39 protein-coding genes and 6 pseudogenes (1 of these 45 cut by a window edge) are annotated in these 48,823 nt (G+C 66.6%); 21 read left to right on the forward strand and 24 right to left on the reverse strand.

From position 1 onward, the window contains the following. Positions 1-299 carry the 3' portion of a hypothetical protein gene (locus ACZ54P_RS13215; protein ID WP_465461751.1) on the forward strand. It extends 298 nt beyond the left edge of the window, so 299 of the gene's 597 nt are visible here — the last part of the coding sequence; its start codon lies off the left edge, out of view; it ends in the stop codon at positions 297-299. A 196-nt stretch (positions 300-495) separates the two neighbouring features. Beyond that, entirely contained in the window at positions 496-1,338 is an 843-nt protein-coding gene (locus ACZ54P_RS13220) for a hypothetical protein (protein WP_465461752.1), read from the forward strand. A gap of 237 nt (positions 1,339-1,575) precedes the next feature. Here ACZ54P_RS13220 and ACZ54P_RS13225 read toward each other — a convergent pair whose 3' ends face one another. Together ACZ54P_RS13225 and ACZ54P_RS13230 are read right to left on the reverse strand one after the other, a co-directional pair. Further along, entirely contained in the window at positions 1,576-3,948 is a 2,373-nt protein-coding gene (locus ACZ54P_RS13225; RefSeq protein WP_465461753.1) for a SpoIIE family protein phosphatase, read from the reverse strand. Positions 3,949-3,961: 13 nt separating this feature from the next. Next, the gene (locus ACZ54P_RS13230; protein ID WP_465461754.1) at positions 3,962-8,482 is read right to left on the reverse strand and encodes a HAMP domain-containing protein; all 4,521 of its coding nucleotides are present in this window, start codon (positions 8,480-8,482) and stop codon (positions 3,962-3,964) included. A 640-nt stretch (positions 8,483-9,122) separates the two neighbouring features. Here ACZ54P_RS13230 and ACZ54P_RS13235 point away from each other — a divergent pair. Then, positions 9,123-11,861: a SpoIIE family protein phosphatase gene (locus ACZ54P_RS13235; RefSeq protein ID WP_465461755.1), complete on the forward strand. Its 2,739-nt coding sequence runs from the start codon at positions 9,123-9,125 to the stop codon at positions 11,859-11,861. 95 nt (positions 11,862-11,956) lie between these two features. Next, the gene (locus ACZ54P_RS13240) at positions 11,957-13,285 is read left to right on the forward strand and encodes an APC family permease (RefSeq protein ID WP_465461756.1); all 1,329 of its coding nucleotides are present in this window, start codon (positions 11,957-11,959) and stop codon (positions 13,283-13,285) included. 209 nt (positions 13,286-13,494) lie between these two features. Here ACZ54P_RS13240 and ACZ54P_RS13245 read toward each other — a convergent pair whose 3' ends face one another. Both ACZ54P_RS13245 and ACZ54P_RS13250 read right to left on the reverse strand, forming a co-directional pair. Continuing rightward, positions 13,495-13,929 (reverse strand): hypothetical protein, encoded by a 435-nt coding sequence (locus ACZ54P_RS13245; RefSeq protein WP_465461757.1) that lies wholly within the window; start codon positions 13,927-13,929, stop codon positions 13,495-13,497. Positions 13,930-13,980: 51 nt separating this feature from the next. Next, positions 13,981-14,343 (reverse strand): nuclear transport factor 2 family protein, encoded by a 363-nt coding sequence (locus ACZ54P_RS13250; protein ID WP_465461758.1) that lies wholly within the window; start codon positions 14,341-14,343, stop codon positions 13,981-13,983. 135 nt (positions 14,344-14,478) lie between these two features. Here ACZ54P_RS13250 and ACZ54P_RS13255 point away from each other — a divergent pair, with 135 nt between their 5' ends. Continuing rightward, positions 14,479-17,193, forward strand: coding sequence for an ATP-binding protein (locus ACZ54P_RS13255; RefSeq protein WP_465461759.1), 2,715 nt, complete (start codon positions 14,479-14,481; stop codon positions 17,191-17,193). Between the two features lie 308 nt (positions 17,194-17,501). Here the strand turns inward: ACZ54P_RS13255 and ACZ54P_RS13260 are convergent, their stop codons facing one another. Further along, positions 17,502-17,663 (reverse strand): hypothetical protein, encoded by a 162-nt coding sequence (locus ACZ54P_RS13260; RefSeq protein ID WP_465461800.1) that lies wholly within the window; start codon positions 17,661-17,663, stop codon positions 17,502-17,504. 561 nt (positions 17,664-18,224) lie between these two features. Between ACZ54P_RS13260 and ACZ54P_RS13265 the strand changes: the two genes are divergently transcribed. The 4 genes from ACZ54P_RS13265 (at position 18,225) to ACZ54P_RS13280 (ending at position 22,885) form a co-directional block, all read left to right on the forward strand. Further along, entirely contained in the window at positions 18,225-19,571 is a 1,347-nt protein-coding gene (locus tag ACZ54P_RS13265) for an ABC transporter substrate-binding protein (RefSeq protein WP_465461760.1), read from the forward strand. Beyond that, entirely contained in the window at positions 19,568-20,515 is a 948-nt protein-coding gene (locus tag ACZ54P_RS13270) for a carbohydrate ABC transporter permease (RefSeq protein ID WP_465461761.1), read from the forward strand. Before ACZ54P_RS13265 ends, ACZ54P_RS13270 begins: the two co-directional genes overlap by 4 nt. Positions 20,516-20,518: 3 nt before the next feature. Beyond that, positions 20,519-21,412: a carbohydrate ABC transporter permease gene (locus tag ACZ54P_RS13275; protein WP_465461762.1), complete on the forward strand. Its 894-nt coding sequence runs from the start codon at positions 20,519-20,521 to the stop codon at positions 21,410-21,412. Between the two features lie 909 nt (positions 21,413-22,321). Further along, positions 22,322-22,885 carry a DivIVA domain-containing protein gene (locus tag ACZ54P_RS13280; protein WP_465461763.1) on the forward strand — a complete coding sequence of 188 codons (564 nt, stop codon included), beginning with the start codon at positions 22,322-22,324 and terminating at the stop codon, positions 22,883-22,885. 639 nt (positions 22,886-23,524) lie between these two features. On the opposite strand, the gene ACZ54P_RS13285 is transcribed toward ACZ54P_RS13280, so the two are convergent. Together ACZ54P_RS13285 and ACZ54P_RS13290 are read right to left on the reverse strand one after the other, a co-directional pair. Next, entirely contained in the window at positions 23,525-23,725 is a 201-nt protein-coding gene (locus tag ACZ54P_RS13285; protein WP_465461764.1) for a helicase-related protein, read from the reverse strand. A 266-nt stretch (positions 23,726-23,991) separates the two neighbouring features. Then, complete coding sequence (locus ACZ54P_RS13290; protein WP_465461765.1) at positions 23,992-24,780, reverse strand: DEAD/DEAH box helicase; 789 nt, start codon at positions 24,778-24,780, stop codon at positions 23,992-23,994. Here ACZ54P_RS13290 and ACZ54P_RS13295 point away from each other — a divergent pair. Further along, positions 24,755-25,951 carry a cupin domain-containing protein gene (locus ACZ54P_RS13295; RefSeq protein WP_465461766.1) on the forward strand — a complete coding sequence of 399 codons (1,197 nt, stop codon included), beginning with the start codon at positions 24,755-24,757 and terminating at the stop codon, positions 25,949-25,951. The genes ACZ54P_RS13290 and ACZ54P_RS13295 overlap by 26 nt on opposite strands. Next, a complete protein-coding gene (locus ACZ54P_RS13300; RefSeq protein WP_465461767.1) occupies positions 25,948-26,826 on the forward strand; it encodes a sucrase ferredoxin in 879 nt (292 codons plus the stop codon). Before ACZ54P_RS13295 ends, ACZ54P_RS13300 begins: the two co-directional genes overlap by 4 nt. Here ACZ54P_RS13300 and ACZ54P_RS13305 read toward each other — a convergent pair. The 4 genes from ACZ54P_RS13305 to ACZ54P_RS13320 form a co-directional block, all read right to left on the reverse strand. Then, positions 26,823-27,158 (reverse strand): SpoIIE family protein phosphatase, encoded by a 336-nt coding sequence (locus tag ACZ54P_RS13305; protein ID WP_465461797.1) that lies wholly within the window; start codon positions 27,156-27,158, stop codon positions 26,823-26,825. The two genes, ACZ54P_RS13300 and ACZ54P_RS13305, sit on opposite strands and share 4 nt — an antisense overlap. Positions 27,159-27,222: 64 nt before the next feature. Continuing rightward, on the reverse strand, positions 27,223-27,906 hold the full coding sequence (locus ACZ54P_RS13310; RefSeq protein WP_465461768.1) for a response regulator: 684 nt from the start codon (positions 27,904-27,906) through the stop codon (positions 27,223-27,225). Further along, positions 27,903-29,096: a sensor histidine kinase gene (locus tag ACZ54P_RS13315; protein WP_465461769.1), complete on the reverse strand. Its 1,194-nt coding sequence runs from the start codon at positions 29,094-29,096 to the stop codon at positions 27,903-27,905. Before ACZ54P_RS13315 ends, ACZ54P_RS13310 begins: the two co-directional genes overlap by 4 nt. Before the next feature lie 9 nt (positions 29,097-29,105). After that, positions 29,106-29,885, reverse strand: coding sequence for a lysostaphin resistance A-like protein (locus ACZ54P_RS13320; RefSeq protein ID WP_465461770.1), 780 nt, complete (start codon positions 29,883-29,885; stop codon positions 29,106-29,108). A 223-nt stretch (positions 29,886-30,108) separates the two neighbouring features. Here ACZ54P_RS13320 and ACZ54P_RS13325 point away from each other — a divergent pair, with 223 nt between their 5' ends. Further along, on the forward strand, positions 30,109-30,402 hold the full coding sequence (locus ACZ54P_RS13325; RefSeq protein ID WP_465461771.1) for a hypothetical protein: 294 nt from the start codon (positions 30,109-30,111) through the stop codon (positions 30,400-30,402). A gap of 653 nt (positions 30,403-31,055) precedes the next feature. Here ACZ54P_RS13325 and ACZ54P_RS13330 read toward each other — a convergent pair. Then, positions 31,056-31,589 carry a GNAT family N-acetyltransferase gene (locus ACZ54P_RS13330; protein ID WP_465461772.1) on the reverse strand — a complete coding sequence of 178 codons (534 nt, stop codon included), beginning with the start codon at positions 31,587-31,589 and terminating at the stop codon, positions 31,056-31,058. A gap of 264 nt (positions 31,590-31,853) precedes the next feature. Between ACZ54P_RS13330 and ACZ54P_RS13335 the strand changes: the two are divergent. From ACZ54P_RS13335 to ACZ54P_RS13355, 5 genes and pseudogenes are all read left to right on the forward strand, one after another. After that, positions 31,854-32,312, forward strand: a pseudogene (locus ACZ54P_RS13335) (recombinase family protein); the annotation flags it as partial. 259 nt (positions 32,313-32,571) lie between these two features. Continuing rightward, complete coding sequence (locus ACZ54P_RS13340; protein ID WP_465461801.1) at positions 32,572-32,793, forward strand: hypothetical protein; 222 nt, start codon at positions 32,572-32,574, stop codon at positions 32,791-32,793. 591 nt (positions 32,794-33,384) lie between these two features. Then, positions 33,385-34,200 (forward strand): hypothetical protein, encoded by an 816-nt coding sequence (locus ACZ54P_RS13345; RefSeq protein WP_465461773.1) that lies wholly within the window; start codon positions 33,385-33,387, stop codon positions 34,198-34,200. A 175-nt stretch (positions 34,201-34,375) separates the two neighbouring features. Continuing rightward, entirely contained in the window at positions 34,376-34,621 is a 246-nt protein-coding gene (locus ACZ54P_RS13350; protein ID WP_465461774.1) for a hypothetical protein, read from the forward strand. Between the two features lie 441 nt (positions 34,622-35,062). Beyond that, entirely contained in the window at positions 35,063-36,520 is a 1,458-nt protein-coding gene (locus tag ACZ54P_RS13355) for a DnaB-like helicase C-terminal domain-containing protein (protein ID WP_465461775.1), read from the forward strand. A 21-nt stretch (positions 36,521-36,541) separates the two neighbouring features. Here ACZ54P_RS13355 and ACZ54P_RS13360 read toward each other — a convergent pair. After that, positions 36,542-36,763, reverse strand: a pseudogene (locus tag ACZ54P_RS13360) (CHC2 zinc finger domain-containing protein); the annotation flags it as partial. A gap of 1,014 nt (positions 36,764-37,777) precedes the next feature. Here ACZ54P_RS13360 and ACZ54P_RS13365 point away from each other — a divergent pair. Continuing rightward, the gene (locus ACZ54P_RS13365) at positions 37,778-38,119 is read left to right on the forward strand and encodes a hypothetical protein (protein ID WP_465461776.1); all 342 of its coding nucleotides are present in this window, start codon (positions 37,778-37,780) and stop codon (positions 38,117-38,119) included. A gap of 152 nt (positions 38,120-38,271) precedes the next feature. Further along, a pseudogene (locus ACZ54P_RS13370) lies at positions 38,272-38,493 on the forward strand (STAS domain-containing protein); the annotation flags it as partial. Positions 38,494-38,708: 215 nt separating this feature from the next. Here ACZ54P_RS13370 and ACZ54P_RS13375 read toward each other — a convergent pair. The 11 genes and pseudogenes from ACZ54P_RS13375 to ACZ54P_RS13425 form a co-directional block, all read right to left on the reverse strand. Then, positions 38,709-39,617 (reverse strand): amidohydrolase family protein, encoded by a 909-nt coding sequence (locus ACZ54P_RS13375; RefSeq protein WP_465461777.1) that lies wholly within the window; start codon positions 39,615-39,617, stop codon positions 38,709-38,711. Next, complete coding sequence (locus ACZ54P_RS13380) at positions 39,614-40,246, reverse strand: TetR/AcrR family transcriptional regulator (RefSeq protein ID WP_465461778.1); 633 nt, start codon at positions 40,244-40,246, stop codon at positions 39,614-39,616. Before ACZ54P_RS13380 ends, ACZ54P_RS13375 begins: the two co-directional genes overlap by 4 nt. After that, positions 40,243-41,745: an N-acyl homoserine lactonase family protein gene (locus ACZ54P_RS13385; protein ID WP_465461779.1), complete on the reverse strand. Its 1,503-nt coding sequence runs from the start codon at positions 41,743-41,745 to the stop codon at positions 40,243-40,245. The genes ACZ54P_RS13380 and ACZ54P_RS13385 overlap by 4 nt, the downstream gene beginning before the upstream one ends. Positions 41,746-41,854: 109 nt before the next feature. Next, positions 41,855-42,174 (reverse strand): annotated as a pseudogene (locus ACZ54P_RS13390) (hypothetical protein); the annotation flags it as partial. A 189-nt stretch (positions 42,175-42,363) separates the two neighbouring features. Continuing rightward, complete coding sequence (locus ACZ54P_RS13395) at positions 42,364-42,624, reverse strand: hypothetical protein (protein ID WP_465461780.1); 261 nt, start codon at positions 42,622-42,624, stop codon at positions 42,364-42,366. 466 nt (positions 42,625-43,090) lie between these two features. Then, positions 43,091-43,594: pseudogene (locus ACZ54P_RS13400) on the reverse strand (helix-turn-helix transcriptional regulator); the annotation flags it as partial. Between the two features lie 136 nt (positions 43,595-43,730). Continuing rightward, positions 43,731-43,982, reverse strand: coding sequence for a GNAT family N-acetyltransferase (locus ACZ54P_RS13405; protein WP_465461781.1), 252 nt, complete (start codon positions 43,980-43,982; stop codon positions 43,731-43,733). After that, entirely contained in the window at positions 43,921-44,205 is a 285-nt protein-coding gene (locus tag ACZ54P_RS13410; RefSeq protein ID WP_465461802.1) for a hypothetical protein, read from the reverse strand. Before ACZ54P_RS13410 ends, ACZ54P_RS13405 begins: the two co-directional genes overlap by 62 nt. A gap of 8 nt (positions 44,206-44,213) precedes the next feature. Further along, a complete protein-coding gene (locus ACZ54P_RS13415) occupies positions 44,214-45,308 on the reverse strand; it encodes an orotidine 5'-phosphate decarboxylase / HUMPS family protein (protein ID WP_465461782.1) in 1,095 nt (364 codons plus the stop codon). 566 nt (positions 45,309-45,874) lie between these two features. Continuing rightward, a complete protein-coding gene (locus ACZ54P_RS13420; protein ID WP_465461798.1) occupies positions 45,875-46,276 on the reverse strand; it encodes a DDE-type integrase/transposase/recombinase in 402 nt (133 codons plus the stop codon). A 120-nt stretch (positions 46,277-46,396) separates the two neighbouring features. Beyond that, positions 46,397-46,865, reverse strand: a pseudogene (locus tag ACZ54P_RS13425) (helix-turn-helix domain-containing protein); the annotation flags it as partial. A gap of 549 nt (positions 46,866-47,414) precedes the next feature. On the opposite strand from ACZ54P_RS13425, the gene ACZ54P_RS13430 reads away from it, so the two are divergent. Both ACZ54P_RS13430 and ACZ54P_RS13435 read left to right on the forward strand, forming a co-directional pair. After that, the gene (locus ACZ54P_RS13430) at positions 47,415-48,584 is read left to right on the forward strand and encodes a serine hydrolase domain-containing protein (RefSeq protein ID WP_465461783.1); all 1,170 of its coding nucleotides are present in this window, start codon (positions 47,415-47,417) and stop codon (positions 48,582-48,584) included. 81 nt (positions 48,585-48,665) lie between these two features. Next, on the forward strand, positions 48,666-48,823 hold a 158-nt coding region (locus ACZ54P_RS13435; protein WP_465461799.1), incomplete at its 3' end, for a MerR family transcriptional regulator.

A 48,823-nucleotide genomic window follows, 5' to 3' on the forward strand; every position in this document is an offset into this window, starting at 1 on the left:
GCGCCAATCCCCTGATGGGCGAATTCCTCCACGGTGACGTGCGTGGCGACGTGTTCATGAAGGGCGGGACCATCGAGGGCAACGTGTACGGCAATGTGGTCATGTGGGACGGCGCGACCATCACCGGCATCGTGTTCGGTGACGTCGCCCAGCTCGGCCGACACAACGTCATCGGCGAAATGGGCCCGGCAGGTGCGAATTCGATCGGTGGTGGGGTCCGCGGCAATGTCGTCCAAGCAAGACGTGTCACGGGCACGATCACCATCGGTGGCCGCACGATCATTTCACCGGTCAGGTGATGCGCTCACCGCTGCTGCACCGGGCCGTGGTCGGCGAAGCGTGAGGCGAAGCCAGGCGAGAACATGGCTCGGCACACCATCGCAGGCGGAGTTTCCGGACCGATCGCACACCGCGTGCGAGCAGCCGCGACGAACCGGTTCGAACGGTCGATTCCGGTACCCGAGGCCGAAACTCCCTTATACTGAAGGAGGATTAATGGAATTCGACTTTTACGTCACTGATCTCGGGAACCTGCTGGGCGGCTGGACGGTCAACGTGGTCGGCGCCGAACTCAGTGAGCACAGTCGCTTGCTGTGCGCCAAGATCTCCGGTTCATCACGCTCCACTTCGGACAGAGTCGTCAGAGCGAGGCGGGAAGACCGAGACCGCTGGTGCTCGGCGACGGACCGACTGCTGGCGGAGATCCACGCCCTGCAGGAAAGTGAGGAAGCCGTCAGCCTCCACCTGCGGGCGCCGTTTCGGGGTGGCCTGAGGTGGCGGATCAAGTACGCACGGCGAAACTGGCTGCTGCGGAAAGGGTATGACGCGGCGAGCGCGCGGCTACAGTCGGACTTCAATGCCGCTCTCGCGGCCCACCAGAAGAGCATGGGTGATCTTCCCGCTTACCTGGAGGAGTACGCCATGCGGGAGAAGGAGCGCGAACGACGAGAGGAGGAGCAGGCCAGGAAGAAACGTGCGGAGGCCATCGACGACGTGTCCGGTCCGGTGTGGGCCCACGAGATCCGCGCGCACTCAGGCGGACACCGCAGCTTCTGGATCTATCTGAGGAGCCTGGACGTCGGAGGCGGCACTGAGCATACCGTGCAGGAGGTCCACGCCGCGCTGATTGCGGAACGGACCGAACATCGCTACACCGGCGTGCATTGGGGGCAGGAGACCGCTCGCGCGTTGGAGGAGAACTACGAAACCGTGGTATCCGGTTGGGCGCGGCTCACCGGCGAAGTGATCATCCCGCGTCCCTACGACCCGAGTAATCCGCCGATCTGGTCGAAGTACCACGGCGGACCCTCAAGCAACTACGGCAGCGGCAGCTTCTGACGCGGCGGGGTCGCGGACCGCACGGTGCGCCCATCCGTAGAGGTGAAGAACCCGGGTACTCCACTCGGTGAAGCCAAGTGTCAGTGCCAGCCGTTCGGCGTTGTGACGCAGCAGAATGCAGGCGCTGTCGTCAACGGTCCTCGTGTGGGCAAGGCATCAATGACCACACAACGCACTTGGGTGTTGGCCCGGGTCGGTGTCGTCGCGCACGGCCACCGGCTCCGGCCCCACACGCAGTCAGGGCACGGAGACGACTTCGATGGCGACGACGCAGGTGTCATCGTCGGTGTCGGCGGTGCTGAAGGTGAGGAGGGCGTCGAGCTGTTGTTCCAGGCTGCCGCTGTGCGTATCCACGAGTTCGACGAGGTGAGAGATGGAGTCTTGGACGGGACGGTCGCGGCGTTCGATGAGACCGTCGGTATAGAGAAGCAAGACGTCGCCGTCGTCGAGCCGCAGTCGCTCCTCGTCGTACGTCGCGTCGGGGAGTGCACCGAGAAGTGTTCCCTGGATGAGCGGCAAGGTGGTGGTACGGCCCTGCTGCCGGAGAATGGGCGGCAGGTGGCCGGCGCGTGCCCAGCGCAGTGTCCGGCTGGACGGGTGATAGAGCGCGGCGATCGCCGTGGCGGTCACCTGGTTGGTGAGGTTGTAGGCGACCACATTGAGCCAGGTGAGCAGCTGAGCGGGTCCGGCGCCCGTGGCGGCGAGGCCGCGCAGTGCGTTGCGGAGGTTGACCATGCCAGTGGCCGCCTCGATACCGTGCCCCGCGATGTCGCCGACGCACAGCAGGATCTCGCCACTGGGCAGGGCGACGGCGTCGTACCAGTCGCCCCCCACGAGGTTCTCCTTCTCGGCGGGCCGGTAACGGACGGCGGCGCGCAACCCTGGTACGTCGAGTGGCGCCCGCGCGGGTGGCATGATCGCGTGCTGCAGTTGCAGGGTGAGCCGGTTGTGTTCGATCGCCTGCTGTTCGGTCTCGGCCAGTCGGTCGTGAGTGGCCGCGAGCGCGACTTCGGCCCAGTGCTGGGCGGAGACGTCCTGGTAGGCGCCGCGAATGGTGATGAGCTCGTTCCGGCTGTCGACGACCGGCTCGGCGACAACCCGGATGTAGCGGGAGACGCCATCGGATCGTTGGAGCCGGAAGGCGGTCGACGCCGAACGTCGATGGTGTAACAGGGTGCGGAGAAATCGGCCGATCGAGTGGGAATCGTCGGGGTGTGCGTAGTCGGCGAGGCGGGTGAGGGGAAGCGGCGCCGCGGTGGGAGGAAGTCCGTAGAGGGAGAACAGCTCCGAATTCCACAGCACCGCACCCGAAACGACGTTCTCCTCGAAACCACCGATCCGGCCGAGTCGTTGGGCGTGCTGCAGCAACAGGGTCAGCTTCGCGGCGTCGTCCTGAAGGCGGAGGCCGACCAGGACCGTGTCGGCGATCCGGCTGATGGTGACGTCGGCGAGTACGGGCAACGGAACCTGGTCCACCGAGGTGGAGAGCATCATGTTCCGATCCTGGAACGGCTCGCCGGTGGCGTAGACGCGGTGGATCGTGTCCAGCAGGCCGTTTTCCTCTGCTGTCAACGGATACACCTCGAGCAACCGCGATCCGACGATCCGATTGACCGGACGTCCCGCCGGGTCGACGAAACGGGAATTGACGTGGTGGATCCGAAAGTCGTCTAGCCGATCGGCCTCGTCGACGCACGGGCGCAAGAGAAGAGTGGGATCAGGCAACCTGTCCACGAGATCGACCAGCTCGCCGAGCAGCGACGTGGCGGAGCGGACAGGGGAGCCGACAGCACTTTCGGTCGAGGTGTCGAGGGTGTGCGCGCACAGCTCGGCCAGTGCCTCCAACTGCCGCCGCAGGCGGTCGGATTCGAGGGCAGGCTTGTCGGGCCAGCAGATTTCGACGACGCCGACGATGCGTCCGCCGGTGCCGGTCGGGATGGTCACCCGGACCCCGTCGGCCATGGTGTGCTGCCCGATCGAGGGAAGGCCGGAGGTGCGCAACGCCGGGAACCACACCAGTTCGCGTTCGACCAACGCCGAATGCGCGGGTGTGGGCACCCCTGGGGGAACGTAGCACCAGCGGGCCGCCTCCTCGGCGGAGAACCCGGCTGAGCCGGCCAGTGTGAGCGAGCCGTCCGGGCCTGTGAGCCAGACCGCGACCGCGGTCGCCCCAAGGGGATGCAGCGCGTGCTCGAGAATCGCTTCGGCGACGCGCTGGGTGTCATCCGTTGCCAGCGCGCCACTTTCGGCCATCCGCAGCCGTACGGCGACCGAACCTTCGTCTTCGTGGTCGTCCGCGCGAGCCCGGAATTCCGCTGCCACGTCACTGAGCCGATCCTTCGCGGCCTCGCCGACGATGTCGGCGGCGAACTCCAAGCGCGTCATTCCGGCGCGTTCCGCGAGTGTCGCGAGCTGCCGTGCCGCATCGCCCGGACCGCACCGCAGGCGCTCCATCAGCACGCCCTTGGCGAGTTCGATCAGGGCGCGGCCGTCGGCGACGGCGTGCGCGTGTTCGACCTCGCTGCGCAGACGGGTGACCGTGGCGGCCAGGCGTGCCACGTTGGGGGCGAGGTCGGCGGAGTGCCCTCGCGCGGTGTCATCGACGGACATGGGTCGATCCCGCTCAGGCCGTCAGGTGTCGTTTGAGGCAGGCGATCAGCTCGTCCGTGTCGACCGGTTTGGTGACGTAGTCGTTCGCGCCCGACGCGATGCTTTTTTCGCGGTCGCCAGGCATCGCCTTCGCAGTAACGGCGACGATGGGCAGATTCGCGTGTTCGGGCATGGCCCGGATCGTCGCGGTGGCCGTGTATCCGTCCATCTCGGGCATCATGATGTCCATCAGGACCAGATCGATGCCCGGCTGCGTGGTCACCCGCTCGACACCTTTGCGGCCGTCTTCGGCGTGCAGCACGTGAAGGCCGTGCAACTCGAGGATTCCGGTGAGGGCGTAGACGTTGCGCGGGTCGTCGTCGACGATCAGCACGGTACGGCCGTTCAAGGTGCTGTCCACATTCCGTGTGCGCACGGGCGCCGACTCGTTGCCGGGCTGGACCAGTGGCAGGACGGCTCCCGGTTTCTCCGCCGACAAGTGCAGCGCGAGCCGCTCACGCAGTTCGTCCAGGCCGGAAAGCACCTCGAGCGACAAGGTCTCGGCCCGCGCCTGCAGCAACTGTTCCTGGTCCTGGTCCAACCGCCTGGTGTTGTGTACCAGGATCGGGACGGTTCTGAGGGCATGGTCGCCTTGCACGGCTTCGAGGAAGGTGAACGCGGTCCCGTCCGGTAGGTCGAGGTCGAGCACGACGCAGTGGTAGGCATCGGTGGCGAGCGCGGTGGCCGCCTGTCGTGTCCCGGCCGCACTCACCACCTCGACGTCGGCGGTCACGACACCGAAGTCCCTGCTGTCGGCCAGATCGCCGGCCGCGCTCTCGGCGACGAGGGTCAGCAAACCACGCTGACGTCCTTCGATGACCAGCAATCGCCGGTGGGCCGAAGCAGACGGCTGCGACGCGGGCTCGATAGCGGGCCTGGGCGCCGGTTCCGTACCGATCGCGGGCCGAGCGGTGAAATCCGGTCGCGCGATCGGAAGGTAGAAGGTGAAGGTGCTCCCCTCGCCGAGAGTGCTCTCCGCGGCGAGGTGCCCACCGAGCAACTGGGCGATCTCCCGGCTGATCGACAGCCCCAGACCGGTGCCGCCGTATTTGCGGCTGGTCGTGCCGTCGGCCTGCTGGAACGCGCCGAAGATCGATTCGAGCTGGTGTTCGGCGATCCCGATACCCGTGTCGACGACCCGGAAGGCGACCGCCGGGCCGCTCGCGTGCATGGCGGGGGGTAGTTCTTCCCCGCCCGCCGGCGCGATGTGCAGCTCGATTCCACCGGTATTGGTGAACTTCACGGCATTGGAGAGAAGGTTCCGCAGAACCTGCCGCAGACGCGCGTCGTCGGTCAGCAGCTGCGCGGGGGAGTCTTGGCCGACGACGATCCGGAAGTCGAGATGCCGCTGAGAGGTCATCGGGCGGAAAGTCGCTTCGACGTAGTCCAGCAGCTGCCGCAGCGGCACCTGCTCCGGAGTGACATCCATCTTCCCTGCCTCGACCTTGGACAGGTCGAGGATGTCGTTGATCAGCTGCAGGAGATCCGAACCGGCCGAATGGATGATGCTCGCGTACTCCACCTGCTTGGAGGTGAGGTTCCGGGTCGGGTTCTGGGCGAGCAGCTGCGCGAGGATCAGCAGGCTGTTGAGCGGCGTTCGTAGCTCGTGGCTCATGTTGGCCAGGAACTCCGACTTGTACTTCGACGCCAGTGTCAGCTGATGGGCGCGGGTCTCGAGTTCTTGCCGGGCCTGCTCGATTTCGAGGTTTTTCGTCTCGATGTCGTGGTTCTGGGTCGCCAGGAGGGCGGCCTTCTCCTCCAGTTCGGCGTTGGAGCGCTGCAGTTCTTCCTGCTGTGACTGCAGTTCCTGCGAACGTGTCTGGAGTTCGGCGGTCAGCCGCTGCGACTCGCCGAGTAGTTCGTCGGTGCGCGCGTTGGCGACGATGCTGTTGACGTTGACGCCGATCTGTTCCATCAGCAGTTCGAGGAAGGCACGGTGCACCGCGGTGAAGCCGTGGACCGAAGCGAGCTCGATGACGCCGAGGACCTGATCCTCCACCACGATCGGGAGCACGATCAGGTTGGCCGGGCTCGTCTTTCCCAGACCGGAGGAGATCGCCACGTAGTCCGCCGGGACGTCGTCGACGACGATCGGGCGCCGGCTGCGCGCCGCCTGCCCGACCAGTGACTGGCCGATCCTGAAGCGCACCACCGGGCCTTCCTCGCCGTCCGGATGCCCGTAGGCGCCGACGAGGCGCAGTTCCGGCATCTCCGTCGTGTCGTCGGCGAGGTAGAACGCGCCGTACTGCGCGGCGACCAGCGGCACCAGCTCATCCATCACCGCGGCCGCGACGACCGCGAGGTCACGACGCCCCTGCATCAGCCCGGTGATGGTGGCCAGGTTCGACTTCAACCAGTCCTGTTCCTGGTTCGCCCGCGTCGTTTCGCGCAGCGACTCCACCATCGAGTTGATGTTGTCCTTGAGTTCGGCGACTTCGCCGGAGGCGTCCACGGTGATCGAGCGGGTGAGGTCGCCTTCCGCGACCGCGCTGGTGACCTTGGCGATGGCCCGCACCTGGCGGGTGAGGTTCCCGGCCAGTTCGTTGACGTTCTCGGTCAGCCGTTTCCAGGTTCCCGAGACGCCTTCGACCTCGGCCTGGCCACCGAGCCGCCCTTCGCTGCCGACCTCGCGGGCGACGCGGGTGACTTCCGCGGCGAACGCGGAGAGCTGGTCGACCATCGTGTTGATGGTGGTCTTGAGCTCCAGGATCTCGCCGCGCGCGTCGACGTCGATCTTGCGGGTGAGGTCGCCTTGGGCGACGGCGGTGGTGACCTGGGCGATGTTGCGGACCTGGCCGGTGAGGTTGTTCGCCATCGAGTTGACGTTGTCGGTGAGGTCCTTCCAGGTGCCGGCGACGTTCGGAACCCTGGCCTGCCCGCCGAGGATGCCTTCGGTGCCGACTTCGCGGGCGACGCGGGTGACCTCGTCCGCGAACGCGGAGAGTGTGTCGACCATCGTGTTGATGACGTCGGCCAGCGCGGCGACCTCGCCCTTGGCCTCGACGGTGATCTTGCGAGACAGATCGCCTCGCGCGACCGCCGTGGCGACCTGGGCGATGGAGCGCACCTGGCCGGTCAGGTTGGACGCCATCACGTTGACGTTGTCGGTCAGGTCCTTCCAGGTGCCGGAGACACCCCGTACCGTCGCTTGCCCGCCGAGATTGCCTTCGGTGCCGACTTCGCGGGCGACGCGGGTGACTTCGTCGGCGAAGGCGGAGAGCTGGTCGACCATCGTGTTGATGGTGTCCTTGAGCTCCAGGATCTCGCCGCGCGCGTCGACCCGGATCTTCTGGGAGAGGTCACCGCGAGCCACCGCGGTGGTGACCTGTGCGATCGAGCGGACCTGCGCGGTGAGGTTGTCCGCCATGAAGTTCACGGAGTCGGTGAGGTCGCGCCAGGTGCCGGAGACGCCCTTGACGTCGGCTTGGCCACCGAGGCGGCCTTCGGTGCCGACCTCACGGGCGACGCGGGTGACCTCGTCGGCGAAGGCGGACAGCTGCCCCACCATGGTGTTCAGCGTGTCCTTCAGCTCCAGGACCTCGCCGCGGGCGGTCACGTTGATCTTCTGCGACAGGTCGCCCTTGGCGACCGCGGTCGCGACCTGGGCGATGTTGCGGACCTGGTCGGTGAGGTTGCCCGCCATGAAGTTCACGGAGTCGGTGAGGTCACGCCAGGTGCCGGAGACGCCCTTGACGTCGGCTTGGCCACCGAGACGGCCTTCGGTGCCCACCTCGCGCGCCACGCGCGTCACCTCGTCGGCGAACGAGGACAGCTGGTCGACCATCGTATTGATGGTGTTCTTCAGCTCGAGGATCTCGCCGCGCGCGTCCACCGTGATCTTCTGCGACAGATCGCCCTTGGCGACCGCGGTCGTCACCTGCGCGACATTCCGGACCTGGTCGGTCAGGTTGCCCGCCATGAAGTTCACCGAGTCGGTGAGGTCACGCCAGACACCGCCGACGCCCGGAACCTCCGCCTGGCCGCCCAGCCTGCCCTCGCTGCCGACTTCACGGGCGACGCGGGTGACCTCGTCGGCGAACGAGGACAGCTGGTCCACCATGGTGTTCACGGTGTCCTTCAGCTCCAGGATCTCACCGCGGGCATCGACGTCGATCTTCTGCGACAGGTCGCCCCGGGCCACCGCGGTCGCCACCTGGGCGATGTCACGCACCTGGGTGGTGAGGTTGCCCGCCATCGCGTTCACCGAGTCGGTGAGATCCTTCCAGGTGCCTGACACACCCGGTACCTTCGCCTGGCCGCCGAGCTGACCCTCGCTGCCGACTTCACGGGCGACACGGGTGACCTCAGAGGTGAACAGGGACAGCTGGTCCGCCATCCCGTTGAACACCGTCGCGATGTCGCCCAGCAGGCCGCCGTCGCCGTCCGGCAGCCGAATGCCGAAGTCCCCGTCCCGCACCGCCGTCAAACCGGCGAGAAGCTGCCGCAGCTCCTCTTCCCCAGCGCGACTCATCGTCGAAACCGCCGACCCACTCATCCGCCACCACTCTTCATTCGCAAGTCGAGAAAAGAACCGACTGACCGGCCGAGGGAGTGTTCGGGCGAGAAGGAACGGCCCGCACGGTTCACGAGCATAGCGAAGCTGTACTACTGCCCATCGTGACCGTTGGGCAACCAGCCGCGACCGCCCGGCGTGGTCCCGCGGTCAACGGTTTTCTGGTCGCTCCGATACGAACCGGATGTCGCGCGAAACCGCACTTTGGTGTGCGGTTTTCGAACTGTTTTCGTCACTGGATCGTTTCAAACTTCCCGGAGAAGGGGTTGGGCAGTGACATCGGCCAGGTAGCGGACCTGCCTGCAGTGCTCCGCCGACTCGCGAAAGGGAGCGCCAGATGTCGGCGGACATTCTTGTCTGCGATTCGACGGGTACCGACACCCGGCGTTCTCGCGGACCAGCCCGGTCCTGGAGCAGAAGATCATCCGCGACAGGTTCAGCACGTCGGCGACAGGTCGCCGATTTCACCCGGCACGGTGAGGGCGTCGCTGTCGTCCTGAAGTGAGCAGGCCGAAAGCTCGGGAAGGCCGCGACCGTTTAGGATTTGCTTCACATATACGGTTTCCGAAACGGTCTGCTCTCCGGTCGGCGCCCGGTGTCCGCGGCCTGGAGGTTTGTGCTCATGGAAACGCAAGATCCGCCGTCGGGTGCCGGCGACGGTGGCCAGGACCTCCTTGACGTCGTGGGTGGTTCGCCGGTCGTCGTGTGGCAGGCGGATGCCCGGAGTGGTGCCTACTCTTTCGTGTCCGAGGGATGCCGGCGCCTGCTCGGGCATCCTGCCGCCGCCTGGCTGGCCGATCCGGCCTTCGCGGCTTCCTTGGTGCACCCGCAGGATCGCGGGCGCTACCTCCGCGTGCGCGCCCAAGGCCGGACCCGTCACGACTACGACCTCACCTACCGCGCGATCGCGGCGGACGGACGGACCGTTTGGCTTCAGGAGCTGGGGAGGGTGCTGCCGGGGGGCGTCGTCAGCGGTGTCCTGCTCGACGTGTCCGGGAGGCGGCTGGAGACCGAGCGGCACCAGTTCCTCGCCGAATTCGAGCGAGGGCTTCAGGAACTGGAGGACGCCGAGCAGGTCATGGCGTACGCGGCCCGGAGCCTCGGCGATTACCTGGGCGCCGATCGCTGTGCCTACGCCGAGGCCGAAGACGACGAGGATCACTTCCTGATGAGTGGCGACCATGCCACCGGTCTTCCGCCGTTGCCCGGCCGGTTCGCGATGTCGGAGTTCGGGAAGGGGTGCATGCGCGCGATGCGGGCCGGTCTGCCGTGGGTCGTCGCCGACAGTTCCGAGGACGACCGCCTCGAAGCATCGGACCTGAACGCCTATCAGGTGACCGGCATCCGGGCTGTCATCTGCGTGCCGCTGCTGCGCGGCGGCCGGTTCGTCGCCGCGATGGCCGTCCACCAGGCCACGGTCCGGCACTGGACGGACGCTGAGATCGGCCTGGTGGAAATGATCGTGAACCGTTGCTGGGAATCCATCCAGCGTACGCACGCCGGCCGGGCGCTGCGAGACAGCGAGCAGCGTTACCGGCTACTGGTGGAACGGGCGACCGACGCGATCTGGATGCTGGACCGCGACCTCGTATTCGACGAGATCAATCCGGCGGCCTGCGAACTGCTCGGCTACTCCCGTGAGGAGCTCATCGGCATCCCGATCACCGACCTGCTCGAGAACGACGGAAGCAACCGCTGGCGGGAGTTCGTCGCCGATTTGGGCAAGGTCTGGGAGACCAGCGATGTTCACCATTTCCACCGGGCGGACGGAACCAGCGTCGCCCTCGAACTGAGCATCCAGGCCACTCCGTCCGGGGTGCAGGCGATCGGTCGCGACGTCACCGAACGACGTCGCCGCGAAGCCGAACGCGACCTGATGCTGCAACGCGAACGCGACATCGCGGAGACCCTTCAGCAGAGCCTGCTGCCCCGTGAACTCCCGGCACTGCCCCGGATCGCCGCCGCGGCACGCTATCTGCCAGTCGCCGCCCACGCGCAAACAGGCGGAGACTGGTACGAGTTGATCTCACTGGGTGGCTCCGTGGTGGCGCTCTCGGTCGGCGATGTCGTCGGCAAGGGACCGCAGGCCGCGGCGATCATGGGCCAGTTGCGCAGCGCACTGTCCGTCAGCCTGCTCGACGGGCATGGGCCCGCCGCGGCGCTGCAACGTCTCGACGCGTTCGCCGCCCGCACCGAGGGAGCCTCGGGCACCACCTGTGCGTGCTTGACCCTCGACTGGGAAACCGGCGAATTGCGGTGGGCCCTTGCCGGGCACCCGCCGCCCGTGGTCGTCGACGGCTCCAGCGCGACACTGCTTCCCGGTGGAGGCAGCGTGCTGGGCGGGCCGCGACGCTCACGCTACCGAGAGGAAACCGCGACCCTGAATCCCGGGGCTTCGGTGCTGCTGTACACCGACGGCTTGATCGAACGGCGCGACGAGCACCTCGACGAGGGGTTGCGACGGCTGTGTGAAACCTTGACGGACAACCAGTCCTTGTCACCGGAACCGCTGGTCGCGACGATCATCGACAGCCTGCTCGACACCGGGCAGGAAGACGACGTGGCCGTGCTCGGGCTCCGGCTGATGCCACCGCCGCTGCGACGCGGCCGAGTCGCGGAACCCGGTATCCTCCGGGAGCTGCGCGCGGAGGTCATCGACTGGTCACAACTCGCCGGTATCTCCGCCGAGTTGTACCAAGACCTGAACCTCGCCCTCGTCGAAGCCGTCGCGAACTCCATCGAGCACGCCTACCCGCAGACCGCCGGCGACGTCACCTACGCGGTGGCCAGGACCGCCACGGGCAAAGTCGAGGTCGTCGTGACCGATCACGGCACCTGGCGCCCCGAACCGGCCGACAACGGACATCGCGGCCGCGGTATCCGGCTCATCAAGGCGCTGGCCGAAGAAGCCACCATCGCCCAGGACGAGCACGGCACCACAGTCAGGTTCCGGATCGCCCCGCAAACGACATCGGCCGCGAGGACGGTGCCCCCGGTCTTGGCCGGTGAAACATCCATGAACGTGTCGGTGGACGGTACGCCCGACGAACCGATCCTGCGGTTGACAGGCGACTTCGACCTGGCGACCACCGCCGACGCGAGGCCGACTCTGCTCCACAGGATCGAATCCGCCGACGTGCCGGAACTCACGATCGATCTGACCGGAGTGCGTTACCTCAGCAGCTGCGGCATCGCGCTCTTGCTCGACGCCGCAGGGCTGGCGTCTGGACTGGACAAGACGTTGACGGTGTTGACAACGGCAGGTTCCATGCCGCTGCGGATTTTGGAGCTTGCCGGGCTGACCGGGCCCGGTAGCGACCCTCTCACCATCGAAACCGTGCCGGCTCCTTCGACGAACTGACCGAGGGCCGCATGATGCCTCACGAGGCGGTCGTGTGCCGGGCCCTGTGTTCCTTCTGATCGGCGGCGCCGGGGCTTCTCCAGGAGACTGAGCCGATGACCGAACCGTTGGCTCGCGCGGTGACGACACCCTTGCTTTATCTGTTCATCTTGGGTGATGTGCTGGGCGCGGGAATCTATGTCCTCATCGGGCAGATCGCCGGGGTGTCCGGGAGCGCGGTGTGGGTACCGCTGGTGGTCGCGCTGGTGCTGGCCATGCTCACGGCGGCGTCCTACGCGGAGCTGGCGACGAAGTATCCCCGGGCCGGTGGCGCCGCGCATTACGCCCACCGTGCGTTCGGGCCGTTCACCGGTTTCGTGATCGGCTTCTGCATGCTGGCCGCCGGGGTGGTCTCGGTGGCCGCGCTCGCTCGCGGCTTCGGAGGCGATTACCTCGGGGAGTTCGTCGATCTGCCGCCCGTGCCGGTGATCGCCGTGTTCCTGCTCGTGCTGGCCGCGCTCAACGCCCGTGGCATCAAGGATTCCTTGCGTGCCAACATGGTCGCCACGCTGGTCGAGACCGGCGGTCTGGTGCTGGTGATCGGGCTGGGCCTCTGGGTCATCGGACGAGGGGATGCCGAACCCGCCCGGCTCGTCGAGCTGGGTACCGCGGAGCGCGGGCCGGTCGCCGGGGTGCTGGCAGGCGCCGTGCTGGCGTACTACTCGTTCGTCGGCTTCGAGACGTCGGTGAATGTCGCGGAGGAGACCAAGGACCCCCGCCGTTCCTATCCACGGGCATTGTTCGGCGCGATGGCCACCGCCGGCCTGTTGTACCTGCTGGTGGGGGTGGTCGCCGGCGCGGTCGTGCCTGCGTCCCGGTTGGCCGAGTCGAGCGGGCCGCTGCTGGAAGTGGTGCGCGTGGCCGGTGGCGTGCCGCCGTGGGTGTTCGGCGTGATCGCTCTGGTGGCCGTGGCCAACGGCGCGCTGCTGACCAGCATCATGTCTTCCCGGCTGGCCTACGGCATGGCTCGTGATCGGCTCCTGCCGTCGGTGCTGACGAAGATTCTGCCCGGCCGGCGCACTCCGTGGGTCGCGATCGTCGTGACCAGCGGCATCTCCTTGGGATTGGCGCTGACCGGGGAGATCGCCGTTCTCGCCTCCACTCTCGTCCTGTTGCTGCTCATCGTGTTCGCGGCGGTGAACACCGCGGTGCTGGTGCTGCGAAAGGACACGCAGGAGAGCCCGCACTTTCGCGTGCCTTCGGTGCTTCCCGTGCTGGGGCTGGGATCGTGTGTCCTGCTGGCAACGCAAGTCGAGGCCGCCGTATGGCTGCGTGGCGGTGTGCTGGTCGCGGTCGCCTTGCTGTTGGCGGTGGTGCACACCGTGGTGACCCGCCGACGTGCACCGCACCCCGACGCATCCCACGCCGACCGAACAGGCGGTTGAGCGGCGCTTATCCCGGCGTCACGTCGCTGGCTGCGGATCTCAGCGCGCAACGGCAGTCGGTCGAGGCGAATCTCTTGGCTCCAAAGTTATCGCCGCGCGCGTCGCGCCGGATCATGAGCGGTCGAGCGCTGGTCGCCGCGGTCAAGGGCATGACGAACGCCGAGGACGGGAGCTTCCCGGTCCTCGGCGTGGTGACGTGGTGCCACAGGTCAGTGGTGGGTGCGCAGTTTGCGCAGTCCCCACGTTTGCAGGGCGGCGAAGCCGGCGACGGTAGCGGCTTGCAACACTGTCCAGGTCGTGCCGATCACGTTCGTGCCGAGGACACCGAACGCGGCGACTCCGATGCTGACCAGTGCCCACAGCAGGTTCGCGCCGATCACCAGCTTCGTCATCGACGCCGACGGTTTACGTTGTGCGGCCAGCCCACCGACCGCGAGTCCGTAGGCCGCCAGGAAGGCGCCGACGCCGAGCAGCAGGCCCGCGCTGGTGCCGAGAAGTTCGGCGACGGGTCCGGAGGCGACCAGGTAGATCAAGCCGTTGCCGCCGGTCACGAGCGCGTCCAGCACGAGCACCCGGCGGAGGACCGTTGTGGCGGACGTGGTCGTGGCGTCGGAGGCCGGAACGGTTGCGGTGGGGGCGGTCATCTCATTCTCCTCTGTTCGACAGTGCGTAGTTGTTGAGCCAGGTGGCCAGGATCAAGGAGCGGGGATCTTGTCGAGGAAGCCGTAGACGCTGCGGATACGCCCGTTTTCGAAGACCGCGACGTCGAAGCCGACCACCATGGCCTCAGCGCCCTCCGTCCCGAGCTCCCAGGTGAACCGGGCCTGCTGGTGATGGATGTCGACGCCCTCGCCCAGGGTGAACGCGAAGCCGGGGAACTGGGCCTGGACCGCACCGATCGTGGCGTCGAGCTGATCGCGACCGTGTGCTTCCGCCATCGGATCGATGTAGCTGCAGTCCGCGGTCCACACCGCGTCGATCTTGGCGCGGCGTGTGGCCGGGTCGGTCTCGTTCCAGATCGCGAGGTAGTCATCGACGAGTTCGTTGAGGTCGCTCACCTGAGTGCTCCTTGCCGTGTCCTGCTTGCTTGTTCTTGCTGATGAGAACGTTAGGCAAGGTCAAGGGTCGAGGAATCAGTCACGGATAAGTACTTCTGGCAGGAGCGGCGAGCCGACATAAGTAAGGTTCGCGACATGCTGCACGGCCGGGACAACGAACGCCGCGTCCTCGACGAGCTGCTGTCGGCCGCGATGACCGGGCACAGCGGGGCGTTAGTGGTCTTGGGTGAGCCTGGAATCGGCAAGACCACGCTGCTGGACTACGCGGCGAAGACAGCGACGTCCGAAGGCGCGCGAGTGCTCCGCGGCAGCGGTGTGGAGTTCGAGGCCGAACTGCCGTTCGCCGGCCTGCAGCTGCTGCTGCGGCCGGCGCTGCGACACCTCGACGCGCTGCCGGAGGCGCAGGCGGCGGCGCTGCGCAGCGCCTTGGGCCTGGCCCCGGCAGGCGGCGGCGACCAGTTCCTGATCGGGCTGGCGGTGCTGTCCCTGCTCGCCCGTCTCGCTGAGGACAAACCATTGGTGTGCCTCGTCGACGACGCCCAGTGGCTGGACCGCGCCACGGTCGAGACATTGCTGTTCGCTGCCCGCAGGCTGGCCGAGGACGGCGTGCTGCTGGTCTTCGGCGCGCGGTCGCACTTTTCCGCGCAAGGCCTTCCGGAACTCAAACTGACTGGTCTGGACGCCTCGGCCGCCACCGCGTTGCTCGCCGAGCACGCTGACGATCTGACCCCGCAACTGCGCTACCGGCTGCTGACCGAAGCCGCGGGAAACCCGCTGGCGCTGATCGAGCTTCCCGCCGCTCTCGGTGACGCGGGCTCCGCCTTGGACACGCACCTGCCGCTGACGGAAAAGCTACGCGCGACCTTCAGCGCCCAGCTGGACCGCCTTCCCGAGGCCACGCGGTGGTTGCTGCTGATCGCAGCCGCAGAGGACACCGGTGACCTCGCGATAGTCCTGCCCGCGGCCGCAGGGTTCGGTGCCACGGTCGCCGACCTGCGTCCGGCCGAACTCGCCGGGCTGGTCGTCGTCGCCGACGGCACCATCGGCTTCCGGCACCCGCTGGTGCGGACGGCGACCTATCAGGGCGCCCCGCTGGCCGACCGGCTCGCACTGCACCAGGCACTCGCCGGCGCGCTCAGTGGCCCCGAACACGCCGACCGGCGCGCCTGGCATCTGGCCACGGCGAGTACCGGACCGGATGAAGCGGTGGCGGAAGAGCTGGAGCGGACCGCGACCCGCGCGGGCAGTCGCCACGGCCACACCGCCGCCGCGACGGCCTACGAGCGGGCCGCGCAGCTCAGCCCCACCGTTGCCGAGCGCGCGCGCCGGCTCGTGCTCGCCGCCGAAGCCGCCGCCGAGGCCGGAGAGGTGTCCAGGGCTCGTTCGCTGGCCGTCGCGGTGACCGAGCCGCCGGAGGATCCCGAGCTGCGAGCCCGCCTGGTCCAGGTCGACGCCCTTGCCCGGTTCGCCGAGGGGCGGGCGGGCGAAGCGCACCGGCTGCTGCTCGACGCGGCGAACCTGGCCGGGCTCGGGCAGGATCAGTCGCTGGACCTGCTGCTGGCGGGTTCCTATTTCGGCTGGTTCGCCGGACGGCGCGAACTGGTCGAGAGCCTCGACCGGCTGACGGCTCTGCGGCACGAACCGGGTGGTGCCAGGGGTGCGATGGCCCGGTTGCTCGTCGCGGCGATTTCGGTTCTCCTCGACCGCGACGTCGCGCCTGCCGACCTGGCCGCGCTCGGCGAGCAAGCCGGCCTGCACGTGGACGCACCGCACCAGCTGTTGCTGGTCTGCGGTCTTGAGCTGGCGACCGGCCAGGACGCCGCCGTGCTCTCGCTCGCCCGCCGGGCCGTGACCGAGGCCAGGGCGGACGGTCGGATCGCGCGGCTGCCGAACCTGTTGTTCCTGCTCGCCGAGGCGCAACTCGCGGTAAGCCTCCACCGCGACGCCCTCGCCTCGGCCACTGAGGGGAACCAGATCGCGGAGGACACGGGGCAGCACCAATGGCGTGGGATGCACGCCGGGGTGCTGGCCTATCTCACGGCCATCGAGGGCGACGACACGCGATGCCGCGATCTCGCCGACAGCGTGCTTGCCGCGCCCGATGGCCCCGGCAGCCACCGAGCGACCTGGGCCCTTGGTGTGCTCGACCTCGGCAGAGGGCGCGCCGCAGCCGCGTTGGCCCGGCTCGCGACGCTCGCCGAGTCACCGAGCGGCTACGGCGTCGCGGTGACCCGCAGCGTGCCCGACCTGGTCGAGGCGGCGGTGCGGCTCGGCGAGCCGCACCGGGCAGGTGAGGCCTTCGATCGGTTCACCACGCGCGCCAGGAGCATGCGCCAGGCATGGGCCGACGCCTTGGTCGCACGCTGCCGGGCCCTGCTGGGCCCCGAGCAGGAAGCCGAACACCACTTCACGACCGCGCTTTCCCTGCATGGCAAGGATCGACGGCCGTTCGAGCAGGCGCGAACCGAGCTGCTCTACGGGGAGTGGCTGCGCCGCGCCCGCCGCAAGGCGGAGGCGAGCACCCACCTGCGTTCCGCCAAGGAGACGTTCGAACGATTACAAGCCAGGCCGTGGCTCGAACGGGTGGAAGGCGAACTCAGCGCCACCGGAGTCACAGGCAGCGGCGGCGGGCACGCCGCGCTGCGCGGCCCGCTTGCCCAACTCACCCCGCAGGAACTGCAGATCGTACGACTGGCGGCCACCGGACTGTCCAATCGCGACATCGCCGCGCAGCTGTTCCTCAGCCCGAGAACGGTCGGACACCACTTGTACAAGGCCTACCCCAAACTCGGCGTCCAATCCCGCGCAGAACTCGCCGGCCTCACCCTGCGCGACCCTGCCGCCACTTAGCGCGCGGCCGGGGAGCGCGGCGGCGGCCTGCGTCCGTTCAGGTGGCGGTTTTGTGGCGTCCGATCGACCGGCATGACGAGCGAGCCGGCGTCGCTGGGTTGAATCAGTTCGGAAGCTTGATCCATTCGAGTGAACTGGGCGCTCACCCGGCCAGCTGATCTTCAGTGGGTCGTCTTCCGGATACGTGGCTATCCCGGGTCGGGCGTGCAAGGTGGGAGTTCACCAGATCCGACGTGAAATTGTCCGAAACCTGTCTCTAACTGGTTTTCCGGGTCGGCAGAAAGCCGCTGGAAAGCAGCGATGATGTGTCATTGCCGGTGTTCTTCGGCAGGGTAGAGCCGGTCGCCGGTCGAAAGGCTATTCGAGCGTGATCGAAGATTGACGCGCTTCCCGTTCGGGTCCAGGCCGACCGCGTGGTGCTCGCCCTTGCCGACGTCGAGCCCGAGATAGACGGAGTAGCTGTGGTCCACCCGTGGTGCCTTTCGTATCGTCGCCAACCGGTCGCCGGTCAAGCATCGACGGCCGGCAGCCACGTTACGACGAGACCTACCCGAAAGCGGCCGGGCCTGGCGACCGCAGCTCCTTGATCAAGAGCCACGAGGAAGGTAACGGGGGCGTTCTTTCGCTGCCGCAGCTCACCGCCTGGTCTCGTGGAGGTGATGCGTGGATCTTTCCGCTGACGGCCATTTCCTTCGCTCGGAGCGGTCCGATGTCGTGAAGATAATGATCACGGAAAGCTGGAAAGAGGAGTCGCCCGCGCTCGAGCGACTGGGCACTCCAAAATCAGGCCGTCGAAACAGTGGGTGGTTCGTGGCGTGCCTTCGAAATCCATCGCTGCGAATTCATCCGGCGACGAAACCACGCCCCACCCGACAGCCAAACGCACACATACGGTGCCGCCGCTTCCCGGCAGCACTTGAGCGGATCCTCATCGACATGCCGAACTCGGGCTCAATCACAAAAAAGGGTTTGCGCGGGGGCGCCGGCGGGTATTTGAGGCTGGCTACTCGGCGATGGGGCGGAGGTGGCGTATGCCGGGCGGGTACGCACGACTGCGGGCAGGACTGTTGGTGATCGCGCTGGCGGTGAGTGGCTGCGGCGGAGTCAGCTCAACGGTCGAAACCGGCGGGACCACACTCGTCACCATGGGATTCGGGGCGGGGGACGAGATCGCCACGACCCGGATCGCTTTGGCGGACAAGGTGATCGCTCCAGCTACGGTCAAGGTCGGCGGCAGTGCCTTCGACGCACAGCAGTTCCTGGCCGCGGTGGCTGCGGGGAACCCCCCGGACATCATCTACCTCGACCGCCAACTGCTCGGCACTTATGCGGCGCGGGACACCTTGATGCCGCTGGGCGAATGCGTCCGGGACAGCCAGGTGAAGATGGCGGAGTTCCGGGAGGCCGCGGTGGCCGAGGTGTCCCTGCGCGGTCAGCTGTACGGGCTGCCGGAGTCCTACAACAACCGCCTGATCATGATCAACGACGCGGTGGTGCGTCAAGCCGGTGCCGATCCGGCGGAGGTCGGCACCGCGGACCGGGCGAAGCTGGCGGCACTCACCCGGAGCCTCACCGGTCGCGATGGTGGCGGTGCGCTCACCCGGATCGGTTTCGACCCGAAGCTCCCAGAGTTCCTTCCGTTGTGGGCCAAGGCCAATGGGGTCACGATGCTCAGCGAAGACGGACTCAAGGCCAATCTCGACGACCCACGGCTGATCGAGATACTGGACTACACGGTAGGTCTGATCGAGGCGCAGGGTGGCTGGGGCAAGCTGAAAGCGTTCCGCGACACCTTCGACTTCTTCGGCGCGAAGAACCCGTTCGCCACCGGTCAGCTCGCCGCCGGGCCCATGGACGACTGGTACCTCAACGTGCTGGCCAACCACTCGCCGCAAATCAACCTCTCCGTCCGGCCGTTCACAGACCAGTACGGCACGCCGGTCGACTGGGTCACCGGTTCCGCATGGGCCATTCCGGCGGCGAGCAAGCACAAGAAGGAAGCGTGCGCCTGGATCGCGACGATGACCAAGTCGGATTCCTGGATCGCCGCCGCACGGGCACGGGCCGACGCGCGCAAGGCCGCCGGGAAACCGTTCACCGGGGTCTACACCGGAAACCGGGTCGCGGACGAGAAGATCTTCGGTGAACTGGTCAAGCTCGATGACAAACCGGCTTTCCGGAACGCTGTCAGGGCGGTTCTCGACGCGCAGAAAACGGCCTTCTCGATGCCGTCCTCGCCCGCCGGTGCGGAATTCAAGGCGGCCTGGCAAGACGCGGTGAACCGTGTGCTCTCCGGTGCCCAGAGCCCCGCTGCCGCGCTGCGCCAGGCACAGGCGGAGGCCCAGCGGGCGCTCGACCTCGCAGCGCAGCCCCGGTGAGCGCGGCCCTGCCCACTCGCGGGGCGAGGATACGGACGTGGGCGCGGGGCTTCCGGCGGCGGGAAACCTTGGCCGCGTACGCGTTCCTGTCACCGTGGATGATCGGCTTCGTGATCTTCATGCTGATCCCGATGGTGGCGAGTTTCGTGCTCTCACTGACCGACTACGACGCCCTGCGGGAACCGACCGCGGTCGGCCTCGCCAACTATCGCCAGTTGATGGAGGATCCCGACGTCCGTAAAAGCCTGACCAACACCCTGGTCTACGCGCTCATGTCGGTACCGTCGACGATGGCCGTCTCACTCGGGCTCGCCGCGCTGCTGGCCAGGACGGGGCGCCGGTCGGCCGGGATCTTCCGTACCCTCTTCTACCTGCCGGAGATCACCCCGAAGGTGGCCGTCGGCGTGCTGTTCCTGTTTCTGTTCAACGGGCAGGCCGGGCTGGTCAACGAGGTGCTCGGGCTGTTCGGTGTGCAGGGGCCGCAGTGGAGCACCGACGGTGCGTGGATCAAACCGGGGCTGGTGCTGATGCATCTGTGGTCGGTCGGCAGCACGGTGGTGATCTACCTCGCCGCGTTGAAAAGTGTGCCACCGGAGCTGTACGAAGCCGCGGAACTCGACGGAGCGTCACGGTGGCGCCGGTTCCGGCACATCACTGTGCCGATGATCAGTGGTGCGCTGTTCTTCACGCTCATCGTGCAGACCATCGCGGCGCTGCAGACGTTCGACGAGGCGTACACGGCGTTCTACGGCAACGCCTCCTCCGCCGGATACAGCAGCGATGCTGCCCTCTTCTATTTGATCTACCTGTTCCAGCAGGGTTTCCAGTTCCTGCACATGGGTTACGCCTCGGCCATGGCTTGGCTGCTGTTCGCCATCATCATGGTGATCACGCTGATCCAGGTGCGGCTGAGCAAGCGTTTCGTCTACTACGAGGGCCGGTGAGGCATGGTCGTCACGAGCAACTTGCCGCCGGTCGCTGAGCCCCTTCCCGACTCGACGCCGGAAGTGCACCGTCGCAGCCGTCGGCGCCCACTGGTGTGGGTGGCGCTGGTGGCCGCGTCGGTGGTGTTCCTGTACCCGTTCGCCTGGTTGTTGAGCGCGTCGGTGAAACCGGGCGATCAGGTCTTCGACAACGCGCTGCTCCCTCAGCAGGTGGTGTTGGGCAACTACGCCGAGATCTGGCGCGCGGCACCGGTGGCGGCCTGGCTGTTCAACAGCGTGGCGGTGAGTCTCGCCGCGGCACTCGCCGCCACGGTGGCCAGCTCACTGGTCTCGTTCGGCTTTGCTTATTTCCGGTTTCCTGGGCGCAACGCGCTTTTCGGACTTGTGCTCGCCACCATGATGCTGCCGGGCGCGGTCACCATGATCCCGGTGTACCTGATCTGGAACGAAGCCGGGCTGGCCAGCACCCAGGTGCCGTTGTGGGCGGGAAATCTGTTCGGCAGTGCGTTCTACATCTTCCTGCTGCGGCAGTTCTTCCTCGGGTTGCCGAGGGAACTCTTCGAGGCCGCGCGCATCGACGGTGCGAGCTACTGGACGTTGTTCTGGCGGATCGCGGTACCGCTGTGCAAACCGGCGATGGTGGTGACTTTCGTCTTTGAACTCAAGGCCAGTTGGTCGGATCTGCTGAAGCCGTTGATCTATCTGCGGGACCCGGCGTTGTACACGCTGCCGCGCGGCCTCAAAGCCCTTTCGGACCAGTTCGGCCAGGCAGGTGAGCAACAGTGGGAGATCGTGCTGGCCGGTAGCGTGCTCACGACGCTACCGATGATCATCGTCTTTTTCCTCGCCCAGCGGCATTTCGTGGACGGCATCTCGACGCGCCGCCGGACCGACTGAGCCCCTTCCCTCGTACCACGCCTTCCGGCTCGTGCAGGTCTTACCCGCAGGCGTTGTTCGGCGCTATGGCCACCGGCGACCTGCTGTACCTTTCGGTGGGCGTGGTCGCCGGCGCGGTCGTGCCTGCCTCGGCTGCCCGAGTCGAGCGGACCGATGCTGGATGTGGTGCGCGTGGCAGGTGGGATACCGCCGTGGGTGTCGGCGTGATCGCGCTGGTGGCGGTGGCCAACGGCGCGCTGCTCACCGGCTGGGGTGCTGGAGGCCCTTTGCTGCTGCTGGACGGCGCCCCACGGCTACGACTCGTTCAGGAACAAGAAGGGCGACTGCGTCCGCGCGGTCTTGACTCCTGCTCGACACAGGCAACTTGGCGAGCTTGTCCTGCGCCGTGCGCCAGCGGTATCGCGGGGCCACCCAGCGGAGCACGGGGCCTCCGACGACGAGAAGTGGTAATCGATGCTTCCGCTTAAGTGCGTCGGGCGAGAATCGGACAATCCCTCTCTTGCACACTGGAGAGCAGGTGGGCTCGACGGCGCGGACCTTCGTCGTTGGGCTTGACCTGCGGAAACGCCCGGTGCTAACCCGGTTCACGGGGCAATCGGGCCCGACCGCCACCTCGATCTTCGCTTTCATGGAGTAATCAAGGGCCAGCGCAGCCACGGGTGATGCGAAAACAAACATCAACTTAGAGTGATCGCGCGCGCCCCCGGCCGGTAAGTCGGGCACCAATGGGTGAGCACCCTCCGCGATAGGGTTGGCCTGCGTCGGCATTATTCGACAATGAGGAGGATGCCGATTGGTGATGCGCCTGGCCGGCGCCGGTTGGCTTCTCGAAGGGCTTATGGTGGCGCCGATATCAGGTTTCGGTTTGCCGGTCTTCTTGCCGTATCCGACACTTGACGCATGGAAAGTATGGTGTCCGAAGACGAGGCCTCAACGGAGTCCGCCGTCCAATTCCCGATCGTCCTGCGTGGATACGACCGTCGGCAGGTCGACGAATACGTGCGGGCGATGGAGAAGCGTGTGGATCGACACGAGAAAGCCCGGAGAACAGCGGAACGTAGGCTCGCCAAAGCCCAGGTTCCGACGCCTCGGACTCCGGAACCGGACCAGGCCAGTGGGTTGGGAAGGCGGATCGAAAAGATTATCGCGGTCGCCAAAGCCGAAGCCGCGGAGATCAAGGAACAGGCCCGCAAGGAAGGCGAGGACCTGCTGGCGACCGCCCAGAAAACCGGCGCCGAGGCGGAGAAAGCCCGCGAGGAGACGGAACGCGCCGCGCATCGCGAGGCCCAACTCATCCTTTCCCGTGCAGGGGAGGAAGCTGCGGCTATCCAAAAGGCGCATCGGGCGGTCCTGTCCGAACTCGCGCAGATCGCGCACGCCGTCAATGAATTGCGTGCTCGCTTCGGTGGCGAGGGCAAGGTCGAAGGTCTTGCCGAGGAGGAGTCCGTGCCCGCGGTCGCCGGCCCGACGTGAGCGCAGTGCGCGGAGCGACGACCCCGCATGGCATTGGGCGATGCTCGCCCTCCACGGCGAGGGCTACTGGTCGCGCCACCCAGGCCTCGCTGGTCCCTCGGCCGCGTGCGGAGCCCTGAGCGGCCGCATCGCTGACTCGCCGACGTGCTTTGGCGCCGTGATCGGTGGTCGAGGCGCAGTCCGCCGACCGCGAAGGGGGAGGTGCCAGTACGACCAAACTCGACGTCGACCGTCACCAGCCACGCTAGCCACTTCGATCGGCCAGGGAAGTCGATGACCCGCCCCGAAGCCCTGTCCCGTCTCGACGAGATCGCCGCCCTCCTGGACTGGCGGCGGCAGTTCTCTCCCGGGAGGTCGTGGATACTGGTGGAGCAGGATCTGGGCATCGCGTTGCCGTCGGACTTCAAGCTGTTGCTTACCCAGTTCACCTGCAGATCCTCGGCGACGAGACGTCGAATACCTCGATAACGTCGACTACACCCTGTACCCCGAACTTGGGGGCTGCCGCCGTGGGGAGCCGACGCCCAAGGCGGAACCTTCTACTGGATCACCGGCTCCACCGATCCCGACCAGTGGAGCATCGCTCACCACGACCAAAGTGCGCAGCAATGGCGCGAGCACCCCGGCCCCGTCACCGAACTACGCTACGAACTTCTGGAACCTCAGGTCCTGGGGCCGGTAGAGCAGTGTGATCGTGGCGGGTTCACCAGCGCGGCCGGCGAGGCCGATCTGCTGGTAGTAGGCGTCGAGCGACTCGAGGACCGACGCGTGCAGGACGAACCGCACGTCGGGTTCGTCGATGCCCGTACCGAATGCCGAGGTGGCGACCAAGACGTCCACATCACCGTCGAGGAAACGTTTGTGGACCTGTTGCGGGCGCGTGCCTTCATTCCAGCGTGGTAGGCCGCCACGCGCACCCCCGCCCGCGCGAGCTCATGCCGCTTGTCTTCGTCGTCACTGAACCGCTCCACCGACAGGTGCAGGTTCGGCCGGGCGGAACCGGCGATCACCTCACGATGGTCCCGCAGGCCGAGCCGCTCGACGATCTCTTCGCGCACCGGGAGCGCGGCGGTGACGGTGAGGACGAGCACCGGTGGATGCCCGAGCTACTCGATCATCGGTGCCAGGCGACGGCAATCGGGCCGGAACTCATGGGCCCAAGCCGAGACGCAGTGTGTCTCGTCGATGACGATCAGGGAAATCTCCAGCTTGTTCAGCGTGTCGAAAACGTCTTCTTTGGACAGTCGCTCCGGCGAGAGGAACAAGTATCCTGCATCGCCTTCCTCGAAGCTTTCCCGCTGATCGTTCTGCAGGGCGATCAGCGTGGACACCACGAGCGTCACGCTGTCCTGCTTCATGGCGGGTACCTGGTAGATCGCGGACTTTCCCGCGCCGGCGGGGAGTACGACCAGTACGCCGCGACCCGCCGCGACGTGCTCCATCGCCTCGATCTGCTCACCGGTGACTGCGGCCCCGGTGTTCCTTGCGGAAACGGCGAATTCATTCGCGGAGGTGTGCGCGGTGCCGATCCGGGGTAGCCAGTCGGTGATCCATCCCGCTTGGCGAAAGGGAACGACGTGAGCCTGAACGATGACGACATCTCCACCACATCGGACAAGGAAACCGAAGGACCGGCCGACTCCGGAGCGAGTCAGGGCACACCGGGCCAGCACGATGGCGGGGCCGATGGCGGTGCCGAAGGCCCGGCTGACTCCGGTGCCGGCGAAGGCACCGCCGGCCAGCACGATGGCGGAGCCGACGGCGGCGCGGACAGTGGCGCGAGCTGATTCGAGCGAGCCGAAGACCGGTACCGGGCAAAGCGGCGAAAGCTTCCCGGTATCGGTCGCCGGCCGCGTTCCGGAAGGTGTCTTGGCCCGGTTGGTCGGTCCCGACATCGAGGGATTCTCCGTCCGGCACTGGGGCCGTGAGCCGTTGCTGCGGCGGACGAGCGGCAAGTTCGGTGATCTGCTCGACCTCGACGGCGTCGACGAAATGCTGTCCCGCCGTGGGCTGCGTACGCCGTTCCTCAGACTGGCCCGCAACGGGTCGGTGGTCGATTCCCGTTCGTTCACCGGCGGCGGCGGGGTCGGTGCCGAAATCGGCGACCAGATCCGCGACGACCGGGTCGCCGCGCTCTTCGCCGAAGGCAGCACCATCGTGCTCCAGGCGCTGCACCGCACCTGGCCGAGCATCATCGACTTCACCACGCGCCTGACCGCCGAGCTCGGCCACCCCGCGCAGGTCAACGCCTACATCACCCCGCCGTCTTCGCAAGGCTTTTCGGCGCATTACGACGTCCACGACGTCTTCGTGCTTCAGCTGGCCGGTCGCAAGCAGTGGAAGGTGCACGCGCCCGTCCACCCGTCGCCGTTGCGCGACCAGCCTTGGGATGAGCACGCCGACGCCGTCGCCGCGCGTGCCCGGGACGACACTCCGGTCATCGACGAAGTCCTGGAGCCCGGTGACGTGATGTACCTGCCTCGCGGCTGGCTCCACTCGGCGAAGGCGCTCGGTGATGTTTCCGCGCACCTGACCGTCGGCATCCACGTGATCACCATCTTCGCCCTGGTGGAAGCGCTCACCGCACTCGCCGGTTCCGACGAACGGCTGCGCGCGTCCCTGCCGCTGGGGATCGACGTCGCGGATTCAGCCCGGCTCGAGGGCCACCTCGAGTCCGCCCGCCGGGACCTGATCGACGTTCTGCGGGCAGTGCCCGGCGAGGACGTCGCCCGGCACGTTCGCGATCGGGCGTGGAAAGGAAACCGTCCGGAACCGCTGGCACCGGTCGCCGCCGCCGAATTCCTGCTTGGTCTTCGCGACGGGGATGCCGTGCGGCGCCGCGACGGCCTGCGTTTCCTTATCACGGGCCCGGCAGACGGCCACGTCGCGCTCGAACTCCCGGATCGCCGCCTCTCGCTGCCGGGGTCCACCTCGACCGCCTTGGCGGCGCTGCTCGACGGGAGCACATGGCGCGTCGGGGAGATCCCGGGGCTGGACCGAACCGATCAGCTCGTGCTCGTGCGCCGCCTGCTCCGGGAAGGCGTACTGATGGCCGCGACCGCATGACCGCGACACCGGCGGACCGCTGCGCGGATTTGGCGGACGCCGCGGGCGATCCAGGTGAAGGCACGGCACCACCCGCGGAGCAGTGGCTGATGATCGAGCATCCGGGCCCGTGGGGACGGCTCGCGCTCAGGGATTCCGGAATCGATCCGACCGCGGTCGCTTCGTTGAGCTCCTGGGCGCGGCGGGTCAACGGCCGGATCGCTTTGATCCGCCGGGTCGCCCGGCGCCCTCCCGCGCGCGAGCTCCCCTATCGCTGGTTCCGGGTTGACGCGCGACCCGGTCACGAAGAGATCCGCACCGGGGAATTCACGAACGCCGCCGAACTCTCTTCGGCCGGCTCCGCTCAGGGGCGCGTGTGGCCGGAGCCTCTCGCTCTCGTCTGCGTTCACGGCAGGCACGACACGTGCTGCGCGGTGCGCGGTCGTTCGCTCGCGGCCGCACTGGCCGCCGAGTTTCCCGAGGCCACGTGGGAATGCAGTCACCTCGGCGGCTGCCGCTTCGCTCCCTCGATGGTTTTGCTGCCGCACGGTTTCACCTTCGGCGGCCTGCGTCCTGGCGACGCGGGCGGCGTCGTCCGCGATTACCTGAGTGGCACGCTCGACACGAAATACCTTCGCGGCCGCTCCTCGTTCGAACCGATGGTCCAAGCGGCTCAACATCACGCACGTGCTGCCACCGGCGCCGTCGGGATCGACGATCTCCGGCCGGTCGAGGACGTACGCGACGGCGGTTCCGGCCGTCGTGTGGAGTTCGCGGGGCCCGACTGCACGGTGTACCTGCGCGAACGACACATACCGGCGAACCGCAGGCTCACGTGTGCCACCGAACCGGTGAGCAGGATCAGGGTGTTCGAGTTACTGGGGCTGCGCTACTAGGGTCTCCATTGACCGGAGATGACTTCCATGGCGACGACGCAGGTGTCATCGTCGGTGTCGGCGGTGCTGAAAGTGCGGAGTGCGTCGAGCTGTTGTTCCAGGCTGCCGCTGAGCGCGCCGACGAGCTCGGCCAGGTGGGAAATGGAGTCCTGGACGGGACGCTCTCGGCGTTCGATGAGTCCGTCGGTGTACAGGGGCAGGACGTCGCCGTCGTCGAACCGCAGCCGCTCCGCGTGGTACGTCGCGTCGGGGAGTGCGCCGAGAAGTCTTCCTTGGATGAGGCAGGGGAGTGGTGCGGCCCTGTTGCCGGAGGATGGACGGCAGGCGCCCAGCGCAGTGTTCGACTGAGCGAAATTCGGGCATGCTCTGAACTCTCCGGTGCGGTTTTGGCGGGTGTCAGTCTGTGCTGGATATCAGGCCGATCCGGTAGGCGAGGACGACTGCTTGTACGCGATCCCGTAGGTCGAGTTTAGTGAGGATTCGAGACACATAGGTCTTCACCGTCTCGGAGGAGATGACCAGTTCCGCGGCGATTTCGGCGTTGGACAGGCCGGCGGCGAGATGTTCGAGCACGTCCAGCTCGCGGGGTGTCAGTGTCCGCACGACGTTGTCTCGTGCCGGGCGGGAGGTGTCGGTGGGGCGGAGCCGTTCGGCGAAGTGGCCGATCAGGCTTCGGGTGACCGCGGGGGCCAGCAGGGACTCGCCGCGGGCGATCGTGCGGACGGCGTCGACCAGCTGCGCCGGCGGTGTGTCCTTGAGGAGGAACCCGCTGGCACCTGCGCGAAGTGCTTCGTACACGTACTCGTCGACGTTGAACGTGGTGACGACCAGCACCTTCACCGGCGCCTCGACGCCGGGGCCTGCCAGCTGCCGGGTCGCCTCGATGCCGTCGAGAACAGGCATGCGAATGTCCATCACGATCACGTCGGGGCGCAACCTTCGCGCGGCCTCCACCGCCGCGCGGCCGTCGGCCGCCTCGCCGACGACCGCGATGTCGGGTTGCGCGGAGAAGATGGTGACATACCCTGTGCGCACCAGTTCCTGATCCTCGCAGATCAGCACCCGGATCGGCTCGGTCATGTGGGGCTCCCTGGAATCATTGCCCAGACACGGAAGCCGCCGTCGCCGGGCAGGGCGCCGGAAACCAGGTCCCCGCCGAGCATACGCACCCGTTCCCGCAGTCCTGTCAGGCCTCGGCCACCGGAGGGGGTGGCCGTGGTGCCGACCGCGGGACCGAGGGTGATCACCTCGACCTCGATGTGGTCCCTGCCGTGCCGGACCAGGACCTTGGTCGGGTTTCCGGTCGCGTGTTTGAGCGCGTTGGTGAGCGCCTCCTGTACCACCCGGTAGGTGGTCAGCTCCACGTCGACGGACCGCGGTAGTTGCTCGCCGTGCTCGGTCCACTCGACGGGCTGACCGGACAGCCGGGCCTGTTCAACCAGATCAGCGACCTTTCCCATGGCAGGCGTCCGGTCAGCGGTCCTGGACTCGCCGGTTGCCTCGAGAATGCCGAGCAGGGTCCGCAGCTCTGTCAACGCCCGGCGTCCGGTGTCGCTGATGGCGCGCAGGCCTGTGCCGGTCCGTTCCGGTGCGGAGTCGACCAGGAATTGCGCCGCGTCCGCCTGAACCACCATCGCGGTCACGTGATGGGTGACCACGTCGTGCAGGTCCCGAGCGATGCGAGCCCGCTCGGCGGCCGCGGCCACCTCGGCCGTCAGCCGTCTCCGTTCAGCCTCTTCCGCGCGCCATCGACGCACGCCGGTGCCGGCCAACCAGATCACCACCAACACGACATAGAACGCGAGAAAATCCGGAAAGCGTTGCGGTGAGCCAAGGTTGTGCAGTGCCATCGTGAGCGCCGCATAACCTGCGGTCAGCACTGCGACAAGCCCCCGACGGAACCGCATTAGGTGCGCGCCGGCGGCGTACAAGGCGAGAAGAATCCCCACCTTGCCGAACGTGTCCGGGTAGCTCTGCACCTGGCCGATCGCGAACGCGGTACCGATGACCGACAGGCATACGGCGGGCATGCGGCTGCGTACCGCGAGCGGCAGGCACATCGCCAGCGTCAGAGCCGCACCGATCACCGCGTCGATGCCACCCGTCTCGCGCCGGGGGAGATCGCCGATCTCCGGGCCGATGTGGGCCACGGTCGGCGCGAATGCCAGCACGGTCACCACCCCCGCCAGCACACCGTCTTTTATGGACAATGGGAGGTCTCGCCACCTGTTGAGTGCGGTGCTGAGGCGGGATGCCGCGCTGGCAAGCATTCGGCGAGCCTAGCGCCGCCGCATGGACACGAGGTGGCCGCGCTTGTGAGCGGCGATGAGCATAGGCACGGCGAGCAGCAGGCTCACGACGACGGGAATGATCGACCCCTCGATGCCGAACTGGCCGCCGGTCACCAACTCCGGGCCCGTCGGTTCGGCGATCAGCAAACCCGCCGACGCATGACCCGAGACCGGGAGGCCGAGCAGCCCGACGGTGGTGTTCCAGGCGAAGTGCAGACCCACGACCGCCCAGATACTGCGCAACCACAGAAAAGTGGCGCCCAACAGGACACCGGCCTCAAGGGCGATCGCGAACCCGGTCCACAACGTGGCGCCGGGATTGGCCAGATGGATGGCACCGAACAGCACAGCGGTGCTCGCCAGCGCGAACCAACTACCCCCCAGCCGTTCCAGCCCCTGCAGCAACAGGCCGCGGAAGAGCAGTTCCTCGGTCACCGCCGCACCGAGTTGCACCCCCACGATGCTCACGACGGTCGCCATGGCGCCACCGGACGCCCACGTGAACGAGAACTCGGTGATCACCACGAGCATCGACACCGCGATGAACGTGAAACCAAGCCCGATGCCGAGCAACGCGTGGATCCCGGCCCGTGCCCTCGCGATCTCCGGCGTGCTTCGCCCCGCGACGTAGCGCATCACCGCCCAGTAGACGGCAACCGCGGCAACCGCGCCCACGACCGCCAGCACCGGCGACCCACCCGACGACAGCGCCGACACCCCGCCGACACCGACTATCCCGACCAGCGTCCACACGATCGGAAACCGCAAGATGCGGCCCGCTCGCCCAGGCTGGTGATCCGCAGGTGCGATCGACCTCGTGTGCATAGCGACCTCCAGATGAACCACGGCCGCACGGTCGGGCGACCCGTGGAAACGCTAGAAGCACACCGGCGTCGACGAATCACCAGTGAGCGGACGATCCGAGTAGCTCTCACGGGGGACATGTCAGTGTTCGCACTGGCGACCTTCATGGGCGACGCCACATTCGACGGTGAACGGCGAGCCCTTCTCGCCCCAACTTCGACTGCTGCTCCCTCGGCCCGCCGACGCCGCAGGCTGCGTTGCTCTGCTCGCAGCCGGGCGGCTGGGCAACATTGGCGAATGGGACACGGTCTATCTGATCGAGGCGGGTTCGATCGAGGGTTACGTGATCGCCGCGCGCGTCCACTGGGCCGAATACGACCTCAGGTTCAACGACGACAACCCACTCGCCTCGGACGACGGGGAGTACGTGGCGGCCCATCCGCCCGTGGGGCAGATCAGATTCGCCGACTCGCCGTTCTGAACGCCGCGGAGCCCTATCACGCTGAACGGGGTCGCTGCCTCACCAGCGCCCGACGGCTGCGGCTCCTCGGTTAGCAATGAGCACCGCTCAGGTCGGGAATCCCGCGCCAGCCGCCAGACGGGTGGGGGTGTTGGAAGCGCCACCGTCGTAGTTGCTTCGTCCGCGCCAGCAACGCATCCGTCGGGCAGCTTGCTCATGCGGCGGTTCGACGACCACGAACCTGAAGTCGGGCTGGCCGAAGGCATGCCACGAACGCTGATCGAAGAGCCGTACGGCGCATTATGTCGATTTCGGACCGAAGACCGCCGCATGTTCATGACCAAGCGATCCACGCTTGCCCGGCACGCGCCCCCGAATCCGCCAGCTAGGTCCGGACAACGATTAAGCAGAACGTCCGGACTTAGTTGGCGGATCACAGGTCACCGGCTCGACTACCCGCCAGGTTCGAGCGGAACGGACAACATGTGTCCTGTCCGGACGAGGTCGGCGGAGTCCGGCGTAGGTGGCGGGCTGGTTCGCGGGTGTCCGGGCAACATGGCGGGACGCGGCTTCGTGAACGGCATGGTAGTCATGGGCGGTGGGAGTTCTGCACGGAGCGGAATCCCGATACCCGGCGCCACGTCAGCTTCGCGATCACGAGGTTTGGCTCCGGGTCATTCCGGCGACAGGAACACGACGATGTCGGTTTCCTTGCCCGGCCGGGGCTCGGGTTCACGCCATCCGATCCGGCGGTAGAAGGCGAGCGTGTCGTGGGCTTGATGCCAGGTCAGCAGCCAGGCGCGAGCGTTGGGTGCGGTCGCGGTGAGATTCGACAGCAGTCGCCGTCCGAGTCCGGTCCCGCGGGCGCGGGGATGCACCCCGAGTTCGTCGATCTCGAACGCTCCGACCAGCAGTTCACCGACCCGGTCGATGCCGAGCCGCTCGGTGACCTTGGAGTAGGCGCGATCGGTCCGAAATGGAGCCTGAGTGGTCCAGCCGGTGACGAAGCCGTCTACCTCGCCGGTGTCGGAAAAGGCAAGGATGGCGCGGAAGCCGGGACGCTGGGCATCTGCCTTCAGCCGCTCCCGAAACGCCGACCGGGTTTCGACCGGGTCTTGGTGTTCCCACGGCGGAGCGGTGAAGACGTCGACGTAGGCGTCGACGAGCTCGTCCGCGACGGTGACGACATCGGAGCCGAAGTACCTCATGGTGACTGAAGATACCGACACAACCTGACTGATTCCCGCACGCCGGACGACGTCGACTTCGAGTCCGTCCACGGCCACGAGCGCACCACCGAGCCGGACACGCTCGATCCCGTTGCCACCGATTTCGCCAAGTAGGTCCGGTGGGTTCCTGAACTGGGTGGGAGGTTCGACCCGCGAAACCCTTCGCGCAAGATGCTCATGAGCGTGCTCGGAGGGATGAGCGAGTCGGAGCAACAGCACGTTCAAGCTCGTGTGCGAGCGGCGATGGACGCTCAGGTGCTCAACGAAGGGCGCCATCAGGGCGGGCGAGCGCCGTATGGGTATGTCGTCACCGATGCCGGTCCGCACCCAAACCCAAGGAAGGCGGCCGAAGGCTTTCGGTTGCGAGTGCTGGTGCCGGACGAGTCGGCTGACGTCGTTCGGCGGATCTTCGAGGAGTACTTAAACGGTAAGGGAGATCGGGCGATCGCGAACGGGCTCAATCGCGATGGCGTGCCGTGTCCCTCCGCGCGGCGGCCGGATCAGAACCGTCATCGGCTCGCGGACGGCTGGCAAGGAAGCACGATCCGATCGATCCTGGAGAGTCCCCGGTACACGGGCTGCGCGTTCTTCGGGCGATGGTCTCGGCAAGAGATGCTGTTGAACCCGGATGATGTCGCTGCGGGCAATGTGACCAGGTTCCGGAGGACGGCGCCGGATCGGGTTGTGCGTTCGCGTAAGCCGGCGCATCCCAAGATCGTGTCGGTCGAGGATTTCCCTGAAGTCCAGTTGCTCAGGCGGTCACGGGCGGCGGGCGGCCTGGCTGCTCGCCGGAAGCTGGAGCGCGGACGGCGGGCCACGAAGTGGGTGTACGCGTTCCGCGGCCGAGTTCGGTGCGGGCACTGTATGCGCAAGATGGAGGGGACGCCCCGCGAGAGCCGGATCTACTACCGGTGCGCGGCGCGGACACTCGTACCCGGCTCTCGCGGATCACCCAAAAAACGTGTACATGCCCGAGGCTGCCGTCATCGAGCCGGTCAACGGGTACATCAGCCATGTCTTCTCTCCAGAGCAACGCGAGAAGACAGTGCTTGCGATGCTCGGAGTGACGGGCGAGGTCGCTGTGAATCCGGAGCGACCCGAGAAAGCGCGGCGGCGGCTCTCGCAGGCCAAGACGCGACTCGCAAGACTTCAGGAGGCGCACGAAGCGGGCGCGGATCCTTGAGCGCTGATCGAACCGTTGCACCGGGGAAGGAGGAGCGCGACGCTGCTGAAGAGGATCTCGCGCGGGCTCCGGCTGAGGAGCCGATCGGCAGAGCCGAGCTCAAAGCGATGGTCGACGCGTTCGGTGAGCTGGGAAGGCAGGTTGGGAACGCGAGCCCGGGAAGACTTCAGGAGCTCTACGGCGAGATCGGCCTGGAGATGGTCTATAACCCAAAAGAGCGGACGGTCGATGTGACCATCCGCCCACTCCGTAGGGTTAATGCGTGTGTCCGAGGGGCGAATCGCCCACTGCGCACACGTCCTCCACCAGCGAACACTGTTGGTTGTGGCGCTATGATGTGCGTTCGAATCCCTGGCGAGGCGCGTGCAGCATCCACTCGAAATCACATCCGCTGTGAACTGCGATATTCCGCGATCGCCCAGTGTCTTTGCGGTCAGGGTGTTGATGCTCGATGACGACTTCCGTGCGGCGCAGGTTCGAGCCCCCGGCAGGACTACCAAAGGATGGGAACGGGGCTGACCAGGGACTTTTCAGCGGCACGTTGGTGGTCGAGGCGAGCTTCGAGCTTCCGGGCTCGGGTGGGAGCCCGTCATGAACGCCAACTCGCAGACAGTTGCTCGGTTTGTCACGGCCTCGATGGGGCTGGTCATCGGGCTCACATTCCTGTTTGGGTTCGGGAACGCCTTGAACCTGGCCTTGAAGCTCCAGGTGCCGGTATTCGTAGCGCCGCTGGTGGCACCTGCTGTTGACCTGACGGTGCTGGGATTGCTCGTCGGTACGCGGCACCTGGCCCTGTCCGGGGCCAGTGAGGACGTGTTGCGGCCGACACGACGCCTGCTGCTGGCCGCGAGCGTGGTGGCCCTGCTGTTGAACGTTGCTGACCCGGTGTTCGCTGGTCAATGGGGTAAGGCGGCGTTCGACGCGGTCGGCCCGCTCTTACTGATCGGTTGGGCCGAGGCTGGCCCGGGCCTACTCCGCGCGCTGAGTGCCGCGAGTATCGATGCCGGATCAATGGAGCGACCGCCCATGTCCTCGTCGGCAGACTCGAATGACGATAGCGCAGAACACGAGGCACGCGAGTCCATGCTCCGAGCAGGCGACAAGCAGGTGGGCGTAGCGGCCAGTCGTGCCGATGACCTTGACGAGGAGCTTGTGGAGCGGGCTCGTCGTGCGGACGCTGAACATTGGCGACGCTACCGGCGTCCCATCTCAGCAGAGACGCTGCGGAAGCAGCTTCGGGTCGGCGCGACGACATCGCGGACCTTGGTGGCGGTGGTTCGTCCTGAAAACGCGCCGGTAAGTACAACCGGGACAGATCTAGGGGCGCCCGTGCTTTCGGTGTGTTTACCTCGCGATGACCGGCTGCTGGAGGTCGCGCAGAACCTGCGCGGCGGGAAGCCTCGGTAACGCAGGTCGGCTACCGTACGGATGCATGTGGACGCACTATGCGCAGTTCACACTTGGTGCGGACGTTCACGAGTTCGCGACGTTGTACAGGGGACTCGGACATGGACATCCCGAGGTGCACCGTGTCCTCGGCGGGCCGGACCACGGTACCCATTACCCGGACCATGAACGGCCCGTGATCGAGCAGGACCGCGATGACTGGTCACTCGAGATGCCCGCCGTGCTATGGCTGCTGAATCAGATCCGCGACGGCGCGACTTCGGCCGAGGACGTCAGGGATTACCTCATCAGCATGAGCAGCCCGCCAGGTGGTTGCTGCTGGGGGTGTGAGTCGGTCGAAGGGACCGAAGCTGAGGTTGTCGCGCGATGTCGGCAGGAACGCGAGGAGTGGCTGGCCCGGTGGAACGACCTGACGCCCTAGTCGCATCCCTATGCCGTGACGGGCTCATCGATCCACGACTGGAATTGCCGCATGCTCGACGATCCAGTTCCCCCACCAGTGATCACTAGCCGGCACGAGTACTGGGAGAAACAGGGATCGTTCGCTCCGTATCGGAGGCGTGACACGTACGAGCGCGTGACCGCAGTGGAAGCGCGGGACTGGCGCTCACGTCGGTGCAAGATCTGCGCTCCGGAACTCCCCGCCGCGTGGCGTGACGAGACGTCCGACTTGCCGTCAACCCACTAGCTGGAGGACGACGGCCGAGCCTACCGGTTTTTCAATAAGGTAGATCGCGCTGCGGCCGCTGAACGGTAGGTGGCTGGTCTGTCGGGGCCAGCTGCGGCTACCCGTACCACTTCCCCGTACGCGGGGCATGCTGATGACCGAGGCCGACCGGCAGACATGAAGGAGGACGTCCTGGTGCGTTACGTCGACACGGTGCTTGGGCACGGTCCGCGGCTGAACGACTGGCTTCGCGACGGCCTGGCTCGCGCCGAGTCGGCCGCGCTCCGGACCGGGTTCCTGAGCCGCCCGGCGGTCGAGGACATGAAGCGAGCACTCACCGCGTTCCTCGCCCGAGACGGGCGCCTCCTGATCGTCGCCGGCGGCGCCCCGGATCAAGCCGATCCGGACGCCTTGATCCAGTTGAGCGAAATGCTGCGCCCCTACCAGCGAGCCGCACTGCGAGTCGTCGTGCACCCGGACGAATTTCAGAATGCGAAGACCTATCACCTGGCGTTCCCGGATGGCCATGGCGAGGCGCTGATCGGATCGCCGAACTTCACATGGGGTGGGATGGATTCGAACCACGAAGCCGCACTGCTGCTCGACTCGCGTGAACCCGGTGAGGCAGACGCCGTAGCCGCGATCCTCGCCGGAACCGAAGCGTTTCGCGACCGCACCGGCTCGACCCCGGTGAGCGAGGACACCCGGCTCCTCCTCGCCGGGCGTCAAGCCGCCAAAGCCAGGCGAGGAGGACGCCGCGCTCGGCAGCTGCGCGCACCACGCACGTTGGAAGAACTCCTGCAACCCGCGATGGATCGAATCGACGCCGCTGCAGGCAACCACACGCCGCTGGCCCGCGGCCTCCAGACCGGTTACGGCGACCTAGACACGGTGATCGGCGAACTACCCGCTGGATCGCTTACCGTCATCGCCGGGCGTCCCGGCGTCGGACGCACCGGCCTGCTGCTCGGGATCGTCCGCCACGTGGCCATACGCAACGGCCTTCGTTCCGCACTATTCAGCCTCGACGCGACACACGAGGACGTCGTCCAACAGCTCGTCAGCGCCGAAACCCGCGTTCGCCATGCCGACATGCGGCGAGGACGCATGACCGACGAGGACTGGACCCGGATTGCCCGCGGCATGACCGAGATCTCCGACGCACCGCTCGTGCTCAACGCCGCGCCAGCACCAGACCTGGATGCTTTGTGCACGCAGATCACCGACCTCACCCAGAATGAACCGCTCCACCTGGTGGGAATCGACCCCGTGAACATGATCGACGCCGGGCTTGACCGCACCGCCAACCGTGAACGCGAGATCTCACGCATCGCCCGACGGCTCAAGATCCTCGCATTGGAACTCGGCGTCCCGATCGTCGTCACGGCCGAACTCGGCCGCACTGTCGAGACACGCTACGACAAGCGGCCCGAACTTGGCGACATGCGTGACTCGGACACCCTCAACCAAGTCGCCGACATCGTTCTGCTCATGCACCGGCCGACCGACATCGCGCGCTCCGGCGAGGTCGAAGTCATGATTGCCAAGCAGCGAAACGGTGACCGGGCAACGGTCGTGCTCGCGCACCAGCCGCACTACGGGCGGTTGGCGTCCCTTGTCGGATCGGAAATCGCCTGGTGGCCATGGGCGTAGCCCCCAGCAGTTATGCTCGATCTCCCGTACGAAACCATGCTCGTCCCCACCGGCACCGCACCGGAAGCAATGGAACGTCCCGTGATCGGGCCGAACGTGGAACGCTGCTGACCCACAGAACGGGCAGGCGCCCGTCAACCCGCCATGCTGTCCCGCCGACAACTCGACATAGGGCGAAACTACGCCGACAATCCCACCTGGCGAGGGCGGCATAGAACCCGATACCGGTGGAGCATCAGCCATACCGTCACGGTAACGCAGCTAGTTGAACGAGGTTCGGAGCGTGTCCTTTCCCCGACTGCCTAGTAAGGGAAAGTCTGCTCATCGATGCCTGTGAGTTCCCAAGACGTGGTCGCTTGCAGCTCGTCATCAGGCGCGACCTGCCGCATGTGCGGCGACCACGCCAGCAGCCGCTGGCCCTCTGGCGGTGCGACCTCGAATTTGCGGGCGTTCGGACCGCCTTCCGGCGCGGGGCCGAGATCGCGGCAGGCATCGCTGGATGGCGCATGATCATGCCAGGAACCGGCACGTCGGAACCTCCCACATGAAGCGTTCCTGCCTCGACCACGACTGCCTGTGGCGGGTCCCCAGATGGCGTGGTGGTAGTCACCGGTTGACTGAACGTGCCTATGACGTGGCCTTCCAAGATGAGCCGCGCCTGACGTAGTTTGACCCGATCACGATCGTTGTACTCGCTCGTACATGCAGCGGTGGCCAGGAAAAACAGGCCCAACATCACCACGAGCACCGCGCTGGTCCACTGCAGCGTCTTGAAGTAAGCCGGCACATCGTTACCCCGGCCGCTTGCCCTGATGCTCGACGACGGCCAGCTCAGTCTGGCCACATGGGCTCATGGTTCCGCGCGATGTGATCCCGGCGGATTACTGGTGTCCGCTCTACTTGATCGCTCGTAACCAACCAAGCACGACCGCTCAGCGGCATGAGCGCGCGTTTGTCGATGCAGGCTCTATGGGGGACCTCCGGTGGCGCAAAACCGACGCCATCGAGGTGTATCGCTGGTTATCCGTAGGTCGCTTGGAGGCGACCGTGTGACACCGGGGCCACTCGACGCCTCTTCGGGACATGTCCTCGTTGCTGGCATGAACGCCGCCCAGGCATGATGCCTGTGTGTAACCCGAGCGCCCAAGTCAGACGACCCGGGGCTCTTCGTGGCTTACGAACTTCAGCCAGGCTGATCGCCCAGCAGCTGAGCTCCTCATTGACAGCCTGCAAATAGTCGACCCGTCGGCGGTCCGTATGGGTATCCGCGAGCAGCTTGACTTGCTGGGCGGTCGGCTACCGGATGGGACCGCGGCCCTCCTGCCTGTGCTGTCGATAGAAGACATCAAAACGCCTCCGCGCTTCTACGATCCCTACGTTGCCTACCGGACGTTCTCGCCAGGCGATCCGATTGCATCCACGCCCGGCAGTGAGGGGGCCGTCGGCAACATGGTGCGGGAGCTGACTGGTCAACAACCAGGCAAGGAGCCGTCGTTCTGGCTGCATCCTGGCACCGGCGTCGATGAGCTGTATCGCAAACGTTGTCGACTCTTGGTGCTCGTAACCGACTACGCGGGGTCGGGCAGAGAGTCGTTGTAGTCGTCGAGGTTCTTGGTGAAGTAACAGCGATTGCCGCTGTTAGGGCTAGGACAGGCAGATACGGATGACCGCGAACCCTCCAGGACGAGCCTCCCGGCACACCGGCACCGCAGACCGTCACCGCCGCCGGTGAGCTCTTCGACGCCCGCCGTGCACACGACCTGTTCGCGCCCGCCTTGCACGCGATGGGTCCGGTCGTGTTGGACCTGACGGCGGTGACGTACCTCAGCTTGGAAGCGGTGGTCCCGCTCGTAGCTGTAGTTGGCCGTTGCGCGGACGAGAACCGCCCGCTTCGGGTACTGGCATCCACCGCCGTACGCCGGAAACTCACCACACTCGGCCTGGACGCCACCATTCCCCTGGACCCGGAATAGACCGTCCACGCCATGGAGGATCGCCCGCGGGCGGCGGCATGGTGAAACCCGGCCACGTGCCGACGGTCAAGGCGCTGAACTGCGGCTACGCCCCCCTTTCGTGATCTAGGCCCCCGATCGGAGCAACGAGCCGGATACCTTTTTACTCCGCCTTGCTGGCGTCGACACCAGGACACGGGCGGTCCGGCACGATGTAGTCCTGCTGGTCGGCGTGATCAGGCCAGGCGGGGGAACAGTATCCGGGCGTTGCGGTGCCTGATGTCCTCGGAGTCCTGGATCGGTGTGGTGAAGTAGGAGACGGCCGGTTCGGGGGCGAAGGGCCAGTCGCTGCCGTAGAGCACGTGTCCGGGTTTGGCGAAGGCGAGCAGTGAGGGCAGGGCCGCCGGACTCGCGGATAGGGCGGTGTCGAAGTAGAAACCGGCGAGATCGTCCAGTATTTCGTTGAGGTCGCGGCCGGTCTGGGCGAAGACGCTCAAGGCGAGGCGATGCGCCGCGTAGGGGACGAACCCGCCGGCGTGGCCGAGGACGAACCTGATACCTGGGAAACGTCGTGGGACGTTGTGGCGCACCAGGTTGAAGGCCGCGCGGGTGGTGTCGAGCAGGAAGTCGGCGGCGAAGGGCGGGATGCCTGGGACAGCGGGACCGGGCAGTTCGGCGGGGTGGACGAGGACGACGGCGGAGCGTTCGTCCAGTGCCGCCATGAGCGGGGCCAGGCTCGGGTCGCCCAGGTAGAGTCCGCGGCTGTTGGCCAGCAGGATCACGCCGTCGGCCGACAGCTCGTCCAGCGCGTACGCCGCTTCGGCGACGGCGGTGTCCACATCGGGAAGGGTGAGCGTGGCGAACAGTCCGAACCTGCTCGGATGTTCCTTGACCAGTTCGGCTCCGAACTCGTTCATGGTGCGCGCCAATGCCGGTGCGTCGGCCCCGTCGTCCAGATGGACGCCGGGAGTGCTGAGGGACAGGATCGCGGTGCCGATGCCCTGCCGGTCCATCAGTTCCAGCGCCAGTTCCGGGCTCCATTCGGGGAGTTCGCGGCCGCCGGGCGCGTGCACGCCGTGGTCGCGTAACCAGTCGCCGTAGCCGGTGGGGATCATGTGCTGGTGGACGTCGACGAAGCCGGTCATGTCTGATCCTCGCTGTGGGGGTGGAGCAGTCGGTTGGCTTGGCGGACGATGTTGTCCAGGTAGCGGCGCGTGGTGGCGGGGTCGTCTGCCGTGGTGGGGTCGATGAGCATGCGGTACATGGCCGCGCCCACGACCATGTCGATCACGGAGTCGATGTCGGCGTCCTCGGCCAGTCGTCCGTCCTTTTTGGCCTGTTCGAGCGCGGCGAGGATGACCTGACGCCGGGGTTGGATGTACTGCTCCCGGTAGGTGGCCAGCAAGGCGGGGTGGCTGACGCTGGAGCCTATGAGCTGGGCGAGCACATCCCGGAACCGTGTGTCGCCGAAGGTGCCGACCCAGGAGTCCATCAGTCGTTCGTCGGGCTGCCGGACCGACGGGTCCGCTGCCGCCCAGATCTCCGTCTCCGGTACGAGGGTGCGTGCTTGCTCGATGGCCTGGGTCAGCAGTTCCTCTTTCGAGGACCAGCGCCGGTAGATGGTCACCTTGGCGATCCCGGCGCGTTTGGCGATCTGTTCGAAGTTCGCGCCTTCCATCCCGCGTTCCGCGAACAGTTCCAGTGCGGTCTTCATGATCAGCTCGTCGGCGTGGGGGTCGCGGGGCCTGCCTCGGGAGCGGCGGGCCGAGGTCATCGGAACTCCACCCGCGCCTGCTCCGGGACGAACCGGGGCCGGTGGCCCGGACGTAGCCGCCAGTCGGGGGTGAGGACGGTACTCATGTGCTGGCGAAGCCTCCTGATTCCTTCTGTTCCGGGGATGCCTTGGGAGAGAACGGATTCGACCGCGTCGAACTGGTAGGGCGTGTTGTCGTGGGCGAACAGTGGCACGGTGCCGGGCGCCGAGGTGAGCAGGTCGTGGATGCTCCGTGCCGCGTCGAGTTGGCGCTCGGTGTCGGCGCCGCCGATCGTCATCTGACGGACCTGGTCGACCGCGAGGTGGGGGAGTGTGTAGAGGGTGTCGCCCATGAACAGCGCGTTTCCGTCGTCCATGCGCAGTAGTACGCACATGTGCCCGGGTGAGTGTCCGGGTGTCGGCAGCAGGATCACGCTGCCGTCGCCGAAGTAGTCCTGGCTCTCGGGAAAGGCGCGGAACGGGCCCGAGTCGAAGCGCGGGAACGTGAGCTTGTCCTTGACCAGGTCGAAGGAGTACGGGTACAGCACGCCGTTGTCCCAGTCGCGCCGATCCACTACCACCGTGGCCTGCGGTAGGTGACGGAGGCCGCCGGCGTGGTCGTCGTGGACGTGGGTGAGGAACACGGTCGTGACGTCCTTGACGTTGTAACCGAGGCGTGACAACTGAACTCGCAGGTCTTGGCCGGTGGTCATCGTGTATTCGTCGCGGTCGCTCAGCAGGCGCGACACCATGGCGTTGTGGTTGTAGTACCCGTCGTGGTCGTGTGCCTGTTCCCAGTGGATCCCGGCGTCGATCATCAGCACGCCGTGCCGGGGATGATCGACGAGGTAGGCGTAGACCGGCACCCTGATCGTCGCCTTGTCGACCAGGGTGCGGACGTAGCCGCTCAGTCCCTCCCAGCCGTCGAGGCCACCGTAGAACTGGCCGAAAGTGACCACGGTGTCGCCGGTGTGCAGCGGGAAGACCCGCACCGCGCCATCGACGATCCGCGTCCGCCCGCCGGGGGCGTCGATGGCGTCCTTACGCTCCTTCGCGGCCTGCGCCAGCCGGTCCTGGCGATACCGGTCGACCCAACCGGTCGACAGCCCGCTCAGCGCACCCAGCACGACCCCGGCGCCGCCCAGCAGCAACGCTCGCCTGGTGCGACCGGCGGCCGGGTTCGCCACATCGCGGCGTCCGCGTAAGGCGGCAACCATCGCTCCGGCCAGGAAGACCGCGGCGGCCAGGCCGAAGAGCACGGGGACGTCCGCGATGTAGAAGACGACCGCGAAGTACAGCCCGAGCGTGCCCAGCCCCGCCGGCACGCCGAGGAACCACCCAACGCGGGCACGCCCGAGGCGCCGTCCGTGCACACCGGGCCACAGCAACCCGATCACCAGGCCGAGCAGCAGCAGGCCGTAGACCACGAGTACCGGTGCCGCCACATCCTTCAGTCGGAGGACGACCAGCCAGACCGCCGCCACTATAAGGGCCAGGGCGAGCACCAGGATCTTGCTCAAGGTCTTCACTGTCCGGCCCACCGCCTTTCAAATACGCAACCGGATACGTTTGCATATTAGACTATGTCGCACCGGTACGGCCACGTGTCCTCGGTTTTGGGGCTCGCCGTTACCTGTGTGGTTTGGCTCGGACGCTGGTGTCGGCGACGCCATTACGACCAGCGCGGTGTCTGATCTCGTTGCGTGTCAACGGGATCCGGCCCTGGGAGGTGGCCGGCGCTGGCGCTGGCGTGGGCGGCGGTAATGGCGAGGAAGGCGTGCGCGAGCATCGCGAGGGTGGTCCAGCGGCACCAGGAGGTCCGGGTCCGGACTTGATGCTGGTCGATGGTGAGTTCCTTGACCAGTGGCGTCCCGCGATCCGGGCCAGCTCGGGCAGCGTGGCAGGACCTGGCTGTAGCAGTGGTAGAACGCGGTCTCGCCGGTGCGCCTGCCCGGTGACCGCGTTCGCCGCTGCCGTCACGTTTCGGATCGGCCGCTGGCTGTCCCACCACCAGCGGTGATGTCGACCGGCGGTGACGTGACCGGCAATGTTTTCCACTTCCGGAACACTTCACCCAGTCGTCATGGAAGCCTTTCGTGCCAGCGGGGCCTGCTCATGGCAGGTCCACCAAATCGGGCTCAGCGGAGCCACTTGTTGTGCTCGACCAAAGGCAGCCGGGCCCAGCGCTCTCCGAGGCCGAAGGTCTTCCCCGCCGCGGTCATGGCGAACGCGATGAGGACGAGCGCGTAGATGACGTGGTATTCGATAAGGGGGTTGGTCGACATGGTCGGTTCGCCCGCGGCGGCCGAGAGCCGAAGACCGATGCCGAGAGTCACGGCGACGCCGATACCGAACAGGCCGGCCATGAACAGCCAGTCGGCCCACCAGGTGCTCGCCAAGGACCGCAGGGTTTCGACGAAGGGCCGACGTCGACGCGGCTCAGGAATCCCTTGGTGGGCGAGCCGCCGTTGAGCCAGGCGTTCTGGGCGGTCGTCGCGTAGCCGAGACCAAAGGTCTTGTCCGCGAATGCCCACAGGAAAAGTAGGCCGGTGAGGACGCGGAGGACCGCGAGGCTCACGGTACCTGGGTGTTTCTTCCTTGTTGTGGTGAACACCGGTGGTTTCGCGCTGTCCGAGGTCGATCGTTGCCATGGGGGCTCCTGGTTCTTTGTTCCCAAATCGGTTGGTTCGAGTCTGTTACGACTCGGTTCGCCGCTCTGGGACCGAAAGGCCCTGATGAGCCGGGCCATCGTCCTAAAGTGCTGCGAAAAGCGCATACGAACGCCGGGAGATCGTGAGGCGGTGCGGGAGAACGGGTTCGCGGAGCAGTCGTCTCGACGGGCGCCTTGTGGTCGCCGAACAGTGAAGGACCGGAGTCCTTTTTGAGTTCGGTGGCCAGGAGTGCGGCCTGTGTGCGGCGCTGGAGGCCGAGTTTGGCGAGGATGCGCGAGACATAGTTCTTCACGGTCTTTTCGGCGAGGAACATGCGTTCGCCGATCTCGCGGTTGGTCAGGCCTTCGCCGATCAGGTCGAAGACCGCGCGTTCCTGCTCGGACAGGCCGGTGGTGGGATCGTCGCGATCACGTTCGCGGCGGATGCGGTTCATCAGCGCGGCGGTCGTACGACTGTCGAGTAGCGAGCCGCCGCCGCGACGGGTATGGCGACCGTAGTCCCCAGCTCGGGCGTGATAGCCGATCGCTCCGGCAAGGAGTAGAACGAAGCCGATCGCCGCCGCCTCTCCCGCAACCGGGTACCAGATTCCGGCCGTCAGGCCGATCGCGCCGAGAATGTCCCGGGTGCCGATGAGGCGGGTCAGCCCGCGACCCGCTCCGAGGCGGCGCATGTTCGACGTGACCGTGCGGAGCAGCAGGGACCTTCTGGAGTCCCGCGACCAGAAAGACGAGGGCTAGTGACCCGGCGAGCGTGGCGATCACGGTCGGCATGACTTCCCCTCAGAACGAGAACGAACTTTCCTTCAGACTGCGACCGCGACTAGGGCTACGTTATTACAGGTGTCGTTCGTACACGGCGCGGTCTTTGCCGGGGCCTTTGAAATCGGCGGTGACCCAAATGTCGTTGACCTTGTAGTCGCTCGGTTGGTTGACGAATCCCATGGCTGGCCACGCGGCGTGTGCTGCGGTGTTTTCTGGCTCGGATGTGAGGTAGAGGCGCTTGGTGCCCCACGAGACGGCTTGGTCACGGACCGCTGTGATCAGGGCCTTCGACACGCCTCGTTGTCGGTAGGTGGGATGTGTCATGACGTCCTGGATGTAGACGTCGTCCGGGGTTGTCCTGGCTGCGGAATGCCATGACAGCTCCGGCGAGCGTGTCGTCGATGGTGGCGACGGGGCAGGTTGAGGAGAACAGGGTGGCGTAGAGCCAGTAGTCCGAGTAGGTGCGTGGCCGAATGTACGGTGCGCCCAGTTCCATCAGGTCGATCACCTGAGGAATGAGTTCCTGGCGAAGTGGCGAGATCTTCATGAGGCTCCTCAGTCGTTCGAGTGGACGAGTTCGGCAATCCGCTGAGCAGCGGTTGCGGGGTCTACCGCGTCGGCGACACTACGGCCGACGATGAGGATGTCCCAGTCGGGACTGGTGATGATCGCGTGGTCCGTCGGGCTGAATCCTCCGGATACCGCCACTGGGAGCTGGGTCCAGGACCGCATCCTGTGTGCTGTGGTCAGGGAGGTCGTGCTGGCGATACCGATGTCGATGTTGGTAGTGATGGTGAAGCCGTCGACACCGGCGTGTTCCATGGCGCTGACCCACTGCTGTGACAACAACGCGGCAGGGGCGTCGAGCATGATGGGTATGCCGAGGCGGCGCCCGGCCTCGACAGCCGCCGAGACGCTGGCCGTACTGGCTGGGCCGATGAGGAGCACGACGTCGGCGCCGGCCTCGGCCGCGAGGACGACTTGGTCACGGCCCCAGTCGGCCGACATCATCTCCGCGATCACGGTCGTCTCCGGTACGTGCATCTTGATCTGTTCTATCGCGCGCAGGCCGACTTCCTTGATCAAGGGGTCACCGACTTCGATGAAGTCGATTCCGGCGGTAGCTGCCGCCTGTGCAACTCGGGTAGCGTCGTCGAGGTTGTGTATGTCCAGTGCGACTTGGATGGCACGGTGACCGCGCCGCCGCCTGAACGTCTCACGGCGCAACCGCGGGTCATTGACGGCTGGCTTTCCAGGCTGGGTTCCCTGAACAAGGTCCGTTGTAAGGCCTTCGGCTACGCGTCGAACGAGCCAGTCAGTGCTCTGTAGTCCACGCGTGACAATTGCGGCACGTGCGGGATCGGTGAGGTTCATCCAGCCACTTCGCGATTCGCGCAGGATGGACAAGAGTGCTCGCCGAGTGGCGTTGGACTCTTCAGCGTCGGCCATGGGGGTGTGCAGGATTCGGAGCCGTTGAAGGATCGTGTGTACGTGGATGGGGCTGTGTGCCCACGTCGGCTCGGCCTTCACGACTGCCAATGCTTCTGCGACGAGCGAGTCTTGCGGTATTGAGGTCATGTGCTGTGAGAGAAGTCCGTGCAGGACGCGTTCTCGCACATGCCAGTTCTCGTCGGCGAGCAGAGTGCGCAAGTAGCCGTTTGCCGCCGTCCGCGATGCTTGCGGCAGGGCAAGTGCGGCCGCGGCTGGTGACTTTGTAGTCGCGATCGTGTACCAGCCGGTCGAAGACGGCTTGGCTGGTCGCGTTCGTGGGGGCGTGGTCGTCGCGCAGGCCTTCGGCGAGTGCTGCGCGCACTCGCCAGTTCCGGTGGTTGAGGAGAACCTCGAGCGGCCCGGTCAAGTCGGTGATGTCACCGAAGAATAGGAAGAAGTACCGGGCGAAGAAGGTTGCTTCCTCGCCCTCGGCGAGGTCGGCCGTGTCGAGAAGGGCGTAGGCGCCCGCCGCATTGAGGTTTGTTCGACGAATACCTTGGCGTCGTTCCAGCATGTGGCGCCGAAGCGACGGAGGAGTCCGAGGAACCATCCGTTGGCGTCTGGCCCGAGTGCCGGATAGACATCCGGCGTCATCAGCAACGCCTTGGCCAGTTCAAGGCTGGCCTCGGCGTCGCTGCGACGAGCGCAGGTGCGCAGGACTTCCCGGTTGGCGAACCTCGCTCCTGCATATAGCGATAGCTGTCGCGTCGTAGGTCGAGTACGTCCTAGGTGTATTGACCTGAGAGGTTGGGAACGCGGCTGGCGGGTGGTTTGCCGGCGAGTGCGGTGTGGCCGCGGTGGTGTTGTAGGTGTGCAGCCAGTCTGGGTAGGCGTCGCGACGCTCGGTCTCGGAGTGGTAGGGGCGGGCGTAGGCCCACCTCGAAGAGGGTGCGGTTGAAGCGTTCGACTTTGCCGTTGGTTTGGGGCCGGTAGGGGCGGGTGCGTTTGTGGACGATGTCCGCGTCGCGCAGCGTGTCGCGCCAGAGGCGGGATTTGTAGCAGGAGCCGTTGTCGGTCAGGACCCGTGTGACGGTGATTCCGTTGCTGGTGAAGAAGGTCTGGGCTCGGTGCCAGAACGCGACTGCGGTCTCTTTCTTCTCGTCGGGCAGGATTTCGCTGTAGGCCAGGCGGGCGGGAGTGGTCGTCGACGGCGTTGTGCAGGTAGCTGGACCCGATCTGGGGTTTGCCGTGTCGGTAGCGGGCGGTGGTGGTGGCTTTCTTGTGCCGTAGGCCGGTGGCTCGGTCGAGGACGCGGTGCCCGCCGCCGTCGGGGATGTTGCCCAGCTTCTTGATGTCGACGTGGATCAGGTCGCCGGGCGCGGGGTGTTCGTAGCGGCGGACCGGCCGTCCGGTGGCCCGGTCCAGGTGCGTGAGCCGGGCCAGGCTGTAACGGCGCAGGACCGCGTGCACCGTGGACGGGTTCAGTCCGAGCAGGTAGGCGATCCGGGCGGGTCCCCACCGGCGCAGGACCCGGACCTTGATGATCCGCCGCTCGGTCCGGGCCGGGGTCCGTGACGGACTGTGACGCGGGCGAGATGAGCGATCGACCATGGCGGCTTCGCCGTCCTCGCGGTAGCGGTCGGCCCAGCGTTTCGCCGTGGACACCGCGACCTGGAACCGTTCCGCGGCACGCCGCAACGGCCAGCCCTCGTCCACGACACACCGGGCCAGGCGCAACCTTCCAGCAGGGGTCAACGGTGCGTTAGCGTGAGTCACGAGGGCCTCCAGGTATCCGGTGCAGATGTCGCAATCCACACCGAACCCGGAGGCCCTCCCTCATACCAAGATCACCCGACTACGTGTCGGCTCGTTCGCAACGTCTCGGGTCAATACAGCTAGGCACGATTGGACGCCGCACAAACTCAGCTGGCGAATGCTCGAGCACGGTGTCGATGACACAGGTGCGGTAGAAGGCAGTGACGACCGACATCCTGTGCGACACCGTGGAGGGCTTGAACCGCCGGACTTCCTGCATCCACCGCACGTACAGCTCGATCTGTGCCCGCCCCGCTGCAGCGGCACAAGTTCACGCTCCTGACACCAGGCGAAAGAGATCCGCAGGCCCGACTCCGAATGCGTCCGAGAGACACCGGTGTAGCGACCGAGGGTAAGCAAGGGCCGTCGTGCGACGGAAGGACTTGACCCCGCCCTTGGGTCAGGCTGAAGCCTGGCCACATGAGGAACAACATCACTTCCACGGCTCGGCTCGCTTCGCCGGTCGGAGGGTTTCAGAAGAGGGAGCGAAGGCCGCGGGTCTTGCGGCGAGTGGCGGTCACGGCGCTGGCTGTCGCGCTGATGATCGGGGTGGCCGCGCCCGGGATGGCCGCCCCGAAGGGCCTGGAAGCGGCTGCCGAGCGGGGACGCCCGGACTTGCAGAAAGCCATGCAGGCGTTCGTCGATATGGGTTTCGCCGGGATGCAGCTGCGTGTGCAGGATCAGCGGGGCGAGTGGTCGGGCAGCGCCGGGGTACGCAAGCTGGGCAAGCCTGGGAAGCCGCGGACGGACGGTCTGTTCCGGATCGGGAGCAACACCAAGACCTTCGTCGCGACCGTGGTGCTGCAACTGGTGGCCGAGGGCAAGATCGGGCTTGACGCCCCCGTGGATGGCTACCTGCCGCAGTTCAAGCTGGACCGGGGGATCACGGTGCGGATGCTGCTGCAGCACACCAGCGGGTTGTTCAATTACACCGGCGACTACTACGCCGGAAAGGCCATGCCGGGGCTTCCCTCGACGGGCCAGGAATGGGTGGACAACCGGTTCCGCACCTACCAGCCGGAGGAACTAGTGCGGTTCGCGTTGTCCAAGGGGCCCCTGTTCACGCCGGGGAAGGACTGGAACTACTCCAACACCAACTACACCCTGGCCGCACTGCTGATCGAGAAGTTCGCACCGGACCACTCCTACGCCGAGGAGATGGAGCGGCGGATCGTGGGGCCGCTGGGCCTGTCCGGCACGGTGGTGCCGGGCGCCCGGGCGGAAATCCCCGGCCCGCACGCCCACGGCTACTACCACTTCCAGGATGCCGGCCAGTGGAAGACGGTCGACGTCACTCGCCAGAACCTGTCCCTGATTTTCGGCGCCGGTGACATGATCTCGACCACCCAGGATCTGCACACGTTCTTCTTCGAGCTGATGAGCGGCAAGCTGTTGCCAGCCTCGCTGCTGGCCGAGATGCGCACGCCGCACCCGAAGAGCGGCTACGGCCTCGGGGTGCACGTACAGGACGCAAACCCGACCTGCGGCGGCACCCTTTTCCTTCACAATGGCAACACCATCGGCTATGGGGCGCTGATGTACAGCACTCCCGACGGCAGTAAGACCCTGACCGCTTCGATAACCGGCGGAGACGCCGAAGTCGACCTGGTAACGGCGTTCCCCAAGGCGCTGGACAAGCTCCTCACCGAGGTGTTCTGCGGGGAGCGGGCCGCGCGCTGAGGACCCGTACACCTTCGAGGTGGCCGTGCGGCGGGAGGACGGGGTTGACCTTGACCTCGGGTCAGGCCGCACACTTGTCGCATGGCTCCCTCGACCACCTCGATCCCGTCGACCGGTGGCGTCACGATCGGTCAGGCGGCGGCATTCGCCGGGATCACGGTGAAGACCGTGCGGCACTACCACCAGCACGGGCTGCTCGACGAACCACGACGCGACAGCTCCGGCTACCGGCGGTACGG

This window comes from Amycolatopsis sp. NPDC034160 (assembly GCF_055575355.1).

Bases quoted from the DNA above. Each gene is read 5' to 3' on its own strand.
- ACZ54P_RS13410 (WP_465461802.1), bottom strand. From the start codon at position 44,205: ATGAAGATCTCGCCACTTCGCCAGGAACTCATTCCTCAGGTGATCGAC.
- ACZ54P_RS13380 (WP_465461778.1), bottom strand. From the start codon at position 40,246: ATGACCTCGGCCCGCCGCTCCCGAGGCAGGCCCCGCGACCCCCACGCC.
- ACZ54P_RS13235 (WP_465461755.1), top strand. From the start codon at position 9,123: ATGGAAACGCAAGATCCGCCGTCGGGTGCCGGCGACGGTGGCCAGGAC.
- ACZ54P_RS13365 (WP_465461776.1), top strand. From the start codon at position 37,778: ATGGGTATCCGCGAGCAGCTTGACTTGCTGGGCGGTCGGCTACCGGAT.
- ACZ54P_RS13265 (WP_465461760.1), top strand. From the start codon at position 18,225: ATGCCGGGCGGGTACGCACGACTGCGGGCAGGACTGTTGGTGATCGCG.
- ACZ54P_RS13220 (WP_465461752.1), top strand. From the start codon at position 496: ATGGAATTCGACTTTTACGTCACTGATCTCGGGAACCTGCTGGGCGGC.
- ACZ54P_RS13315 (WP_465461769.1), bottom strand. From the start codon at position 29,096: ATGCTTGCCAGCGCGGCATCCCGCCTCAGCACCGCACTCAACAGGTGG.
- ACZ54P_RS13255 (WP_465461759.1), top strand. From the start codon at position 14,479: ATGCTGCACGGCCGGGACAACGAACGCCGCGTCCTCGACGAGCTGCTG.
- ACZ54P_RS13330 (WP_465461772.1), bottom strand. From the start codon at position 31,589: ATGAGGTACTTCGGCTCCGATGTCGTCACCGTCGCGGACGAGCTCGTC.
- ACZ54P_RS13275 (WP_465461762.1), top strand. From the start codon at position 20,519: ATGGTCGTCACGAGCAACTTGCCGCCGGTCGCTGAGCCCCTTCCCGAC.
- ACZ54P_RS13300 (WP_465461767.1), top strand. From the start codon at position 25,948: ATGACCGCGACACCGGCGGACCGCTGCGCGGATTTGGCGGACGCCGCG.
- ACZ54P_RS13375 (WP_465461777.1), bottom strand. From the start codon at position 39,617: ATGACCGGCTTCGTCGACGTCCACCAGCACATGATCCCCACCGGCTAC.
- ACZ54P_RS13280 (WP_465461763.1), top strand. From the start codon at position 22,322: ATGGTGTCCGAAGACGAGGCCTCAACGGAGTCCGCCGTCCAATTCCCG.
- ACZ54P_RS13245 (WP_465461757.1), bottom strand. From the start codon at position 13,929: ATGACCGCCCCCACCGCAACCGTTCCGGCCTCCGACGCCACGACCACG.
- ACZ54P_RS13345 (WP_465461773.1), top strand. From the start codon at position 33,385: ATGAACGCCAACTCGCAGACAGTTGCTCGGTTTGTCACGGCCTCGATG.
- ACZ54P_RS13240 (WP_465461756.1), top strand. From the start codon at position 11,957: ATGACCGAACCGTTGGCTCGCGCGGTGACGACACCCTTGCTTTATCTG.
- ACZ54P_RS13290 (WP_465461765.1), bottom strand. From the start codon at position 24,780: ATGTCGGGACCGACCAACCGGGCCAAGACACCTTCCGGAACGCGGCCG.
- ACZ54P_RS13230 (WP_465461754.1), bottom strand. From the start codon at position 8,482: ATGAGTGGGTCGGCGGTTTCGACGATGAGTCGCGCTGGGGAAGAGGAG.
- ACZ54P_RS13225 (WP_465461753.1), bottom strand. From the start codon at position 3,948: ATGTCCGTCGATGACACCGCGCGAGGGCACTCCGCCGACCTCGCCCCC.
- ACZ54P_RS13405 (WP_465461781.1), bottom strand. From the start codon at position 43,982: ATGACACATCCCACCTACCGACAACGAGGCGTGTCGAAGGCCCTGATC.
- ACZ54P_RS13310 (WP_465461768.1), bottom strand. From the start codon at position 27,906: ATGACCGAGCCGATCCGGGTGCTGATCTGCGAGGATCAGGAACTGGTG.